Annotated in this window: 50 protein-coding genes, 1 tRNA gene, 2 rRNA genes and 1 riboswitch (1 of these 54 running past the window's edge); of the genes, 28 read left to right on the forward strand and 25 right to left on the reverse strand. The window is 57.6% G+C overall.

Features of this window, described 5'->3' with window-relative positions; translation table 11 throughout:
• The first annotated feature begins 194 nt into the window (after positions 1-194).
• The 3 genes from ISM_RS07510 (at position 195) to ISM_RS07520 (ending at position 3,362) form a co-directional block, all read left to right on the forward strand.
• Positions 195-3,026, forward strand: a 23S ribosomal RNA gene (locus ISM_RS07510).
• Between the two features lie 87 nt (positions 3,027-3,113).
• Positions 3,114-3,228 (forward strand): 5S ribosomal RNA (gene rrf, locus ISM_RS07515).
• A gap of 57 nt (positions 3,229-3,285) precedes the next feature.
• A tRNA-Met gene (locus ISM_RS07520) sits at positions 3,286-3,362 on the forward strand.
• Here ISM_RS07520 and ISM_RS17935 read toward each other — a convergent pair.
• The 4 genes from ISM_RS17935 to ISM_RS07545 form a co-directional block, all read right to left on the reverse strand.
• A complete protein-coding gene (locus ISM_RS17935) occupies positions 3,319-4,998 on the reverse strand; it encodes a recombinase family protein (RefSeq protein ID WP_009813533.1) in 1,680 nt (559 codons plus the stop codon). The genes ISM_RS07520 and ISM_RS17935 overlap by 44 nt on opposite strands.
• 339 nt (positions 4,999-5,337) lie before the next feature.
• Positions 5,338-7,281 carry a type IV secretory system conjugative DNA transfer family protein gene (locus tag ISM_RS07535; RefSeq protein WP_009813534.1) on the reverse strand — a complete coding sequence of 648 codons (1,944 nt, stop codon included), beginning with the start codon at positions 7,279-7,281 and terminating at the stop codon, positions 5,338-5,340.
• Positions 7,281-7,850 (reverse strand): hypothetical protein, encoded by a 570-nt coding sequence (locus ISM_RS07540; protein WP_156783337.1) that lies wholly within the window; start codon positions 7,848-7,850, stop codon positions 7,281-7,283. Before ISM_RS07540 ends, ISM_RS07535 begins: the two co-directional genes overlap by 1 nt.
• 14 nt (positions 7,851-7,864) lie before the next feature.
• On the reverse strand, positions 7,865-9,019 hold the full coding sequence (locus ISM_RS07545) for a hypothetical protein (protein WP_156783338.1): 1,155 nt from the start codon (positions 9,017-9,019) through the stop codon (positions 7,865-7,867).
• 290 nt (positions 9,020-9,309) lie between these two features.
• On the opposite strand from ISM_RS07545, the gene ISM_RS18220 reads away from it, so the two are divergent.
• From ISM_RS18220 to ISM_RS07565, 5 genes are all read left to right on the forward strand, one after another.
• A complete protein-coding gene (locus ISM_RS18220; RefSeq protein WP_009813537.1) occupies positions 9,310-10,128 on the forward strand; it encodes a hypothetical protein in 819 nt (272 codons plus the stop codon).
• Complete coding sequence (locus tag ISM_RS07550; RefSeq protein ID WP_009813538.1) at positions 10,125-10,487, forward strand: hypothetical protein; 363 nt, start codon at positions 10,125-10,127, stop codon at positions 10,485-10,487. The genes ISM_RS18220 and ISM_RS07550 overlap by 4 nt, the downstream gene beginning before the upstream one ends.
• A 953-nt stretch (positions 10,488-11,440) precedes the next feature.
• On the forward strand, positions 11,441-14,314 hold the full coding sequence (locus ISM_RS07555) for an SNF2-related protein (protein ID WP_198011652.1): 2,874 nt from the start codon (positions 11,441-11,443) through the stop codon (positions 14,312-14,314).
• A 48-nt stretch (positions 14,315-14,362) separates the two neighbouring features.
• Positions 14,363-16,114 (forward strand): site-specific DNA-methyltransferase, encoded by a 1,752-nt coding sequence (locus tag ISM_RS17940; protein ID WP_040617943.1) that lies wholly within the window; start codon positions 14,363-14,365, stop codon positions 16,112-16,114.
• On the forward strand, positions 16,111-18,927 hold the full coding sequence (locus ISM_RS07565) for a DEAD/DEAH box helicase (protein WP_009813542.1): 2,817 nt from the start codon (positions 16,111-16,113) through the stop codon (positions 18,925-18,927). Before ISM_RS17940 ends, ISM_RS07565 begins: the two co-directional genes overlap by 4 nt.
• Before the next feature lie 87 nt (positions 18,928-19,014).
• On the opposite strand, the gene ISM_RS07570 is transcribed toward ISM_RS07565, so the two are convergent.
• The gene (locus ISM_RS07570; RefSeq protein WP_254655663.1) at positions 19,015-19,503 is read right to left on the reverse strand and encodes a GIY-YIG nuclease family protein; all 489 of its coding nucleotides are present in this window, start codon (positions 19,501-19,503) and stop codon (positions 19,015-19,017) included.
• Here ISM_RS07570 and ISM_RS07575 point away from each other — a divergent pair.
• Together ISM_RS07575 and ISM_RS07580 are read left to right on the forward strand one after the other, a co-directional pair.
• A complete protein-coding gene (locus ISM_RS07575; protein ID WP_009813544.1) occupies positions 19,487-19,708 on the forward strand; it encodes a hypothetical protein in 222 nt (73 codons plus the stop codon). The genes ISM_RS07570 and ISM_RS07575 overlap by 17 nt on opposite strands.
• Positions 19,701-22,097, forward strand: coding sequence for an AAA family ATPase (locus ISM_RS07580; RefSeq protein WP_009813545.1), 2,397 nt, complete (start codon positions 19,701-19,703; stop codon positions 22,095-22,097). The genes ISM_RS07575 and ISM_RS07580 overlap by 8 nt, the downstream gene beginning before the upstream one ends.
• A 233-nt stretch (positions 22,098-22,330) precedes the next feature.
• Here the strand turns inward: ISM_RS07580 and ISM_RS17945 are convergent, their stop codons facing one another.
• Complete coding sequence (locus ISM_RS17945) at positions 22,331-23,140, reverse strand: DUF429 domain-containing protein (protein ID WP_083780913.1); 810 nt, start codon at positions 23,138-23,140, stop codon at positions 22,331-22,333.
• Positions 23,141-23,144: 4 nt separating this feature from the next.
• Positions 23,145-23,693 (reverse strand): gamma-glutamylcyclotransferase family protein, encoded by a 549-nt coding sequence (locus tag ISM_RS07590; protein WP_040617945.1) that lies wholly within the window; start codon positions 23,691-23,693, stop codon positions 23,145-23,147.
• Between the two features lie 492 nt (positions 23,694-24,185).
• Between ISM_RS07590 and ISM_RS07595 the strand changes: the two genes are divergently transcribed.
• Together ISM_RS07595 and ISM_RS07600 are read left to right on the forward strand one after the other, a co-directional pair.
• On the forward strand, positions 24,186-25,103 hold the full coding sequence (locus ISM_RS07595) for an ArdC family protein (RefSeq protein ID WP_009813548.1): 918 nt from the start codon (positions 24,186-24,188) through the stop codon (positions 25,101-25,103).
• Positions 25,104-25,136: 33 nt separating this feature from the next.
• Positions 25,137-25,397: a hypothetical protein gene (locus ISM_RS07600; RefSeq protein WP_198011653.1), complete on the forward strand. Its 261-nt coding sequence runs from the start codon at positions 25,137-25,139 to the stop codon at positions 25,395-25,397.
• A gap of 55 nt (positions 25,398-25,452) precedes the next feature.
• Here the strand turns inward: ISM_RS07600 and ISM_RS18225 are convergent, their stop codons facing one another.
• Positions 25,453-25,662 (reverse strand): hypothetical protein, encoded by a 210-nt coding sequence (locus ISM_RS18225; protein ID WP_156783339.1) that lies wholly within the window; start codon positions 25,660-25,662, stop codon positions 25,453-25,455.
• Between the two features lie 448 nt (positions 25,663-26,110).
• On the opposite strand from ISM_RS18225, the gene ISM_RS07610 reads away from it, so the two are divergent.
• The 5 genes from ISM_RS07610 (at position 26,111) to ISM_RS07625 (ending at position 29,808) form a co-directional block, all read left to right on the forward strand.
• Positions 26,111-26,356, forward strand: coding sequence for a hypothetical protein (locus ISM_RS07610; RefSeq protein ID WP_009813552.1), 246 nt, complete (start codon positions 26,111-26,113; stop codon positions 26,354-26,356).
• Between the two features lie 158 nt (positions 26,357-26,514).
• Positions 26,515-27,114 (forward strand): helix-turn-helix domain-containing protein, encoded by a 600-nt coding sequence (locus tag ISM_RS07615; RefSeq protein ID WP_009813553.1) that lies wholly within the window; start codon positions 26,515-26,517, stop codon positions 27,112-27,114.
• A complete protein-coding gene (locus tag ISM_RS07620; RefSeq protein WP_009813554.1) occupies positions 27,107-28,339 on the forward strand; it encodes a type II toxin-antitoxin system HipA family toxin in 1,233 nt (410 codons plus the stop codon). Before ISM_RS07615 ends, ISM_RS07620 begins: the two co-directional genes overlap by 8 nt.
• Before the next feature lie 42 nt (positions 28,340-28,381).
• Positions 28,382-28,867 (forward strand): hypothetical protein, encoded by a 486-nt coding sequence (locus tag ISM_RS18230; protein ID WP_217622868.1) that lies wholly within the window; start codon positions 28,382-28,384, stop codon positions 28,865-28,867.
• Positions 28,867-29,808, forward strand: coding sequence for a toll/interleukin-1 receptor domain-containing protein (locus ISM_RS07625; RefSeq protein ID WP_040617947.1), 942 nt, complete (start codon positions 28,867-28,869; stop codon positions 29,806-29,808). Before ISM_RS18230 ends, ISM_RS07625 begins: the two co-directional genes overlap by 1 nt.
• A gap of 49 nt (positions 29,809-29,857) precedes the next feature.
• On the opposite strand, the gene ISM_RS07630 is transcribed toward ISM_RS07625, so the two are convergent.
• The 6 genes from ISM_RS07630 to ISM_RS07650 all read right to left on the reverse strand — a co-directional run bounded on the left by ISM_RS07630 (position 29,858) and on the right by ISM_RS07650 (position 33,751).
• Complete coding sequence (locus tag ISM_RS07630; protein ID WP_009813556.1) at positions 29,858-31,168, reverse strand: type II toxin-antitoxin system HipA family toxin; 1,311 nt, start codon at positions 31,166-31,168, stop codon at positions 29,858-29,860.
• The gene (locus tag ISM_RS07635) at positions 31,168-31,419 is read right to left on the reverse strand and encodes a helix-turn-helix domain-containing protein (protein ID WP_009813557.1); all 252 of its coding nucleotides are present in this window, start codon (positions 31,417-31,419) and stop codon (positions 31,168-31,170) included. The genes ISM_RS07630 and ISM_RS07635 overlap by 1 nt, the downstream gene beginning before the upstream one ends.
• A 132-nt stretch (positions 31,420-31,551) precedes the next feature.
• Positions 31,552-31,839, reverse strand: coding sequence for a glycine cleavage system protein H (locus ISM_RS07640; RefSeq protein WP_198011654.1), 288 nt, complete (start codon positions 31,837-31,839; stop codon positions 31,552-31,554).
• Positions 31,836-32,033: a hypothetical protein gene (locus tag ISM_RS18400; RefSeq protein WP_198011655.1), complete on the reverse strand. Its 198-nt coding sequence runs from the start codon at positions 32,031-32,033 to the stop codon at positions 31,836-31,838. The genes ISM_RS07640 and ISM_RS18400 overlap by 4 nt, the downstream gene beginning before the upstream one ends.
• A 15-nt stretch (positions 32,034-32,048) precedes the next feature.
• The gene (locus ISM_RS07645; protein WP_009813559.1) at positions 32,049-33,356 is read right to left on the reverse strand and encodes a relaxase/mobilization nuclease domain-containing protein; all 1,308 of its coding nucleotides are present in this window, start codon (positions 33,354-33,356) and stop codon (positions 32,049-32,051) included.
• Positions 33,353-33,751 (reverse strand): hypothetical protein, encoded by a 399-nt coding sequence (locus ISM_RS07650; RefSeq protein ID WP_009813560.1) that lies wholly within the window; start codon positions 33,749-33,751, stop codon positions 33,353-33,355. Before ISM_RS07650 ends, ISM_RS07645 begins: the two co-directional genes overlap by 4 nt.
• A 565-nt stretch (positions 33,752-34,316) precedes the next feature.
• Here ISM_RS07650 and ISM_RS07660 point away from each other — a divergent pair.
• A complete protein-coding gene (locus ISM_RS07660) occupies positions 34,317-34,853 on the forward strand; it encodes an acyloxyacyl hydrolase (protein ID WP_009813562.1) in 537 nt (178 codons plus the stop codon).
• Between the two features lie 3 nt (positions 34,854-34,856).
• Here the strand turns inward: ISM_RS07660 and ISM_RS07665 are convergent, their stop codons facing one another.
• The 3 genes from ISM_RS07665 to ISM_RS07675 are packed head-to-tail and all read right to left on the reverse strand — an operon-like array spanning position 34,857 to position 37,202.
• Positions 34,857-35,900 carry a saccharopine dehydrogenase gene (locus ISM_RS07665; RefSeq protein ID WP_009813563.1) on the reverse strand — a complete coding sequence of 348 codons (1,044 nt, stop codon included), beginning with the start codon at positions 35,898-35,900 and terminating at the stop codon, positions 34,857-34,859.
• Between the two features lie 21 nt (positions 35,901-35,921).
• A complete protein-coding gene (locus ISM_RS07670; RefSeq protein ID WP_009813564.1) occupies positions 35,922-36,539 on the reverse strand; it encodes a glutathione S-transferase family protein in 618 nt (205 codons plus the stop codon).
• Between the two features lie 12 nt (positions 36,540-36,551).
• Positions 36,552-37,202 carry a histidine phosphatase family protein gene (locus ISM_RS07675; RefSeq protein ID WP_009813565.1) on the reverse strand — a complete coding sequence of 217 codons (651 nt, stop codon included), beginning with the start codon at positions 37,200-37,202 and terminating at the stop codon, positions 36,552-36,554.
• A 207-nt stretch (positions 37,203-37,409) separates the two neighbouring features.
• Here ISM_RS07675 and fdhF point away from each other — a divergent pair, with 207 nt between their 5' ends.
• The 3 genes from fdhF to fzlA all read left to right on the forward strand — a co-directional run bounded on the left by fdhF (position 37,410) and on the right by fzlA (position 41,753).
• The gene (fdhF, locus tag ISM_RS07680) at positions 37,410-40,172 is read left to right on the forward strand and encodes a formate dehydrogenase subunit alpha (protein WP_009813566.1); all 2,763 of its coding nucleotides are present in this window, start codon (positions 37,410-37,412) and stop codon (positions 40,170-40,172) included.
• A gap of 105 nt (positions 40,173-40,277) precedes the next feature.
• Positions 40,278-41,027, forward strand: a complete 750-nt coding sequence (gene mtgA / locus ISM_RS07685; protein ID WP_420806183.1) for a monofunctional biosynthetic peptidoglycan transglycosylase — start codon at positions 40,278-40,280, stop codon at positions 41,025-41,027.
• Between the two features lie 60 nt (positions 41,028-41,087).
• Positions 41,088-41,753 carry an FtsZ-binding protein FzlA gene (gene fzlA, locus ISM_RS07690; RefSeq protein ID WP_009813568.1) on the forward strand — a complete coding sequence of 222 codons (666 nt, stop codon included), beginning with the start codon at positions 41,088-41,090 and terminating at the stop codon, positions 41,751-41,753.
• 8 nt (positions 41,754-41,761) lie between these two features.
• Here the strand turns inward: fzlA and ISM_RS07695 are convergent, their stop codons facing one another.
• From ISM_RS07695 to ISM_RS07710, 4 genes are read right to left on the reverse strand one after another with little or no spacing between them, the layout of a single operon-like run.
• Positions 41,762-42,184 (reverse strand): pseudoazurin, encoded by a 423-nt coding sequence (locus ISM_RS07695; protein WP_009813569.1) that lies wholly within the window; start codon positions 42,182-42,184, stop codon positions 41,762-41,764.
• Positions 42,185-42,196: 12 nt separating this feature from the next.
• A complete protein-coding gene (locus ISM_RS07700; protein WP_009813570.1) occupies positions 42,197-42,964 on the reverse strand; it encodes an ABC transporter ATP-binding protein in 768 nt (255 codons plus the stop codon).
• On the reverse strand, positions 42,961-44,013 hold the full coding sequence (locus tag ISM_RS07705) for a FecCD family ABC transporter permease (protein ID WP_009813571.1): 1,053 nt from the start codon (positions 44,011-44,013) through the stop codon (positions 42,961-42,963). The genes ISM_RS07700 and ISM_RS07705 overlap by 4 nt, the downstream gene beginning before the upstream one ends.
• Positions 44,010-45,026, reverse strand: a complete 1,017-nt coding sequence (locus ISM_RS07710; RefSeq protein ID WP_009813572.1) for an ABC transporter substrate-binding protein — start codon at positions 45,024-45,026, stop codon at positions 44,010-44,012. The genes ISM_RS07705 and ISM_RS07710 overlap by 4 nt, the downstream gene beginning before the upstream one ends.
• A gap of 127 nt (positions 45,027-45,153) precedes the next feature.
• A riboswitch (cobalamin riboswitch) is annotated at positions 45,154-45,347 on the reverse strand.
• A gap of 165 nt (positions 45,348-45,512) precedes the next feature.
• Between ISM_RS07710 and ISM_RS07715 the strand changes: the two genes are divergently transcribed.
• Positions 45,513-46,703 (forward strand): hypothetical protein, encoded by a 1,191-nt coding sequence (locus ISM_RS07715; protein WP_009813573.1) that lies wholly within the window; start codon positions 45,513-45,515, stop codon positions 46,701-46,703.
• Between the two features lie 16 nt (positions 46,704-46,719).
• On the opposite strand, the gene ISM_RS07720 is transcribed toward ISM_RS07715, so the two are convergent.
• Together ISM_RS07720 and ISM_RS07725 are read right to left on the reverse strand one after the other, a co-directional pair.
• Positions 46,720-47,694: a LacI family DNA-binding transcriptional regulator gene (locus ISM_RS07720; RefSeq protein ID WP_254655664.1), complete on the reverse strand. Its 975-nt coding sequence runs from the start codon at positions 47,692-47,694 to the stop codon at positions 46,720-46,722.
• Positions 47,695-47,837: 143 nt separating this feature from the next.
• Positions 47,838-48,461 carry an RNA ligase family protein gene (locus ISM_RS07725; protein WP_009813575.1) on the reverse strand — a complete coding sequence of 208 codons (624 nt, stop codon included), beginning with the start codon at positions 48,459-48,461 and terminating at the stop codon, positions 47,838-47,840.
• 348 nt (positions 48,462-48,809) lie between these two features.
• Here ISM_RS07725 and ISM_RS07730 point away from each other — a divergent pair, with 348 nt between their 5' ends.
• The 5 genes from ISM_RS07730 to ISM_RS07750 all read left to right on the forward strand — a co-directional run bounded on the left by ISM_RS07730 (position 48,810) and on the right by ISM_RS07750 (position 53,986).
• Complete coding sequence (locus ISM_RS07730; RefSeq protein ID WP_009813576.1) at positions 48,810-50,117, forward strand: extracellular solute-binding protein; 1,308 nt, start codon at positions 48,810-48,812, stop codon at positions 50,115-50,117.
• 67 nt (positions 50,118-50,184) lie between these two features.
• Positions 50,185-51,066, forward strand: coding sequence for an ABC transporter permease subunit (locus ISM_RS07735; protein WP_009813577.1), 882 nt, complete (start codon positions 50,185-50,187; stop codon positions 51,064-51,066).
• Between the two features lie 10 nt (positions 51,067-51,076).
• Entirely contained in the window at positions 51,077-51,955 is an 879-nt protein-coding gene (locus ISM_RS07740; protein WP_009813578.1) for an ABC transporter permease subunit, read from the forward strand.
• A gap of 10 nt (positions 51,956-51,965) precedes the next feature.
• Positions 51,966-53,006, forward strand: coding sequence for an ABC transporter ATP-binding protein (locus ISM_RS07745; RefSeq protein WP_009813579.1), 1,041 nt, complete (start codon positions 51,966-51,968; stop codon positions 53,004-53,006).
• Positions 53,003-53,986, forward strand: a complete 984-nt coding sequence (locus ISM_RS07750) for an endonuclease/exonuclease/phosphatase family protein (RefSeq protein ID WP_009813580.1) — start codon at positions 53,003-53,005, stop codon at positions 53,984-53,986. Before ISM_RS07745 ends, ISM_RS07750 begins: the two co-directional genes overlap by 4 nt.
• Here the strand turns inward: ISM_RS07750 and ISM_RS07755 are convergent.
• Complete coding sequence (locus tag ISM_RS07755; protein ID WP_009813581.1) at positions 53,983-54,561, reverse strand: TetR-like C-terminal domain-containing protein; 579 nt, start codon at positions 54,559-54,561, stop codon at positions 53,983-53,985. The two genes, ISM_RS07750 and ISM_RS07755, sit on opposite strands and share 4 nt — an antisense overlap.
• 111 nt (positions 54,562-54,672) lie before the next feature.
• Between ISM_RS07755 and ISM_RS07760 the strand changes: the two genes are divergently transcribed.
• On the forward strand, positions 54,673-55,887 hold the full coding sequence (locus ISM_RS07760) for a multidrug effflux MFS transporter (protein WP_009813582.1): 1,215 nt from the start codon (positions 54,673-54,675) through the stop codon (positions 55,885-55,887).
• 4 nt (positions 55,888-55,891) lie between these two features.
• On the opposite strand, the gene ISM_RS07765 is transcribed toward ISM_RS07760, so the two are convergent.
• Positions 55,892-57,386: the 3' portion of a Tex family protein gene (locus tag ISM_RS07765; RefSeq protein WP_009813583.1), read on the reverse strand. 890 nt of this gene lie beyond the right edge of the window; only the last 1,495 of its 2,385 coding nucleotides appear in the window; the start codon falls outside the window, past its right edge; it ends in the stop codon at positions 55,892-55,894.

Below are 57,386 nucleotides of genomic sequence, written 5' to 3' on the forward strand. Positions count from 1 at the left end.
CCAAGTCAAGTACACTAACCTAGTTCGAACCACAGGTTCGGACATAGTCCACTTCATAGGAAGTGGGCGGGAAAGTATGCTTTTGATCTGGAATAAGGGCTGCGGTTTCTTACCAGCTTCCGCAGTCGCGCGAGACGCGCACTCAAGTAGCCGAAAGGCGGTAGTGCACTTAAAGTCTTGCTTTTTCTGGATCAAATCAAGCGCGAGAAGGGCGTTTGGTGAATGCCTTGGCAGTAAGAGGCGATGAAAGACGTGATACTCTGCGATAAGCCATGGGGAGCTGAGAATAAGCTTTGATCCATGGATTTCTGAATGGGGCAACCCACCTGATACTGTGTTATTGTTGCTGCTTCGGTGGCATTCAATAATGCGGTAAAACAGGTACTTTTAGACTGAATACATAGGTTTAAAAGAGCAAACCCGGAGAACTGAAACATCTAAGTACCCGGAGGAAAGGACAGCAATAGCTACTCCCCTAGTAGCGGCGAGCGAACGGGGACCAGCCGAGCCAGATAAGTGACTAGAACATGTTGGGAAGCATGGCCATAGCGGGTGACAGCCCCGTATAGGAAGCTTTGATGGACGTATTAAGTAGGGCGGAACACGTGAAATTCTGTCTGAAGATCGGAGGACCACCTTCGAAGGCTAAGTACTCCTTACTGACCGATAGCGAACCAGTACCGTGAGGGAAAGGTGAAAAGCACCCCGACGAGGGGAGTGAAACAGTACCTGAAACCGAACGCCTACAATCAGTCGGAGGGGCCTTGTGCCCTGACGGCGTACCTTTTGTATAATGGGTCATCGACTTGGTCTATCTAGCAAGCTTAAGCCGTTAGGTGTAGGCGCAGCGAAAGCGAGTCTTAATAGGGCGCATGAGTTAGATGGATCAGACCCGAAACCGAGTGATCTAGGCATGACCAGGATGAAGGTAAGGTAACACTTACTGGAGGTCCGAACCCACACCTGTTGAAAAAGGTCGGGATGAGTTGTGCCTAGGGGTGAAAGGCCAATCAAACTCGGAGATAGCTGGTTCTCTGCGAAATCTATTTAGGTAGAGCGTCATCCGAATACCCTCGGGGGTAGAGCACTGGATGGGTAATGGGGCCCCACAGGCTTACTGATCCTAACCAAACTCCGAATACCGAGAAGTACTAGATGGCAGACACACTGCGGATGCTAACGTCCGTAGTGGAGAGGGAAACAACCCTGACCTCCGGCTAAGGCCCCCAATTCATGGCTAAGTGGGAAAGCAGGTGAGACGTCCAAAACAACCAGGAGGTTGGCTTAGAAGCAGCCATCCTTTAAAGATAGCGTAACAGCTCACTGGTCTAAATAAGATGTCTTGCGGCGAAGATGTAACGGGGCTCAAGCCATGAGCCGAAGCCGAGGAGTGCATAGCACTGGTAGCAGAGCGTAGTGTGACATAGTTCCATTCCTCCTTAGCATCCTTCGGGGTGCATTGGAGGAGAGGAGCTTTCGATGAAGCGGGCGCGTGAGCGATCCCGTGGAGAGATCACTAGTGAGAATGATGACATGAGTAGCGACAAAGAGTGTGAGAGACACTCTCGCCGAAAGTCCAAGGGTTCCTGCTTAAAGCTAATCTGAGCAGGGTAAGCCGACCCCTAAGGCGAGGCCGAAAGGCGTAGTCGATGGGAACCAGGTTAATATTCCTGGGCCAGATGGAAGTGACGGATTGTGAAGGTTGTTCACCCTTATTGGATTGGGTGGGCCGCTAATCAGTCCCTGGAAATAGCTCCATCATGAGATCGTACCCTAAACCGACACAGGTGGACTGGTAGAGCATACCAAGGCGCTTGAGAGAACGATGTTGAAGGAACTCGGCAAAATACCTCCGTAAGTTCGCGAGAAGGAGGCCCAGTTTCTACGCAAGTATTGGCTGGGGGCACAAACCAGGGGGTGGCGACTGTTTACTAAAAACACAGGGCTCTGCGAAGTCGCAAGACGACGTATAGGGTCTGACGCCTGCCCGGTGCCTGAAGGTTAAAAGGAGGGGTGAGAGCTCCGAATTGAAGCCCAGGTAAACGGCGGCCGTAACTATAACGGTCCTAAGGTAGCGAAATTCCTTGTCGGGTAAGTTCCGACCTGCACGAATGGCGTAACGACTTCCCCGCTGTCTCCAACATCGACTCAGCGAAATTGAATTGCCTGTCAAGATGCAGGCTTCCCGCGGTTAGACGGAAAGACCCCGTGCACCTTTACTACAGCTTCGCACTGGCTTCAGGCACAACATGTGCAGGATAGGTGGTAGGCTTTGAACCAGAGACGCCAGTTTCTGGGGAGCCATCCTTGAGATACCACTCTTGTTCTGCTTGAAGTCTAACCGCGGTCCGTTATCCGGATCCGGGACCCTGCGTGGTGGGTAGTTTGACTGGGGCGGTCGCCTCCTAAAGCGTAACGGAGGCGCGCGAAGGTTGGCTCAGAGCGGTCGGAAATCGCTCGTGAGTGCAATGGCAGAAGCCAGCTGACTGCGAGACTGACAAGTCGAGCAGAGTCGAAAGACGGCCATAGTGATCCGGTGGTCCCAAGTGGGAGGGCCATCGCTCAACGGATAAAAGGTACGCCGGGGATAACAGGCTGATACTGCCCAAGAGTCCATATCGACGGCAGTGTTTGGCACCTCGATGTCGGCTCATCTCATCCTGGGGCTGGAGCAGGTCCCAAGGGTACGGCTGTTCGCCGTTTAAAGAGGTACGTGAGCTGGGTTTAGAACGTCGTGAGACAGTTCGGTCCCTATCTGCCGTGGGTGTAGGATACTTGAGAGGAGTTGCCCCTAGTACGAGAGGACCGGGGTGAACGATCCACTGGTGGACCTGTTGTTGCGCCAGCAGCAGTGCAGGGTAGCTATGATCGGACAGGATAACCGCTGAAGGCATCTAAGCGGGAAGCCCCCCTCAAAACAAGGTATCCCTGAGGACCGTGGTAGACCACCACGTCGATAGGCCGGAGATGTAAGTGCAGCAATGCATTCAGTTGACCGGTACTAATTGTCCGATAGGCTTGATTTGATCCAGTAATAGCAAGACTATTACAGAACAAAATCAAAAGCATACACACAATGCGTACTTGACTTGGTACTCAGGAACTTTCCTCGGTTTGGTGGTCATAGCACAAGCGAAACACCCGGTCCCATCCCGAACCCGGCCGTTAAGCGCTGTCGCGCCGATGGTACTGCGACTTAAGTCGTGGGAGAGTAGGTCACCGCCAAACCTAGAAAAGTTCCTCAAGTATCTCTCAATACAAACAAAATCGAACAAACACCCCTGTCGCGGGATGGAGCAGCCCGGTAGCTCGTCAGGCTCATAACCTGAAGGTCGTAGGTTCAAATCCTACTCCCGCAACCAACTTATCCTGCGAAGCGCCCTCTGGGGCGCTTTCGCTTTTTGGATCAACGCCAAGCGCCGCCCAACTGGCAGCAATCGTCGTATCGTTGATTTGCGATGTAGGCTTGGGACCGGCAGCCAATGTCAGGATGCCAGCCAAGTTGCCGTGAAGATCAGCCACCAAACGGTTTTCGCTTTCGTGCGGTGACAAAACGATCTTCTCGATCAATGACCGAACGATGTCACCCGCTTCGGAGCGATGCTCCGGCGTGTTCATCGTCTCGATCAATTTCCCCAACTGCTCACGATATCGAAGAGCCATGCTGGGGTGTAGCAGAGGAGGAGCCTCCTCCACATTGTCGAGGAGGGCTACCAAGTGCACTCTTCGATTCTCAAGTTCATGCATCTTATCCTTGATCGGTGCGACAGGCGCACCGTCAGCGATGGCATCAACCATCTGGGAAAGACGCTTCTTAACTCTTTGCAGCTCTTCGCGATGAAAATCAAAAGCCGCATCATGTTCACGGCGCAGCTTATTCATATGCTTGGTGTACTCTTCGCAGAATACGCCACAAAGCTCATCATCCATCAGGTAGTGCTTAAGCGCGCCAAGGACGTCTTGCTCAAGGTTCTCACGTTTCATAGTCCGCTTGTTGGAGCACGTGCCCTTGTTGCGGGCATTTGAGCACCCTGTGTGCGTCTGCGAGACCATCGAGAATCCGCCACCGCATTCCCCGCATTTAATCAGACCGGAAAAAAGGTTGCGCGGGCGTTGCTTGGTCCAGAAAGTCTTGCCTTTCTTGTCTAGTTTGCGCTGCCGATCTTTTGCTTGCTGCCATAGCTCTTCATCGACAATCAGCAGATCAGCCACGTCCTGAATGATCCAATCCGCTTCAGGATTGAGTTTCGATACACGCTTTCCAGTCTCTGGATTCTTCATGTAGGTGAGCCGGTTCCAAACCAGACGCCCGATGTACAATTCATTGTTCAGGATGCCGGTGCCGCGCTGACGGTTACCGTTGATGGTGCTTTGGCCCCAGCTATTGCCTGTTGGCCCCGGAACGCCTTCCTTGTTCAAGCTCATTGCGATTGCTTTGGGCGACTTACCGGCAGCGTATTCTTCAAAGATGCGGCGCACGATAGTCGCCTGCGCATCGTTTATCGTCCTATGGCCACGTTCATCACCGGAGACGATATCGTAGCCATAACACTTGCCACCGCCGGATAGGCCCTTCTCGACTTTGCCAACAAGCCCGCGATGCGTCTTCTTTCTCAGGTCAGAGAGAAAGAGGGCGTTCATGGTGCCTTTCATGCCGATGTGGAGTTCATTGATCTCACCTTCGGCGTAGGTCACGAGCTTCACGCCTGCGAAGACCAGCCGCTTGTAGACCGCTGCGATATCTTCCTGATCACGGCTTATCCGGTCGAGCGCTTCGGCGTAGACCTGATCAAAGCGTCCTGCCGCTGCATCCTGCATCAGCATCTGGATTCCAGGTCTCATGAGCGAAGCACCTGAGACCGCGTGATCAGTATAGCTCTGGTAGACCTGACCACCTGCGTCGCGCACCTTCTTCTCACACAGCCTGATCTGGTCCTCGATGGACGCGTCACGCTGTAGGTCAGTAGAGTAGCGGGCATAGATAGCGGTTCTGGTCATGGTCTTCCTTCAGTGTTTCGTTGGGTCCTTGTTTTCCTTTAGCTTCTTCTTTCGCTGACGCTGGAGCAAGCTTTCATAATCCTCCTCGGCGGCGCGCCTGGCCAAAAACTTGGCCAACTCGCGAAGCGGCTGATCGGATTGGACTTTTCGTGTATCACGAAGTGCCTTCCGCCAGCTGTTATCAGACCGCCGACTAGACATGCTACGCTACTTTCTTGTGTTTTTGGAGGAGAAAAGGCTGTGGATAACTCTTCTCAACCTCTAGTTTTATTTTACCATTTGCATGCACGAGATCGCAAAAAGGCATTCCAAAAACATGGTTTTTCAGTGGTTTAGCCATCAGATTGGCCCTCCAGATTTACGCCAAAAAACGAGCGGGCACTGGCCGCGACCGGTAAGCGTGAAAGGCTGGCTGACGACCGGAAGACCGGCATATCTGCACCAGTTGTAGCTGTGCGTGTACTCGATACGGAGATGTGGCCAGCCAAAGCTAGCGATTATGAGAGTGCCACCGGCCAGAAGCAGAACCGGCACTCCGGGAACTAGATGCGCAAGACTGGCCAAAAGTGGCCGGACCAGAGGCCGCTTCGGGCGATCTATTATCCTTTTGCCTGCGCGCGTTGCGCGGGCAACGCCGTTCTTGATCCGCATCTTCACACGTCCCAAAAACGGCTTGTTGCCATGAAGAGGGTTCGGCTTGAGTTGGTGACGATAGGGCTCGATCTCGTGCGCGCCTACTTTCAATAGTTTGGCGGGACGCATGTTCTTGATAAAGATGATTTGCTCATCTTCCGGCAAACGACGGATTTGATCCGCCGTCAGAAGTGGCTTCGAGCGACGACCAAGGTTTAGCGACGGAATGCCGAGAACATCATGGCCAAGACCGAAGCTTTCTGAGCTAAGCTCCTCTTCGCCGAGCATGCGTGAGACGAGCTGTGCCGTTTGATCGGAGGCAACACCGAAAAACTGTTTTACGTCCGTCTGGCTTAGTATCGTTGAGAGGGCTTCGCGCCCATAAGCGCGCGAAATCTCATCGAGCTCCTGGACCAGCATCCAGCAGCGAATTCCATAGGAGCCAAGAGCAGTGAGCGCGTTCGGAAGACCGCTCAGACGATAGTTTGTGAACTCATCAAGCAAGAAATAAACAGGCGTGTCATTGTTCTCGCGAACAAGTTCGCGTAGCGCGGCCCAAATAACGAGCCCTAGCCAGGGCGCGAAGACATCCATGCGGCTATAGTCGCAAATCAAATAGAGGGTGGTCTTTCGCTTCTTCAGATCGCTAAAGCGGAAATCGCAGGTCTCCATCGACGGAGCCAGACGACCGCTTGGCCCGAACGGGGCAAGTGACTGAAGCGCGCCCTCGCGGAAGGACTCGAAGTGCTTGGGGTTCTCTTCCCAGACGCTCTTGATGTTGCGCGCCATCGCCGCCAACTCGCCGCCAAGCACATCACTTGCGATTGCGTCGTCCAGAAGTTCGCCGAAAAGTACATCATCGCTCAGCACTTCGTACACGCGGGGAATATTCGCGTCGTGTGCATCGCGCAGCACGCATTGCGCAACTACCGTGAAAACAAGCTTCTTACGCGTTCCGTTCGGCCAGAAGGGGTCACGGTCTCCACCTGGCGGCGGAGCATGCAGTTGCAATGCCATGGAACGCGCTTCCGAAATTGTGTCCTGCGGCGCATATGCATAGGCATCCAATACAATCTGCATTGGGTTGTATGCCCAGTTGGACCGTCCGAACTGGTTCGCTGGATTGACTTCAATGACATCCTGTCCGAGGTAGCTTTTGCGATGGTCAGCGGACTGGGCGGCGAGGTCGCCCTTCATGTCTGCGACGATGCAGCTTGCGCCAAAGTCATGACACAACGCAGGAAGTATGAATGAGGTTGTCTTGCCCTTCCTGGCGGGCGCGCAGGTCAGGCCATGGACGGCATTGCTGATGAAAAGCGGCTGACCCTCCAGAATCCCGAGAAACAAACCTGCGGACTTGCCCAGCCCAGCTTTGCGGGCTTCCTTCGCGCTCAACCATTTAGCCGATGCTGGCGAAACTTTGGGGCGATGCGCGCGAAATGTGCGTGAGACCTTGGTCGCAAGCGCGGTGATTTCTGCCGTTACGCCATAGACCCCGGCAATGGTAGCCACCGCACCCAGCCCCCAGACGATGAGACCCCAGTCAGCACCATGGGGAGCCTTGGCGACCAACGGCCATGTCTTATAGAGCGCAGTGCCAAGTGCGGTTGTGACGAGCAGTTTCGGCACAAATTTCGATTGCTGTTGCATCAGGTGGTTCCTCCTGGCCAAGGACAGGAGGCGAGAGCGGCAGACACCTCACCGGCATCGAGTTCAAGCAAAGCAAGGTCGGTATCGCTCAGATCGAGAACCGTGATCGCGCCAGTAGCGTCCCTGGTGGCAACGCCAACGCGGGGATCGAGGCCGCCGCTATCTACGATGGCCCAACAGAACGATCTGACGAGGCCGCTCTGAGTAACGGCGTCTTGGTAGATCGTTCCGACAACAAGGCTTACGCCATATTTCAGCTCTGGTCCCTGCGCGAATTCGAGATCGCCGCTTACTAAGGCGTCTTCTGCAGCTTGCCGTGCAGCTTCGGCTGCCGCCCTCTGCCGGTTGGCAGCGGCAGTTGCGGCGTCAGCCTGCCGGATTTGATCCTGGGCGCACGTGCTGCCCGTTAAGGGATAACCCGAAAGGCAGCGCAGCTCTCCAATCGCGTCTCTCAGTATTGCCTTGTTTGGTAAGGCCAGCGAGAGCACGAGGGCGGCAATCGCCCCGGTGAAGACAAGTACCATTACAAAACCGATGGCAGTGCCGAGCATTCTCTTAATTGCAGTCATTGTTTCAGTTCCTTCTATGAGCCATAGCGGCGTGGGTTACGGGCGCGGATGGCAGCCGCCCAGAAGAGCAATGTCGAAAGCGGTGCGAAAAGGTCGATGCAGGCTGAAATGGCAAGCTGCGGCAGGTGCAGTTTCCAGTGCTCCAGCACCAGTGTTTGGCTCGGCTTGATAACCGCCCGGCCAGGCTCAGGCCGTGCCAGTGCCTCCATCCGCTCGATCAGACCAGCGATTGCTTCACCGGATTCCCGCTCTTCTTGGATGATGGACGCAATCGCCTGTGATTGGGCCGATGCGAGCGTGCTGCCAGTGTCTTCCAGCGCAGCAATAGAGTTTGCCATTGCCTGCGAGCTGGCACGAATACCGTTTGTGCGATCTGCGTTTTCGAGTTCCAGCAGATAAGAATCCATCCGGCGTGCCAGATCGATAAACTGGAGCTCGCGCTGACCAATGCTGCGGTTGCGGTCATAGATGACGCGGTCTAGCTGGGCGCTGAGCGACTGTATTTCGCCCATACGGACGGTGTTCGCAGTGATCGTCTCTTCGAGCGCCTCCGCGATGGCCGTCTTGGCTTCGCAAAGCTTGAGAAACTGGCTTGTGACGGCACCCGCGCCCCGCGCTCCTGTGATCACCCCGGAGGCCAACTCTTGCTCGTAGCGCGTGCACGCTGCGCGGGCTTCAGGCTCCACGACGAAGAGGGCATCTTCCATGGCGCTTGCGCGTGGTGCGAGGATGCGTGCCTTTTCTGCGTAAAGGTCGGACTGACGCTGAAGCTCAAGGCCCCGAGCACTGTCCTGTGTGAGCCCGATGAACGATGTGTAGGTGCTGGACAGGGCCAGCATCACCATCAAGACAACGAGGACAACAATCCCGATGCCCCGAGCGGCATGGGTCACATAACGCGGTATGAGGCGCATCGCGTAGTGCCACAACACGAATTGGGCACCCATAGCACTGGCCGTGACAAGCAGCGCAATGCGGCTAAGATGATCACTGACCCCGCTCATGAATTCTGCCATGGCGAGGACGCCTGTGTAGCTGGTCCACCAACTGCACAACAAAAAACCGATCATCAGCAAAGGCTGATAGTAGAATTGATAGATATTGGAGAAGCGGCTTGCTTCGTCTGATGGTTCAAAGGAGACTGGCCCCTGTTCATGGATGTTTGTCACGTCAAGTTCCCTTCCTATTCAGATGCCGCTCGACACAGATCGGGCGGTCGCCGGAATCGAATTTTCCGACGTCATTTGAGACAATTCTCTTTTTTGGCGTTGCTAGACGTTTCCAAACCTTTCTGGGTTGGCTGCGTCCATTTTGGCCTGAGACATACATGGGCCAGATTCGGTGATTTGGGACGCAAAAGGCGTTTGCGTCCGTGAACGAGTGGGTTCATCGACGTTCGCGCTTCTCACCAACTTGGCGCGCGTGCTGCCGACATATAGTCGAAGACTACGTCCGGCTCGTGAAGGAAGAAGAAGGACAGGCTTTAGGTTCTACCAAACTCGCCAAGGCCATGAGAAAGCCGCACGAAATCGCGGGAGATCAAATCGCCAACATGCAGTTGGAAACCCTGTTAACGCGCCAAGATGTCGAAGCTTGGCTACGCCGTGGCGTCGAGTTTTCTGATATGAAATTCCATTTCGTCAATTATTTTGCGCAGTCACTTCTAAAGTCTGAATATGGACCATCTCTCAGAAAGAGCCTGGAGAAATTCCGTTTGGGGGGCACCGCTGAAGCGCTTGGAAATCTCTATATGCTTCAAAAAGTTTCGGATTTCCGAAAAGAGATGTGTCGGGAGTTGCTCGATAGAACATTTCAGATTTCAAATAATGGGGATGAAGCTGCGACAATAAGTATGAAATTCTGTCATGACTTTCATGGTGTGTTCTTCGCACGCATTGCAATTTCTTCGTCAGAAACGAATTCTGCGTTTGATCTGATAATGAACGCCAGAATTCTAAGCGGGTATTTTGTCCCAACCCATCTGGGCGCTTACGGTCCAGACGGAATAACTGATCTGCAAGGTGTGTTCGCGGTTCAGGACCCACTGCTTTTTAATGCACTGTCCCACAGAACAGCATACGATAGCATTGGACTGTCGGGCCTACATTATGGCGAGGAATCAATGACTCTCCTGTTGTCCCCGTTTCCGGTATTAGCGGAGCTTGCTCCAAGGTCAGAAGCTCTGAGGGATGCCAACGTCAGACTGAAACTCGATATCGTGGATGATCCACGACTAACGAAGCTATTTGGAAGTCTGGAAGGCGCGGTGCTGTCATGAGCAACTTGGCCGAAGAGGTAACCGAATTTGGTGCTCGTCCTGACATCTTCCGTGCTGCTCGCGAAGACAATGCACAAATGCTACGCGCTGCCCTTGATGCGGGAGAGTCACTAACTCAAGTCGAGGAGCAAACCTTCAGGAACCCTCTGCATATCGCTGCCCTTTTTTCTTCTCGAAACTTCATCAGGGAGGCGCTTGCTCATCGCACTGCTGAGCCTTGGTCGAAAGATGGAAGCGGCCTTCTACCTGCCGATCTTTGCTGGCTCAAGAATGACTTCGAGACCCACGACATTCTGTTTGAAGCTATGTATTATAAAGGCTGGTTCCTTGATCTTTTCAACGACCAGGCAAACCCATAGACATTTGGTTTTTTGGTCAACATCGGCAATAAGAGCGAAGGCAAGGTGTCCCTGGTAGTACCATGACTTTCCTTCGGAAACTCTTGGCACTCCTATTCAGGGCTACCTTGGCAAGGGGGCCCGCTGCGCGCCCCCGTTGCATCCCCCCGGCCTTGGCTCTTCATGGGCATTGAACCCATTCCAGAGCCAGCAGACCGTATCGCCGGTCAAACACTCGCGGGAGACTTCGCTCTCCCTGCACCCATCGATGCTTTCAGCAGGATCGGGGGCTATCGCGCCCCCTGAACCCTCTCGCAGGACTTGGAGACGTGCCTCTCCACCTGCACCGAACCATGCACGAACGGCTGGCCGTCCGATCACCAATCAGGGGAGCATTCTGCGCTACCCCCGATACCCCCACGACCATTTCATGGAGACCAACCTTACGCAGTTTGGATGCGCGCCATGTCATGGAGACGATTTCATCGAGACCAGGAAGGGACCATATCATAGCTGCCCTTCCTTGGGACCATCCCATCGAGCAGGAGCCTTCGTGCCCCTTGCATCGCTGACCAACCGTCCGCAGGTTAGATGCCGACTTCTTGTACAGGCTAGCTCTCGCTTTCGATACCCACTACTCTTCCTTAAACCGAGCACCAGTGTGTGCTTCGCTCAATTTTTGGAACTGGGGGTAACGCGTTAATATCTCTGGAAAAATGTAGATTCTTTGGCTACACTTCATATAGACTCAGGACTTGGGGCTTCGCATACTCATTGACATGGAACTGCGCGAGCGGTTCCTGAAAGTATGCGAAGACGAACACAAATTGGCAGTTCAAGTCCTGACAGAATACACGCGGCATTATGTTGCTAAGCGAAAAGGGAGCGGTCAAGTGATTCCTGTGCCAAAATAAATTGATGGCACAGATTAGCGATGAAATGCTGAGAGACTATGTTTGGAAAAAAGAGATTAGATGCTGCTGGCAATAAATGAAAGGAAATCTGCGTTGGGTGATGAGGGAAATCCCAGCATGAAAAATCGGATTTCGCCTCATCAAACCAAGTTGCTGGCCCACCTTGTGACGTTGGAAGGTAGTCCCACAAACGATATGTCTCGGACGCTGGCAAGCGCACGCGTGGACATGAACCCTCATCAGGTTGAGGCCGCACTATTCGCCCTCCGATCACCCTTATCTAAGGGTGTCATCTTAGCAGATGAAGTTGGTCTCGGAAAAACTATTGAGGCGAGTCTGGTCATTGCTCAGCGATGGGCGGAGCGAAGACAGCGCATAATTCTCGTGGTTCCAGCGACGCTGAGAAAGCAATGGGCGCAGGAGTTGCGGGAGAAATTTGGCCTAGAAAGCGTTGTTCTAGAAGCCAAAGCTTACAATGCGGAGCGCCGCGACGGTATTACAAACCCATTTGATCGAATCCGGCCAATTACCGACCCTGAAATCGTAATCTGCTCTTACCAGTTCGCGGCGTCAAAGAAATCAGATTTGGCGGGCGTTCCATGGGACCTAGTCGTTTTTGATGAAGCACATAAGCTTCGAAACGTTTGGCGAAAATCGGGTGCTACGATAGCTCAGGCCCTCAAGGTGGCCTTTGAAGGTTGTCAGAAGTTGCTCCTATCAGCGACTCCGCTTCAGAATTCGCTTATCGAGTTGTATGGGCTGACGACTATTATCGACGACCACTTCTTTGGACCAGAAGCATCATTTCGTGCCAACTATATGGTTGGGAAAACTGGGGCCCAAAACCTACCGGTTCTCCGTGAACGGCTAAACAGCATTTGTGCACGGACACTGCGCCGCCAAGTGCAGGCTGAGGGCGGTATATCATTCACGCGCCGTCTGTCGATCACCGAGGATTTTACGCCTTCAGCCGAAGAGCAGGCGCTCTACGAACGTGTGTCCGAATACCTTCAACGTGAGGACCTAAAAGCGTTCAATCCAAAGGGTCGGCACCTTGTTACATTGGTCCTACGTAAGCTGTTAGCTTCTTCTCCGACGGCAATCGAAGGTGCGCTTGGCAAAATTGTTGCTCGCCTAGAACTTGAGCAACAGGCAGCGGAAGAAGACCTCGATGATTTCGAAACAGGGGATGAATACGAAGACGGCTTCGATGATGGTGATGAAGGTGAGGTGGAAAGACTATCTCTTGCGGCTGAGCTGGAAGAGCTAAAGGCGACAAAGAGTCTAGCTGCAGGGGTGCAGCGCAGCGCAAAGGCCGATGCGCTTTTGAGGGTCCTTCAGCGCGCAATGGATGAAGTTCAGAAGCTTGGTGGACAGCGCAAAGCTGTTATTTTTACTGAATCTGTTCGTACTCAGATGTTCCTATGTGATCTGCTCAACCAGAACGGCTATGGCGGAAAAATCGTTCTGATGAACGGTTCAAACAATGATCCAGACAGCCGATTGCGCTACAAGGCCTGGGTTGAACGGCACAAGGGCACTTCGGTCATATCTGGGTCCAAGGCAGCAGACACCAAAGCTGCAATCGTTGAGGCGTTCCGTGACGATGCTGACATCCTGATTGCGACTGAGGCTGGCGGTGAAGGGGTCAATCTCCAGTTCTGCTCGCTTCTGGTAAACTTTGACCTGCCGTGGAACCCTCAGCGCGTAGAGCAGCGTATAGGACGGGTTCACCGTTATGGTCAAAAATGCGACGTAGTTGTCGTCAATTTCATAAACCGGTCCAACCGCGCAGATGAACGAGTGTTCGAGCTTCTCGAAGAAAAGTTCGCATTGTTCGATGGCGTATTTGGGGCCTCCGACGAAATCTTGGGCGCTATAGAATCTGGCGTGGACATCGAGCGACGTATTCTCGACATCTATCAGCAATGCCGATCAACAGACGAGGTGGAGCAGGCTTTTGACGATCTTCAGGCTGAAATGGACGCATTGCTGGCTGAGAAAGACACCGAAACTCGCGCTAAATTGATCGAACACTTCGACGAGACCGTTGCAGAGCGGCTTAAAGGGCGGCGAGAGGAAACCGGGCTCATGCTGGACTTATTCCAGCGGCGTCTTTTGGCGCTGGTGCGCGGCGTCTGGCCAGATGCTCGGGTAGACGGGCATCAGTTCCACCATCAAGATGAAACGTATACCTTGGACTGGCGTGAAGCGGAGACTGGAGCGGCGACATTCTTCCGGCTAGGAACACCTTTGGCGGATCACATGTTAGAAGCAGCTAAGGCGGCTGATTTGCCACCCGCGCGCCTAACCTTTGAACCTGACGCCTATGGAGGACACCTCGCAGATGTGGCCGCACTCCGGGGAAAATCAGGCACTCTCACCGCAGGGATCATGACGATGACCAGTCTCAAGGCGCGCGAAGAGCTAGTTATTGTCATGCAGGCTGATGACGGCACTCCTTTGTCAGAAGACACGGCTGCGCGCCTTTTGTTGGTTCCAGCCAAGGCTGATGCTCCGTCCCGCTCGTTTGACCCTCAGGCACTGGAAGATGCAGTGCAGGCCGCACTGGTAGAGCGACGAGCGCGAGCTGCCAAGGAAGATGAGGCGTTTTACGCCGAAGAGCAAAGCAAGCTTGACGCTTGGGCCGACGAGGCGAAAGCAGCTGGCAAGCTTGAAATCGACGCCATGGGCCGCGAGATTAAACAGTTGAAGGCTGCGGCGCGTAGAGCGAATGCACTTGATGAAAAGCTGGCGTTGCAGCGCGAAGCAAAAGCGCTCGAAAAACTGCGCCGCGACCGTCAAATGTCGCTTTATGATGAAGAAATTCGGATTGAGGAGGAGCAGGACGCGCTTCTTCATCGCGTAGAACAGATGTTAGAGATGGGCACGACATGGAAACCTCTGGTTTCTATCCAGTGGACCATTCAGTGAGAAATAATAGAAGGGCTGCAAATAAAGTGGCTGGATTAGGAGAATGACGTGGCAGGCAAAAATAAATTAGAGCTGACTTGGATCGGTAAGAGCAAGCGCGAGAAACTTGAGCCGCGTGTGCTAATCGAGGATAAAGGCATGGGCTATTCTGGAAAGTTTTTGGTCCAGGGCGCCGATGCTCATGACAATATTTTAATAAAAGGTGATAATTTACTTGCCTTAAAGTCCCTAGAGGCAACACATTCCGGAATTGTTAAGTGCATTTACATCGACCCTCCTTATAATATTAGGGCCGCAACGCCCTACTATGAAGATGGCTTGGAAACCTCTGAATGGCTTAGCTTGATGAAGGACCGCCTTAGTCTATTGAAGCGACTCTTGTCACCTGAAGGTGTAATTTTTGTTCAAATTGATGACCGTGAGTTAGCCTATTTAACAATTTTGATGGACGAGCTTTTTGGAAGGCAAAATAGAGTAAATATCATATCAGTAAAAATGTCTGAGGCCACCGGAGTCAAGATGACGCATGCGCGTCGGAGGTTGCCCAAAACAAAAGAATTTATCCTGTTCTATACCAATGGAAATTCTGTTGATATTAATCCTGTTCAGGTTCCGCTCTCAGAGTGGAACAATGAATATAAGGAAATACTTTTAAATATCGATAATGAGACTCTTAGTGAGGTAAAAGAGATTATTTATCAAGAAAAGGGCTGCGATGCGGATATTGCAACGCTTAACCAACTTATAAAAGACTGCAAGATAACCAGCCTTTCCAAATACTTTTCTGAGAAAAATATAACCAAAGACCAGGAGAAAGATGATTTTAAATGGGCTAACGCATGGCGCATTGTTCAAGCCGTGGGGGCAGGCAGTATAAAAGATCGGGCACTCGCTGTTCGACAAGAGGGGTGTGATTTGTCAGCGGTAATTTCTTCAAGAGGGAAGCTTAGTGTATTTAAGACGAACTTCGATTCTTCCTCGCGGGACCCAAGAATTAGACTCCTTTTTGCTGACAAATATTTAACATACAACCCAGGTGATTTTTGGACCGACATTAAGACGGCTGGGGGAGTTGCTGACGAAGGTGGAGTAAAGTTCCCCAAAGGAAAGAAGCCAGAAGCTTTGTTGCAAAGATTGATTTCAATGGTAACCAAGCCTGGAGATATTGTTTTGGATTCATTTGCGGGGTCCGGCACCACGGGTGCTGTAGCTCACAAGATGGGCCGGCGTTGGATCATGGTTGAACTGGGTGAGCACGCAGAGAGCCATATCGTCCCTCGTCTCAAAAAGGTGATCGACGGTCAGGACCCCAGCGGCATCACAGAGAACGTTGGTTGGCAGGGCGGTGGTGGTTATCGCTATTTTCGGCTCGCCCCTTCACTTTTGCAGAAGGACCAATGGGGCCAACATGTTATCTCGAAAGACTATAAGCCCGAGATGCTAGCCGAAGCAGTCTGCAAGCTCATGGGCTTCACCTATGCCCCTAGCCAGAACCACTTCTGGCAGCACGGTCATTCAACCGAAAACGACTTTATCTATGTGACCACCCAACGCCTTACCTATGACGCTCTTCGCAAGTTGAGCCATGAGGTCGGCGAACGACGCACGCTATTGGTCTGTTGCCGTGCCCATGACGAAAATACCTTTGACAATCTCACGGTACGCAAAATCCCTCACGCGGTTATGGCCAAATGTGAATGGGGCCGTGACGATTATTCCTTAAACATTCAGGAGGCATCAGCGGAGCCAATTACCGAGGGCGACCTGGACGAAGACGACACCGTGGAGGCCGCAGAATGACCAATATACCTGAACTTGATAAAATCGGACGCGCCGTCGCACAGCGCCTGTCACTGCGCCCACCCCAATCCGAAAGCCTTGCCATTCTTGGTGATGTTGCAACCCGTGTTGCGGACGAGCTCGGTGGTTTGAAAGATGCTGACACCGCAGACGTGTTGCGCATCGTGCAGGATGCCTATCCTCATGTCACCGACTTTGAGCGCGACTTCCCCTCACTTTCCTTCGCACTTGCCACTGGCGTCGGAAAAACGCGACTGATGGGTGCGTTTATCGCATGGTTGCGCGAAGCCGGTATCAGCCGTCATTTTCTTGTCCTGGCACCCAACCTGACGATATACGACAAGCTGAAGCTCGACTTTACTCCCGGTACGCCGAAGTATGTGTTTAAGGGGCTTCCGGTTTTTGCAACGTCACCACCTGTGCTGGTCACCGGCGATGACTACGAAGATGGACGCGGTGTGCGGGCCGAAGATGGACTTGGCACCGGTCAAGGCCAGCTAGGCTTTGAGGGTGACACCATTATCAACGTCTTCAACATTTCGAAAATCAATGCTGACAAGGACGCCCGAGGCGTGCCGCGCGTAAGACGTTTGCAGGAATACATCGGGGAATCCTATTTCGACTATCTCGCTGGACTAGATGATCTTGTCTTGCTGATGGACGAAGCGCACCGCTATAGGGCCAGCGCCGGTGCTAAGGCCATCAACGCGCTGAAGCCGATCTTGGGACTTGAACTCACGGCAACGCCCAAAGCGGCAGGTGCGGGCGGTCAAGACTTCAAGAATGTGGTCTACGGCTATTCATTGGGCCAAGCGATGCGGGACGGGTTCGTAAAAGAGCCTGCCGTCGCAACACGCGAGAACTTCGATCCCTCCGGCTACAACGACGAAGAGTTGGACCGTATCAAGTTGCAGGACGGCGTTACCTACCACGAGAAGGTGAAGGCAGACCTGGAGGTTTTTGCCCGATCTGAAGGCGTGGCGAGGGTAAAACCATTTGTGCTCGTTGTAGCAAAGGACACGACACATGCCGGTGAACTTGAAACTTACATCAAGTCTGAGGATTTCTTTGATGGTCGCTACGCGGACCGAGTGATTCAAGTCCACTCAAATCTCAAAGGCGAGATGAAAGACGAGTCGATTGCCCGATTGTTGCAGATCGAAAGTCCCGATGAGCGCACAGAGATCGTGATCCATGTCAACAAGCTGGGCGAAGGTTGGGACGTGACCAACCTATTCACAATCGTTCCACTACGCGCTTCGGCCTCCGATATCCTTACGGAACAAACAATCGGTCGCGGCCTCCGTTTGCCATACGGGAAACGAACCGGTAACGAAACTGCGGACACACTAACCATCATCGCCCATGAGAGATTCCAGGCTATCGTGGATGCAGCGCAAAATCCTGAGTCTCTGATAAAGAAGAGTTTCACGATTGGCGAAGGAGGGACTGTTTCTCGTACCCCCGAAGTGCCAGTCCATGTGCCATCACGGTTCGAAAGTATGATGACTGGAGAGCGTCCAGGCTTCGGAAAGCCGGAAATGGGCGGCGAAGTTGCACGTGTCATAGACAGCGAAAAAACTCAGGGTGCTACTGGCGAAGAAACATCGCCGCCGCCGGTCTTGGCAACGCCAGAGGCGCGCAAGACCGCAGCCGCAATCTTTAAACTCACCTCAACGCCGGGGTCTCATATGGATGTGACAGACCCAACTTCGCACACGAAGATTGTGGCGGCAGTGAAGGAAAGCGCGGCTCAAAGCCCCGATCTCTTTGGAGAGGGCGGTTCACCGGAAGAAGCCGACATTAGGAAAGTTCTGACAACCATCGCAGAACATGCAGAGAGAGAGTCGATCTCAATTCCACGAGTAGTTGTTGTGCCAAAAGACGATGTGAGTTTCGGATACAACGACTTCGAACCCAAAGACCTCTCGCAAATCAGCTATACGCCCTTAGAAGAAAACATCATTGTTCAAGAGATACGAACTGGTAAGCGCCGACCGAAGATTGAAGCGAGTGCTGCGCTAAAAGAAACGCGTCCTGAAGACTATATTTTGCGGGCAATGCTGGATCATGGCGACATCGACTACGATGAACATGCGGAATTACTCCAAAAACTGACCAGTGCCGTCGTTGACCACCTCCGCAGTTATCTGCCGGATGATGACGCAGTAGAAAAGGTTGCGTATCAATTCGAGCGTCCTCTTGCAGGTAGATTGGTGGAGCAGATGCGTCAGCATCGTTGGAACTCCCCCACCGAATATGAAGCGCGTGTAACAAAAGGCACCGCCACCTTAAAACCGCTGGATTTCACTGCGCCGAGCGATGCTCCATTGCGCCCTTTCAGCTACAAGCCCGGTTCAAAGGAAGAACTCCTTCGGACGTTGTTCACCGGATTTAAACGTGCTCTGTATCCTATACAGAAGTTTCACTCAGACCCTGAACGGCAATTCGCTGAGGCTCTTGAGCATAGTGGTCAGATCATGAAGTGGATGAAGCCTGCGCGAAAACAAATGCAAATAGAATGGGGCGCTGGCCAATACTACGAGCCTGATTTTGTGGTTGAGACAGCCAATGAGAAGTGGTTGGTCGAGATCAAGATGCGAAAAGAAATGAGCGCTGAGGATGTCGTATCAAAAGCAGAGGCAGCAATGAAGTGGTGTGAGCATGCATCAACTCATGAATCTGCATTTGGCGGTAAGCCTTGGGTATATATGCTCGTTCCAGATGATGAGGTAGCAGGAGCCACGCCCGAAAAATTGCGCCAGACTCACGCGAGGAAGGTCGCCAAGAGCGAGATGACTGCTGCTCAATAGGTGGCGGCAGTCAAGGATGCTTTTTGCGCAATGCGGGCAACTCTGTATTCCGTATGAATGTCCAAGTTTCGCACAAACGGAAATTAATCAATCAAAGAAAGACCAGTCAACTGAAGCTGTTATTGGGATCGATGCTTCAGACGGCTTATGGCCCGACTGACCGTTACAGATTGGAAAGCACCCGTAATTCTTGAGGAAATCGCTTAAGAAAAAATTTTCAATATCAAAAAGGTTATCGTTGCCGTAGTTGCTCAATACTTGGGCGGAATAGTACGTGAACTTTACGTTCTGCGACGTCGCATAGTTGCTAATGCCAGCATTCCCAGATTGACCTGACAAATGGCCTCCAAGCCTCTTAAATAAGCTGTTTTGCTTCGACTCGCTCATACCAATGTAAATGAGCTTTGAAGCAGAGAATGGGTACGCGATCTGACTGTCAGTCAGGTAAATGAAGTAAATACCAGAAACTCCACGAACAAACTTGATTTCTTGCTCGCTCAAGTTGTAGGTTTGTGTAAATAAAATGCGCATTTTTTGATAATAAACAAGGGGATAGGGCTTGACCACCAAAAACATAAAAACTGCCACTGACGTCATTGCCGAGTTCCTCGACAGCCAGTGTAAGGACGAATCCCTCGACGCAGGCACCGTGGCCGCTGTCAGCACTCTTCGGAAGGACGATGATCTTAGCAAGGTTAAGCTGCTGCGAAAGCTTGAAGAGGCGCGCAAGGCAGCGCTCAAGCCTGATGCGGTCAACGCAGTGGAGGCCGGTAATGACTAAAATTCGGAAGATCACGGTTTCTCGCTTTCGCGGCGCGCGCTTCGTGCTCCCTCTCGATTTTTCGAAGAGTACGAAGAGTGTTGCCATCTTCGGTGAGAACGCATCGGGCAAGAGCACGATAACAGATGCCCTTGAGTGGTTCATTCATGACCGTGTGGACCACTTATGGCGGGAGGACTGCAAACAGGACTCGCTGCGCAATGTGTTAGCCGACGACAAGCCCAGCAGCGTCGAACTGGTTTTTGATGGCACTGACCGCAACGGGAACAAGGCGCTCTCGGAGGCGCTGAAGACGTCAGCCACCTTTGCCAATGAACATGTGGCGCAGCTTGTTTCCGACTTGAAAAGTGACAATATCATTCTCAGACACGCCGATATTATTAACTTTCTGGATAAAACAAAGGGCGGGAAACGTGAGGCCATTGCTGACATTATTGGCTATAGCGAAATTACGAAATTTAGAAACGTCATTCTGCAGACGAAGAACCAGCTTGAAAAAGAAACAGAATATACGACGGCAAAACAGCAGATTCAGCGCCTGCAATCAGGAATGATTTCGGAAGTAGGGCAAGTTGTTCCCAACAAACAAGAATTCTACAGCGTGGCCGCAAAGGTCATGAAGCCATTTGCCCTCAAGACACTTGTCACTGACGAAGATTCCTACACTGAAGCACTGGAAGAGCTGCGGGGACAAGGCAGTAGCGAAGAAAAGATACGCCTGGCAGAAAGGCTTGCGCATCTTGAGAAAGTTTGCGGCGATCTTATCGCCGACATTGATCAGCTTTCAGATGATGCCACGGCATTTACAGATATTTACAACGCCCTCGCTAAGGAGAGCGAGAACGTTAATAAGCTGCGGCTCAGCGACTTTCTAACGCGCGGCAAGGCAGTCCTGGATGACAAGGTCTTTACTGATCCGCAATGCCCGTTTTGTCTGGAGCCATATGAGCTTGCCCAACTCCAGAATGAGGTTGGCAAGCGCTTAGAAGCGTTAGAGGCCTTGCAAAAGCAGCTCGACGAAGCAGGCACGCTCAAGGATGCACTTGCCGAGGCCGTCACCAACGCAGGCGTCAAGACGAAAACCATCATAGAGACCTATTCCGATCTGGAGGATTTCTCATCGCTAATCGAGACTGCGAAGTCTGCGCGCCTCAACCTGCGCGACTATCTGAAAGCGCTGAAATCCGCCTTTGAGGACAAGAAAGTTTTTGAGGTCTCCGCTGATTTCGATGCCGATCTCAAGGCGTTGCGTTCGGAATCTGAAAAGGCCGCGAAGCAAGCCAACGAGGCTGCCAAGAAGCTGCAGCTCACGGAGCTGGAGAAGAAGGTCGCGGACGCATCGACCAAGCTCAAAATGGTCAGCGAGCTAGTGAATGATTTCGAGACTTATCAAAACATAAAGGATGCTTACGAAGTTCAAATCATCACGCTCTCGTCGATGCTGGAAGCCTTTGTCAAGGTTCAGAACAGCACGCTTCAAGCCGTTCTGGACACCATCAGCTCTGATGTTGGTGATTTCTACAAGGCGCTTCATCCCAAGGAGAGCGTGGATAAGGTTCGTCTGACAATGGTTGGCGATGAAGGTGTCGAATTTCAATATGCTTTCCACGGTAAGCCAACACAGCCGCCACGGAAGTACCTGAGCGAAAGCCATCTCAACAGCCTTGGTGTGGTACTGTTTCTTGCCAATGCCCGCATCTTCAACAAGCACGCCAAATTCCTTGTTCTTGATGACATCGTCACAAGTTTCGATACATCACATCGCCGCAGGCTCCTGCGACTGTTAAGGGATGAGTTTTCAGATTGGCAAATCATCATCCTGACACACGAGAATGTTTGGTTCGACATCATTAAAAGTGAAATGGGACAGCATGGCTGGATTTTTCATGAGGTCCAGTCTGATGGTGCCAATGGCATTGTTCTCGAAAATAGCCCCGCAACTCTAAAAGAGATCATCGAACAAAAGAAGGGCAAAGAAGACGTCACCAACGACCTACGCAAACTTCTAGAGTTAGTACTCAAGAACATCTGCCAGTCACTTGAGGTCAAAGTTGCCTTCCGCTTTAATGAGTTCAACGAAAAGCGCATGTCCGGCGAATTGATCAGTGCACTGCGTTCTACATTGACCACCAAGTCTCCTGATCTTTTGAATACAAAAATCTTCTCTGATCTGGCGGGCTCGGCCCTCATTGCTAATCTGGTCTCTCACGATAATGCTGACAAGATCGTTGGCGGAGACATTGATGTTTTGCTTGAAGATATCGAGAAGCTTGTCGCGCTTTTTGTGTGTGAGCATTGCAGCCGTCATATCCGTGCAGATGTAGATGTACCCGGTGAGAAGGTCATTTCCTGCAAGTGCGGCAAGTCAAAGATTCCTTGGAAATCTTAATCACACGCACCCTCCGTGCCGGGCTGTCGTGAACCGAGCCTGCCTTCGCCAGTCTCGGCCAAGCGGCTTCCATCCCTTGCGCAATCTATTTCTAGCCATGAACGGCCCCCCTGCGCGTCAGAAGCTAACCCGATATCGCTGCACCCGGACTGTTTGTGAGGGCGGAGCACTTCGGATTCAAAATAGCTCATTCTAACCATCTTAGCGCACACGCCCACCGGTGCGTGTCAGCCTCAAAGCAGGTGTGGGTCCGCGATGTGGCCTTCCAGGGCGTCAAAATTATCGGGTTTCCCATAGCCGCTTTCCCGCTTGCTCCAGGCCCATGCTGCTTGAACTGCGCACAAAAGAGCATCTAGATGGTCGGCTCCAGGATCATCACAAATGCCCTCTGGCGCATCGACTGCAAATCCATAGCGCGTGATCGCGTCATTTTTCAGGCGATGGAAAAGCTCACGGCGGGCTTCGAATTTTTCATCTGTCTGTTTGCGCTTAGTGTCGCTCTTGTAGCTTCTGCGGTTGATAAGGGACCGCGCCAGAATGCCAGGATAAGCTTCGACAACGATCCGCAATGGATCGCCCTTCTGCATGTGGGGAATTGTGACACCAGAGCCAAGCAAACGCGGCGCTCCTTCGAAGAACATCAATGCGACAGGAACACCGTAAAGCTTTTGGGGGCTAATTGAGCTTGCCAATTTGTCAGTTGCCCGTCTGTGCTCTTTGTTGCCAATGGCCCGTAGCTTCTTGTAGTTCAAAAGAACATCCCGGAATTCGCTGCGTTCCAGTGAGCCGACGTGGGCGACATAGTCTGCCCAAGATAGCGGCCAGCCTATGTTTTTCACAAATTCACGCGACTGGCCGAATGGAAAATCAATCCCCGCTATCCAAGGTCCGTTGCGCTGAAGACCAGCTTCGAACATCTCAAAATCGGTCCATTCTTCTAAAGTATCGGCGGATAGTATTTTGCCGTCGAAAGAACAATGCAAAGCGGTGATCGGCTTTCGAGAAGAGGGGACGCTCGTAAAATCAATTCCTATAACGTGCATCGTACTATTCTTGCTTTATTAACAGGGCATTATGATCACGATGCTCATGCAACGAAAGCGCCTTCAGTGCGTCTTGGCGGCTTTTTCTGGTGTGGTCATCGTCGACGACGTGCTGATGAAGGCGCAGCTTCCTTAAATGGTCTTCACCGAGAGTGTGGTGTTGAGCCCCCGCAATTACTAATGCCAGGTACCAGTCAAAAGGTTTGAGTTGCATATTGGTGAGGCTGGCAATGTAAGTCGTCGCAGTGACCTGTTCAGAACCTTGACTTAATTGAACTGAGAGGTTTTCCATACGATCGTAGCCTGAACCGGCACCCTCAGCACGGTCCAACGCGTTCAGCTCACTTTTTTTGATTTCGAAGAGCGCCCCAGGAGTTGCAAAGTCGTTGCCTGGAACCAAAGTCGCCTTGCCTGACCCATCCTTGCTGAGCTTGGAAAATTCAAGGTCAAACTCGTGCGTCGTAGCGACACCGATCAGCTGAGCGCTTGGGCAGCGAGCGACCAGACGGGCTGGCAACATATTTGATCCATAGGCAAAATATAGAAAACTCATGTAACCCCAGTTCTTGGTTTGAATATAGAAGTTTTATAGGGCATTTCCTCTCGTTTAGTCATTAAAAAATAACGATTTTATCTTACGGCCTGCACATTTCGCTGCTCTGAAGAATGTACGCATATCAGTGCTCTGACACCCGTTCGGGCATTTTGCACACCCTTGCGGGCCGGGCTTTCGCGCGCCGAGCCTGTAGTCTCGGCCCTTGGGGCATCAATCCCTTGCGCAGGCGGACAGCAGCGCTGCCCTTGAGGCAGGGCGCGGGCGCTTTGGCCGCCCGCGCGATTACCTTTTCTTTGATTGGGGGCTGACACCCCATCAACCATCAAGACCAAGCCCTGCGCTATGGCTGCGGGCGAAGGACATGGGCCGTGGCTCGCTGATCGCTGCGCCCGCACCACTCCCATGTCCTTCGGTCTGGACGGTCTCCCCCCTCTCTTCGCCAGAGGGGCAGATCGGTTGCATGCGCAACCGATAGCAGGAGAAAAGGAAATGAAGACAGATGTTTATCAGAAAGTAACAGACAAGATCATCGCTGATCTGGAGCAAGGCGAACTGAGCTGGCTCAAGCCGTGGAGCGCTGGCAATCTGGAAGGCAAGATCACCAAGCCGCTACGGCATAACGGCCTTCCCTATAACGGGATCAATATCCTGATGCTGTGGGGCGCGAGCGTCGAGGCTGGTTATCTCTCCCCGTACTGGATGACATTCCGCCAAGCCAAGGAGCTGGGCGCGCATGTGAAGAAGGGCGAGCGCGGCAATCTGGTCGTGTACGCAAACACCATCACCAAGACGGAAGAGCAGGACGACGGCAGCGAGGAAGAGCGCAAAATTCCTTTCATGAAAGGCTATAGCGTTTTCAACGTCGAGCAGATCGAGGGTTTGCCGGAGCAATACTATGCGAAGCCCGAGCCGGTCATTGATCCGGCCTTGCGGATCGAGCATGCGGATGGGTTCTTTGCCGCCACGCGCGCCGACATTCGCCACGGCGGGAACAGCGCCCATTACAGCGGCGGCAGTGATCATGTGCAGATGCCAGCATTCGAGACATTCCGTAGCCCCGAGGCATACTATGCGACCCTTGCCCATGAGCTCACACACTGGACAAAGCACAAGAGTCGTCTTGATCGTGATCTAGGGCGCAAGCGCTGGGGCGATGAAGGCTATGCCCGCGAGGAACTTGTTGCAGAACTTGGCGCAGCATTTCTTTGCGCCGATCTTGAGCTGACACCAGAGCCGCGCAGCGATCATGCCGCCTACATCCAAAGCTGGCTCAAGGTCTTGAAGGAAGACAAGCGCGCGATTTTTGCCGCCGCCGCGCATGCGCAACGCGCCGCAGATTTCCTGCATGGTCTTCAGCCCTTGATCGAGGACGAGCAACCCCGAGCAGAGGAAGGAGTCGCCGCGTAAGCGGCGGCTCCCCGCATGAGGGAGGCAAAAGACATGGAGCAGCACAACATCACATGGCGCGGCATCGCGTTGGAGATCACCTTCACGCCGGAGAAATTCGGCTTGGTGGATCACATCGAGATCATGAGCGAAGGCCGCGCGCCGCTGCCCGTCACCGAGACAGGTTACCGCTCGCACTTCATACCAGCCGGAACTGTGGCCGCGCATGACGGCGCGACTGCGTTCGTGACAGCATGGCTGGAGCATGAAGCGGTGCGCACCGGCTGGAGTGGCGCGCAGTTATCGCTTTTCTAGAGAGGCCAAAATTTCCGCGCCCGCTCGGGCGGGCGCGGGGAGAAAAGGAGCCCCGTCATGGTGACGGGGCGCACGGTTGTGGTGCTGGCGGCGCTTGGCGCTTGCGCAGCACACTCTCAACGCTGGCCAGAGCGGCGTGCAGGTTGCCGCGCTCGCGTTCTTGCAGATCGGCGTTGCCGAGAGATTGGCGCAGCGTCTCGCGAAGATGTTCGAGTGCATGGGTGGGCAGCCCGTGCAACGCATGATGATTGAAGATCGGTGACATTATGGCCTCCATTTCCGTTGAGACCCGGACAATCCAGGTCTTTCTGGGGACAGAAGGAGGCGCAGTTGGGGGATCGGAAGCACCATTTTCGGGCGCAACGAAGTGAAGCAGGGCACGGCGGAGACTGCCCTTGTTCCGGCGGCATCCCTGACTGTGCCAAACGGATTTGCCCAATAGAGCTGATTGAACGTGCTGAGTGGAAATCTGGAGGTCGATCTGGTGCCGGTGATGATCATCATGCTTGCGCGGCGCTAACCATGCGCTCTCGCTTTGCTCCGGGATTGGTGCGTTTGAAGAGGCCTTATTCCTGAGCGAAGGCGGCCAGCCATCAATATCCTGCCCGCGCCAGTTCGCTTTGCTCACCCGTGTTGGAAATGACGCCTGCCCTTGAGCCTTCGATCCATCGGAACGGCGCAACGCGCCAACCCCAAACCAAGGAGATCAAGACATGGCACGCAACACACAAAAGCAGACCACCACCTTCCAGCCGAGCGCCCCCGAGTTTCTGGCATGGCACGTCACGCAGCGCGGCGAGAAATCCTTCTGGAACAAGGTCGGTGCCGCCTGGCGGCACAAGGACGGCTACGGCTTCACCCTTCAGCTTGAAGTCATGCCGATCAATGGCCGCATTGTTCTGCGCCACCCGATAGAAGACCCAGCATCACCGGCTCAGGTGAAGGAGGAGGGCGCGTAAGCGTCCTTCTTCTTCTTTACGCAGAAATGATCTACTTTAATATATCGATACAGCGGTGCGATCTATCAAAGTAGATCGCACCTTGCGCTTTCACGGTAGCTATGATATGCTTTAATATATAATAGTGAACCAGTGATGCATTAAGGTATATCAGGAAAATGACCTACGCTAGCGAACACATAGCCGTAGCTTTGCGAGAGGCTAGAGAGAACAAGGGGTTAAGCCAAAGAGAGCTGAGCAAGCGATCAGGTGTCCCCCAGTCGCACATCTCTAAGATCGAGAGCAACAACGTTGATCTTCGTCTCTCCAGTCTCGCATCGCTTGCTCATGCGCTTGATCTGGAACTTGCGCTGATCCCGCGCAAAGCAGCCCCAGCGGTGCGGTCAATCACACGCAGCACCACCCTCCAGTCTGATCGCGGCAATGCCGATGCACTGCGCGAGTTGGTCCGCGCCCAAAGAGCCCTTGCCGCACTTCCGGCCGCTATGCACGACAGCGGCGCAGCGCAGACCTTGCAAAAAAACTTGTCCGAAATGAACAACTTCCGAAATGTAATCCAGGAGTCAGACGCTCTCCGGCAAATGCGGATTGCGATTGAGACCGTAAGCAACTCAGATGGCATGAAACGGCTTCAGGAAATCGCCAAGGACGCTCAACGCATAAGAAACATGCTGGCGCACAGCATTGGGCAAATCAGCAACGAGACTGCGCGCAGCAAACCAGCGTACCGATTGGACGAGGAGGACAGCGATGGCTGATGTGTCGGTTTTAAACGTCGAACTTTACGGCAAGCCCATCGGAACGCTTACTAGGGTCTCCGGTGATCGCAGTCTTTTTGCGTTCAACGAAGATTATATCAATGACCCTGATCGCCCCACACTCGGCCTATCTTTCAAGGACGAGTTCGGCGAACTGCGAACGGACTTCCGTCCTGTTCAAAAAAAGATCATGCCCTTCTTCTCGAACCTGCTGCCCGAAGGCCACCTTAGAAAGTATCTTGCCGAGCAAGCGGGAGTGAACATCGAGCGAGAGTTTTTTCTACTGTGGGCACTCGGTCAGGACTTGCCGGGCGCGATCACTGTGCGCCCCGCCGATGGTGAAGCATGGCCACCCGAGGCTGCAGATGCTACCAGCGAAGATCAGGCCGAGACGAAGAAGAATATGCTGCGCTTTTCACTTGCAGGCGTTCAGCTGAAATTCTCCGCAATCGAAAGTGCCAGCGGTGGCCTGACTATTCCTGCGTCGGGCGTTGGTGGCGACTGGATCGTAAAGCTACCATCTCGCGAATATGCTGGCGTTCCAGAAAACGAGTTCTCCATGATGAGCTTGGCCCGTATGCTTGGCATGGACGTGCCAAAAATTGACCTGGTTCATATCGACTCTATCGCAGGCCTACCGGACGGAACCGACCGCTTCGGGACAAAGGTCTTTGTGATCGAGCGCTTTGACCGTTTGCCGGACGGCAATCGTGTACACATCGAAGACTTTGCCCAAGTCTTCGGCGTTTATAGCGAAGATAAGTACAAAAGAGCAAGCATGCGCAACATTGCCACTGTCATAGCTGCGGAAGGCTCAGAAGAAGATGTGCGGGAATTTTTTCGCCGCCTGACTTTCAACACGTTGATCAGCAACGGCGATATGCACTTAAAGAACTGGTCCCTCATCTATCCAGACAAGAAAAATGCTGCACTTGCTCCAGCATATGATTTTGTATCCACAGTGCCTTACATTCCCGGTGATAGCTTTGCTCTGAACTACAGCCGAGCTCGCGACTTTTCTGCGTATGATGAGGACGAAATTTCTCATCTTGCTGCGAAAGCAACGCTACCTGAAAAAATGGTTATCGATGTAGCACGAGAAACCGCCAGCGACTTTGCGGCGCTGTGGAAGCGTGAAAAAGATGCGTTGCCGATGCTTGATGACGTTAGAGCTGCGATTGACGCTCTGCTACCAACCCTACCATTGATGAAAGAGCGCAAATAGAAAGGTTGTTTTGTGAAGATATCTCCAAATTGCGAAGTGAAAATGTTATCTGAGTGTTCGCCAAATCAATTGGTGAGAATTTTGCGTACAGGCTTCGACGCAAAATTCGCCTTAGTTTGCGATGTGCCAATCCAAAATAAGCGCGGACTTGTTTCATTCGGTGAAGACGACGCCGTGTTCGAAATGTTTGAGGATGCAGATACAATCTCAGTTCTGGCATATGGCGGCGAGCTGGTTTGGGAGCTTGACCAGGAAGGTCCCTTTGAGCCGCCAATACGCGAGATTTTTAGCAAGACAGGATGTTTCTTTGTTACCAATGGCGGTGCATATCTCAGTTTGCAGCGCGCCCACGCCCAACGTAAGAACCCGGCGCTACTTAACATAGAAAAGGGTTGTGTAGAGCCATATCGTGAACTCACGCAAGGAGTTGCGATATTTGGTTCTTGGAAGCTGTTTCTCGAAGAGCCAGAGCGTCCAATAGAAAGCAGAACGAAGATAACCGAGTTCTGTGTGAAAGCAGGTGGCTGATGTCGAAAGTATTCTTTTCCTACTCTCATGCAGATGAAGAATTGGCTGACATGCTACAAAAGCATCTAGCTGCAATGAAAAACAATGGCTTGATTACGACGTGGCATGACCGATGTATTCGGGCAGGTGATGAGTTCGGTCACGAGATAGACAAAAACCTCAACGATGCAGACGTTATCTTGTTGCTGATTAGTTCTGACTTTATTGCGTCTCGGTATTGCTATGAAATTGAGATGGCGAGAGCTATTGAGCGCCATGAAGCAAAGGAGGCTCGGGTTATTCCTGTGATTCTGAGGCCTTGCGATTGGCATGATACACCATTTGGCAAGCTCCTCGCTGCGCCGCGAGATGGAAAGCCGATACGTAAATGGCCAGACCTTGATGAGGCTTTTCTGGATGTCGTCAATGCGATCAAGGCAAGTATTAAGAAGCCAGATGTGGAAACTATTACGCGCCCGGTAACTGAGAAAATGACAAGTGTTAATATGGTAGTGGATAGGCCCAGGTCTGCCAACCTTCGGGTGAAGAAGTCATTTACTCAGGCGGACAAGGATCATTTTTTGGATGATGCTTTTGACTTGATGAAGCGTTATTTCGAAAACTCGCTAAATGAGCTTACAGATCGCTATTCTGAGCTTTCTTCTCGCTTCCGCCTTATCGACTCTAACCGGTTCACCGCTGTAATTTATCGCAATGGAGAAGATATTGCCCGCTGCAAAATTGTGCTTGGGGGAATGTTCGGAAAAACTATTACGTACTCTGCGAACGATCAGGCAAGTGACAACAGTTGCAATGAAAGTCTGAGCATAGATGCTGATGATCAACACATTTACTTGTCTGCAATGGGAATACCGTTTGGCGGCAATGTTACTGACAAGAAACTGACCGCGGAAGGTGCGGCTGAATATTACTGGTCAATCTTGATGCAGCCACTGCAATAAAAAACCTTATGAGCCGGGTCATTTGTGCGGCGATGCCGCATATCTTCATTTATTCGCTGACCGCGAGCCGCGTTACACGCTGGTCAAAGCCGCGCCTGACGGATTCGAACAAGCCCATCGGGAAACCGGTGGGCATTTCAGCCAAGGCCTTCGCAAAGGCCTTTTCGGATTCTGCTTCGATGTCTTTGAAAATCTGACCAATTTGCTCGCGCGAAAAACCTGCTGCTAGGCCTGTTTCCATGAAGTGGCGACCGAGAATGTCAGAAACCTTATAGTGGCGACTTTTGCCAATCCGCATAGCGAGCTTCATTTCCTTGCTCTGAAGCTGACCAGCATCAAGCGTCGGCTGCACAGTAAGGACATCATACAGCGGGGTCATGGTAAAACGCCCACCAGGTGTCAGAGCGATACTGAAATTCTTTGCATGACCATCCGTCGCGCCAATCAACCAGAACAGGACGTTGGCTTTGAAGAAATTGGCGCGGTCGCGAAGCGGCTCATCGCTTCCTTGGAGCAGATCGCAGATTTCAACGATGCCAGGACCGCCCTCATTCTGATATTTGCGCGTCGGCGGAATGGACAATGCCTGACAGCAATCCTCCTGGGGCAGGCGGATCAGTCTTCCGTCGCGGGCGCGCAGGCGATCAAAGCGCTCGATGACCAGCACCTTCGTATCTGCAAACGTCGCAATCTCGGTTTGAGCGACTGGAAGGCCGAACGCTGCCATCAGGCGCAGACAGAAATGCTCGTTTTCAATGCTATCGGTCAGGTCCATGCCGTTGGGCAGTTTTCCAATCGCAGGCTTGAAGATATGTGTCGTCGCCGTGGTGCCTGTAGGCTCAATCCATTTGCCCTCGTGATAGAGCAGCGCAGTCTTTTCCTGCGCACCGGCAACCGAAATCCGGAAGTCGGACTCACGGCGGATACCAAGCGGGGTGCGCTTGAGGTCTTTGAGCATGGCCGCGATCTGCTCGTCACTCAAAGGCTCGCCGGTCAGTTCGTCGGACGCTTCTGGCTCTTCACCTTCTGGCAAGAATTGCAAAGCGCCTACGCAGTCCCGGCCAATCTTTGCAAGTAGACTATAAGCATCCAGACCATCTGCGCCTATGCGCTCAGCCACGCGTCTGCGGATATCATCATTGTCGGGTAGCAGATTGTCGAAGACGGCGATGACCGGCGGTCCCACATAGCGCTCTGACCTTAATGGTAGCGAGCGTGAGACGGGCAGGGTGTTTTCCCAAGCCAACCATTCCGGGGCATAGGTGAAGGCAAACGCCCCGTCTGGTTCACGGAAGAACTGTCCGACCTTTCGGCGGTTCATGAAAACATCAAGCGGCGCGTATGTTCGCTTGCGCCCCATCAGAAAATATCCTCAAGGTCGCCGGGCTTCATCTTGCTGCGCGGGACGATCTGAATTTCTAGGTCAAGTGCCGCGAGCAGGTCGAATATCGTATCCAGCTTAGCACCGCTTGCGCTGGTCTCGATGGTCGAGATGGTTCGCTGCCAGATGCCTGAGCGGCTGGCAAGTTCGGCCTGCGTAAGTTTCTTGGCTTTACGAGCGTTGCGCAGTGCGTTGCCAACGTCCTTTGGGCTTCGGGCGATTTGATCCATGGTGACGATCCTTTCATTGTCATTATGATCTATGGATCATTAAATGTCAATATGTCGTAGGGATCATATTTTCCAATTATGATGTAAAGAACATAAATCTCGATTATGATCTATGCATCATATACTGTTGGATCACATCTCTCGCGGCTTCAGCGTCACGAGCCAATCCGAAATCTTCGGATCGCCCGTGACACTGTCAATGTATCCATCTACCGGCGAATAGAACTCCGCAGCGGTCAGGTTGCCTTCCACTACGAACAAGCGATCTCCTTCCTTAACCCGGTCTCCGACCTTCAGTGACTGGAAATGCAGAAGGTCGCCTAGCGCAACCTGCGCCTCAGGGCTTAGGCCGACCTCCACAAGCCCCCCGCGCTCGCGCACCCGCTCGCCCGTTCCGGTGATGTAAACATGCTCTTTCATAGCGGTGAAGCCTCCGGCTTTCTGACTGCGCTTGGTTTGCATTCCGGCGCTGAGCTACCTTTGCGATGCATCGCATGGGCGGTGCGGATGGCAATCCTAACCGTATCCTCGGCGCTTAGCTTGAAATGCTGCCGCAGTTCATCGAGCTGTAAGGCATGTGCCTCGTCGAGATTGATCATTAATGTATGTCGCATGGCGACCTCCTTTCGTTAATTGGGTTCATAATCAGGGCCGCGATCCCGAGTTCTTCGACGATTAATGCTGCGCTCTTGCGTCTGATCTTTCTTGATCGCGGATTCTGGCACGCGTCCCATAGCCATTGCCTTAGCGACATCCGCAGCCAGCAAGGTGAGTGTATTTCCCTGCTGACGACGCACGTGCATGACCATTTGCTGCACCCGTCGCCGCTCGTTGATCTGCTTGCGGATGATCTGTTGTCGCTCGGCCAAATCACGCGTTTTGGCCTTCTCGATCTCGGCTTCGTTCATAGCCCTGATTTTCTTGTTCTTGCCGCTGATCCATCCCCACAGACCGCGAATACCGCGAGGGGTGCGCGCTGCCCTGGCCCGTTCTTCGGATTGCCAGCGCAACGCTTGCGACTGACGCAAGCTTTCGCGCTCGCTCCTCTGCCGCTGGATCATCTGTTCGGTCTTGAAGGTGAGCGACAGACGCGTCTTCTTGGCCTGTGCCTCCGCGTCCTTCGCCCACTCTTGAATTTTTGGTGTGAGCTGAGCGCCGATATGGGCCTTGGTCTCATCGACGGATCGCAGGAACTTTGTGTTCCCTAGCCGCACGGCCAGTTCTTTCTTTTTCACGCCGATAGCGCGCGAGAGTGAATAAATCTCTCCTCGCCAATCTAGAGCGACATAGCTGCGCCTATCGCCGTGGGCGAGCCAGAATCCCTTCTCCCGCAGTGCAGCCTCAAAGCTCTCGCATGTGTCGGAAACATTCCAACATTCGCGCAGCAAAGTCTTAGTCACTTTGGGATCGAGTCCGGTGCGCTTGGCTTGTTGCCATTCACTAAGTGAAAAACTGAGAGGATCGCGTCTGCGTTGGTCTTGGAGGCCGTCTGGCAACGGCCAGCCGTTCTCCAAGAAAAGTTGCTTGGAGAAATCAGTAAGGCGGCGTTTGTAGAAGTCGATCTTGATCGCCTTCATCTCTTGGCCGTCGATACGTGACCAAACAGCATGAGCATGCCGCCGCCCTTCCTTCTCATGAAAGACAATCGCTCTGGGTTGGCCGTTTAGCCCCAACTCGGCCTCGATCCGATCAATCGCCTTCTCGAACGTCTCTACAGCAACGTCAGCGTATTCAGGCGGGCTGAGGCTCAGGGAGAAAAGATGGTTGATGCACTTTGTGCCCATTGCGATAGCTTCGGCCTCGCGGAACGCGCCATTCAAATCTTCGGCGATGAAACCGCGCAGATCATGTAGCTCGACATGATCGTTGTCCCGCGTGTTCAAGAGATGTCGCGCAAGCTCTTTGGCATTGCCTCGTGTGTTTGCGTTCAGGATCATGATGGACCTCCATCTTTCCCGAACGCTTCGAGCAGTGTCGATCTCATGAGATGCACATCTGCGCAGGCTTGGCGCAGATCAGATTCAGTTTCAGGATGAACGGGTAGGGTGCCTGTGTTCACGGCGCGTGCCATCTGGTTGAGGTTAGACGAGAGCCGGGACTGCCCCAGGGCAGCCATCACTCTTCCCAACGCCTCATGGTCTTTGACCGGCTCTGTTCCACGCCGCCTAATCTTTGGCAGTTCGGTGCCGAACAGCACGGCCTTGATATAGGTGCCCAATGGCACGCCATTCGCTGCGGCTTCCAACTGCGCACGCTCTTCGAAGGTCAGTCTGAGCGAGAAGGGCGCTTCGCGCCTTGTCTGCTTTGCTCGCGTATTGAATTCGGTCTTCATGTCGGGTTCCTCTCGGACCCAGCATGACGGCGAAAACAACTCTTCTAAGAGATTGAAGTCTAACAACAATCTCTTATGAGGCGTAACGCCATGCCGAGAAATCTGGCGCGAAGATCAGCAAGTTAAGCTGGTTGCGCTTCCCCGCAACCAACTTATCCTGCGACCCCCGCAGGTTAAGTTCAGATCGCCCTCCCGCAACCAAAACACCGAAAAAGCCCCGCAAGCCGCGGGGCTTTCGGCGTTTGAGGGGGATAGGAAACGCTATCCAAAACCGCTCCGACATGCGCAAGAATTGCCGCAAGGCAATAATATCTTGCAAAAACGCACATCTCTCCCGAAGATAATTTCGCGCAGACCCTCATCCAAGAGGACGCGCGGGGGAATTGGGGAGGCAACACCATGAAAATCATCACCTTGGCCGCGGTCGCCTCCGTCTGTTCCTCGCGCTAACGCGAGAGAGCCGCCCAATCCGGCAACAGTCCCAAATGGCTCGCCCCCATCGCTGGACATGCGGGCCCGCATGCGACATCAATTGTGCCAAGGGTTTGGATAGAGGAGCTACGCCGTGTCGGACATCGTGGGAATTTCAGACGGTACCTTTGCCGTCATCGGCCTGATCTTTGGTCTGATCGACATGGGCGCGAACCATTGCCCGAACGAAGGCTGTCTCGCCCGCAACGAAGTGCCCGGCTATACCAGCGTCTCCATCGGTGAAACCTATTTCCAAGAGGCCCATCAAGGCGAAGAGCTCTATTTCCGTCGCGACACGAAGCTGGCCTTTGGCCCGTTTCAAAACATCTACGGCGCCTCAATCAGCAATGACGGTGAATTCTGGGTCGGTGCGGGCCACGCCTGGACCCAACCCTATTTCGACCGCCGCGCCTATATCCAGCTGCATGCCATGACCGGGCTCTATGCCAAGGGCGACGGCGTCGATCTTGGCGGGCCCATCGAATTCCGCTCCGGCATCGAGGTCGGCTATCAGGCCCGCAACGGGCTGCGCATGGGCCTGGGCTTTGACCACCGGTCGAACGCCGGGCTCTATAGCGACAACCCCGGTCTCGAAACCATCCATTTCCGGGTCTCGATTCCGACCCGCTAAGCCTCAGAGATATTTGCGGAATGTGGCCTCGGCCCGGGCCCAGACGCCCTGGTCGATCGCCCCCAGATCGCGCAGCACCGGCAAGAGCTGGCCGGCATAATCCTCCGAGCTTTCGCGCGGCAAGAGCGACGGCAGGTTGTCAATTGCCATGATGTCGAGGCTCGGCGCCTCGGCCACCCGCACCACCGGCGCGGACCAGCTTGTCGCCTCTGAGTAAAGAGGCACCGGGTTGTAATCGCTGTCCGGATCGCAAGCCACATCGCCGATCACCCGCAGCGCCCGCGCCGCAGCCGCCTCTTCGGGGCCGACGAAGACCGGCGTGCCGGGCCGGGCAAAGATCGCGTTGATGAAAATCCCATGCGCGAGGATCTCGGGAAAGGGCCCGCCATGCGCCGTCTCGGCCATGTCCCAGCGTGTCACCCCGATGCCCAACGCCTCGCACAAATCGGCCGCCCCGCTGCCGACCCGGCCGAGCGCCCCGATGACCAGCGCAGTGGGCAGATCGCCTGCCGCTTCCAGCGCCGCGCCCACATCCGACAAAAGTGCCGATTTATCCGTCCAGCCGGTAACCTCGGGGCAAATCCCACCACGCGCCTGCGCCGCATAGGCCAGTGCCGACACCGCCGCCCCGGCATAGCCCGCCCAATAGCCGAACGCCGCAACCCGGCGTCCCGTCTCATCCACCAGATACTCGAGATCATAGAGCGTCCCGCCCCCGGCCTTGAACCGGTCGAGAAGCGCCCGCCCCGAATGCTGGCCCTTATAGGCATGGCCAAACATGATATGGCGATGGGGCAGGGGCGTGCCATCCTCCGGCAACTCCTTGAGCCCAAAGATGATCGCCTCCTGCGGCGCCTCGGGCCAGCTGCCCTCCGCCGCAATCTCGCAGCCCGCCGCGCGATAGCCGTCGATTCCAATGGCCCGCGTCGCACTTTCCTCGACGGTGACGCGCATCCCCGCCGCGCGCAGCGCTGCCGCCCCCTCGGGCGTCAGGCCAACGCGGCATTCATTGGGGCGTTGCTCGGCCCGAACCCAGAGATGTGTCATCGCGCCAACCCTTTTGGAAGCTTAGAGAATATTGTCGTCATGGGTGGCCGCGACGCTCGCCAGTTCGCGCATCGCCTGCCGGAACGAGCCGATCTTGGGGAACTGGGTCACATCGACCCGATCCCCTTCGAGCCAATTGCAAATGGCGTAGAAATAGAAATCCGCCACGCAGAGTTCATCGCCAAAGAGATAGGGCCCGGTGATCACATTCTCTTCCATATAGCGCGCGCTCTCGGTCATCGTCTGCGGCACCTTGGCCGACATATCAGCGCGGCTTTCTTCCTTGTCGGCCCAGCGATGACCGCGCCGCTTATGGGCGTGGTTCACATGCATGGTCGAGGCGAGATAGAACATCACCTCCCGCATCCGCGCGGCCTTGAGCGGGTCTTCGGGGACAAGCCCCTTTTCGGGGGCCAGGGCCGCCAGATATTCGAGGATCGCGCCGGTCTCGGTGAGGATTTCCCCGCCCAGATCGAGCGCCGGCACCCGGCCCTTGGGATTGATCCTCTGATACTCGGGCGTCATCTGCGCCGATTGGGTGAAATCGAGCGCCACAAGCTCATGCTCGAGGCCGGTTTCGCGCAGACACATGACCGAGGCGGTGGCGATGGTGCCGGGGGCGTAATAGAGTTTCAGCATAGCAGACTATCCTTAGATAAAAGTGCGCGCCTCGCGGCGCTCGGGCTGATCGAGATGCGGCGTCGCGTTGAACCCGGCCAGCATCAGCCGACCGTGAATGAAACGCAAGTGATGGACCGAGCTGTTCATCGTGTGAAGCATCACATCCGCCATCGCGGCGGTGCCGAGCCCGAGCACATGGCGCAGCGCCATGCCGATCACCCCGCCCGAGGTCACCACGAGGCTGGTGCCGCCGCGCGACGCAAGCTCTTCGAGAAGATGGGTCACCCGCGCCTCGAAACTGCCAAAGCTCTCGGGAATCCCGGAGAGCTGATCTTCGGCCCAATAGGCCACCACCTGCGGCATATAGCGGGCGAACTCGGCGGCAGAATTCGGCGCGGGCAGGCCGAACTGCATCTCCACCGCCTGCGCCAGATCGAAATAGGTGAGCTCGTTGAGACGCGGATCGGTCCGCTCCGGCGCATAGCCCATCTCGCGCGCCGTCTCGACCTGCCGCGACAGCGTGCCGGTGACCACATGATCGAACCGCGCGCCCGTGTCCCGCAGATGCAGGCCAAGCCATTGCGCCTGCTGACGCCCCAGCTCCGAGAGCTGATCATAGCTCGCCTCGTCCTGCGCATGGGTATTGGCCTGCCCGTGGCGCACCAGAATGATATCGGCCATGCTGCCTGTCCTGCTCTTGCCCGTGTTTTTCGGCCCGACACTAGGCGCGAGAGGCCGGAATGACAATCCGACGGCACCGGGAAACGCCGTTGCCAATGGGAAACACGGGCGCGCCATATGGCGTAAAAATCTGCATAGATGTCGTGATTGGCCGACTCCGGAAAACAGCGCCGTGGTCTACACTCCCGTGAGCAAGGAGACCCAAGCATGTCCGACACCATCACCTTTACCCTCGACGGCGAACAAGTCACGGCCGAAAAAGGCATGACCATCTGGGAAGTGGCCAACGGGCGGGGTCTCGTCATTCCCCATCTGTGTCACAAGCCCGCGCCGGGCTATCGCCCCGATGGCAATTGCCGGGCCTGCATGGTCGAGATCGAAGGCGAACGGACCCTTGCCGCCTCCTGCATCCGCGAACCCGCCGATGGCATGGTGGTCAAGACCGACACCGCCCGCGCCGAAACCGCGCGCAAGATGGTGGTCGAAATGCTCGTCGCGGATCAGCCGCCGCGCGACGCCGCCCATGACAAATCGAGCCACCTCTGGGACATGGCCGAGATGCAGGGCGTGAGCCAAAGCCGCTTCCCCAAGCTCGAAGAGGGCCGCATCCCGCTGCTCGACGACAGCCATGTGGCGATGAGCGTCAATCTCGACGCCTGCATCCAATGCGGTCTCTGCGTCCGCGCCTGCCGCGAAGTGCAGGTCAATGACGTGATCGGCATGGCCGGTCGCGGCCATGACGCCTATCCGACCTTCGACATGGCCGACCCGATGGGCGCCTCGACCTGCGTCGCCTGCGGCGAATGCGTCCAGGCCTGCCCCACCGGCGCGCTGATGCCGTCCTCGGTGGTCAACGAGGCCCAGGTCGGCGACAGCGCCGATTACGACAGCGAAGTCGAAAGCGTCTGCGCCTTCTGCGGCGTCGGTTGCCAGATCTCGATCAAGGTCAAGGACAACCGCGTCAAATATGTCGAGGGCATCAACGGCCCCGCGAACGAAGGCCGGCTCTGCGTCAAGGGCCGCTTTGGCTATGACTATATCCACCACCAGCACCGCGTGACCAAGCCGCTGATCCGCCGCGACGACGCCCCGGAAAAGGGCCTCAACGTGAACCCGGACAATTGGCAGGAATTCTTCCGCGAAGCGAGCTGGGACGAGGCGCTCGATCTCGCCGCCGATGGGCTCAAGGGCCGCGGCCGCGAAGTTGCCGGCTTTGGCTCGGCCAAATGCACCAATGAAGAGGCCTATCTCTTCCAGAAATTCATCCGTCAGGGCTTTGGTCACAACAACGTCGACCATTGCACCCGGCTCTGCCACGCCTCGTCGGTCTTTGCGCTGATCGAAAACGTCGGCTCGGGCGGCGTGACCGCCACGTTCAACGAGATCGAAAACGCCGATGTCGCCATCGTCATCGGGGCCAACCCGATCGAAAACCACCCCGTTGCCGCCACCTATTTCAAGCAATTCACCAAGCGCGGCGGCAAGCTCATCGTGATGGATCCGCGCGGCGTCGGCCTGCGCCGCTTCGCGACCCATATGCTGCAATTCCGCCCCGGCGCGGATGTCGCCATGCTCAACGCGATCATGCACACGATCGTCGAGGAAGGCCTCTACGATCAGCAATATATCGACGCCTATACCGAGAACTGGGAGGCCGAAAAGGCCCATCTCAAGGATTTCGCGCCCGAGAAAATGGAAGACCTCTGCGGCATCCCCGCTGAGACCCTGCGCGCCGTGGCCCGCGATTTCGCCACCGCCAAATCCGGCATGATCTTCTGGGGCATGGGGGTGAGCCAGCACATCCACGGCACCGACAATTCGCGCTGCCTGATCAGCCTCGCGCTGATGTGCGGCCATGTCGGCCGCCCCGGCACAGGCCTGCACCCGCTGCGCGGTCAGAACAACGTCCAAGGCGCCTCGGACGCAGGCCTCATCCCGATGTTCCTCCCCGACTATCAAAGCGTGACCGACGACGGCGTCCGCTCGGCCTTCACCGAGGTCTGGAAATCCGAGGATTTCTCGAATGAAAAGGGCCTCACCGTCACCGAGATCATGGATGCGGTCCATGATGGCGACATCAAGGCCATGTATATCCTCGGCGAAAACCCGGCCATGTCCGACCCCGATGTCGAACACGCCCGCGACGCGCTGGCCAAGCTCGATCACCTCGTGGTGCAGGACATCTTCATCACCGAAACGGCCAACTATGCCGATGTGATCCTGCCCGCCTCGGCGCTTTACGAGAAAACCGGCACCGTCTCCAACACCAACCGTCAGGTGCAGATGGTCCGCCCCGCCGTGACGCCCCCGGGCGAGGCGCGCGAAGACTGGTGGATCGAGGTCGAACTGGCCAAGCGCTGCGGTCTCGACTGGCGCTACACCCATCCGCGCGAAGTCTTTGCCGAAATGGCGATCAACATGGCCTCGCTCAACAACATCACCTGGGAGCGTCTGGAAAAAACCGCCGTGACCTACCCGTCGCTGAGCCCCGAAGATCCGGGTCAGGCAGTGGTCTTCGGCGATGGCTTCCCGCGTCCCGAGGGCCGGGCCAAGTTCACCCCGGCGAGCGTCATCGCCCCCGATGACACGCCCGACGCCGAATTCCCGATGATCCTGACCACTGGCCGCCAGCTCGAACATTGGCACACCGGATCGATGACCCGCCGCGCCCGCGTGCTCGACGCGGTCGAGCCCGAGGCCAACTGCTCGCTGCACCCCTCGACCCTGCGCAAGCTCGGGATCGAACCGGGCGGCATGATCCGCCTGACCACCAAACGCGGCAGCATCGTCACCATGGCCCGCGCCGACCGCGCGGTGTCGCCCGATATGGTCTTCCTGCCCTTCGCCTATGTCGAGGCGGCGGCGAACATCCTGACCAACGCGGCCATCGACCCCTATGGCAAGATCCCCGAGTTCAAATTCTCGGCCGTGCGCGTCGAGCCGGTGAGCGAACAGGTCGCGGCGGAATAACCGCCGCATGATACCGGGGCGTGCCGGAGCTCATTTTCCGGCACGCTTCTCGACCCGCGCGCATTTTCGCGCTACCCTCTGGCAAAGTCCGCATCAGACGGACCCATGACCCGAGGCAACATGGCGAAACCGACCCGAGCCAAATCCCGATCGCGTGGCGCATCCCGCTCGCCCCGACTGACGCGCTTGCGCCGCTGGCTGCGGCGTTGGGTGCTGTGGTTCCTCCTCGTCTCGGTGCTGGTCACGAGCGGCGTGCTGATCGCCCATCGCTTCCTCGATCCGGGCGCCACGCTCTACATGAAACAGGAACGCCACCGCCTCGGCCACATCCGGCAGGACTGGGTGCCGATGTCCCGCATCGCGCCGGTCATGGCCCGCTCTGTCGTTGCCGCCGAGGATGCCAATTTCTGCACCCATTGGGGCTTTGACATGAAGGCCATCCGCCAGGTGGTCGAAAGCGGTCAGGCCCGCGGCGCCTCGACGCTAAGCCAGCAGACCGTCAAGAACGTCTATCTCTGGCATGGCCGCTCCTACCTGCGCAAAGCGCTCGAAGCGGTCATCACCCCGATGCTCGAAGCCGCCTGGCCGAAACGCCGCATCGTCGAGGTCTATCTCAACATCGCCGAATTCGATGAAGGCGTCTTTGGCGTCGAGGCCGCGGCTCAGCATTACTTTGGCGTGAGCGCCGCCAAGCTCAGCGCAACTCAGGCCGCCCGCCTCGCCGCCGTCCTTCCCGCCCCCAAGGACCGCTCGGCCCGCAACCCCACACCGCGCCTGCGCAAACGCGCCGCAAGCATCATGGACGGGGCGGCCACCATCCGCCGGGACGGCCGTGCCGCCTGTTTCGAGGATTGAATTGACCCGCATAAACAGGCATTGAGAACAAACACCTGACATCAAGAACAAGCGTCCCAAATGGCCAAGCTCTATCACGTTCCCCTGTCCCCCTTCTGTCGCAAGGTCCGTCTCAGCCTCGCGGAGAAAAAGATCGACTGCGAACTGGCCGAGGAACGCTATTGGGAGCCGAGCCCAGATTTCCTGCGCCGCAATCCGGCGGGCAAGGTGCCGATCCTGCGCATCGACGGCCGCACCCTGACCGAGAGTGCCGCGATCTGCGAATATCTCGAAGAGAAATACCCCGAACCCGCGCTCATGCCCAAGAGCGCCGAGGCCCGCCACGAGGTGCGCCGCATCGTCACCTGGTTCGATGACAAGTTTCACCACGAGGTGACCTCGAAACTGCTCTACGAGCGGGTCAACAAGAAGGTGATGGGCAAGGGCTTTCCCGACAGCTCAAACGTCAAGGCAGGCGCCAAGGCGATCAAGTTTCACCTCGACTATATGGCCTGGCTGCTCGATCACCGCCGCTGGCTGGCGGGCGATGTGATGACGCTGGCCGATTTCGCCGCCGCCGCGCATCTCTCCTCGCTCGATTATATCTCGGACGTGGATTGGAACCGCAGCGACACGGTCAAGGATTGGTACGCCAAGATCAAATCGCGCCCGGCCTTCCGCCGCATCCTCGCCGATCAGGTGCCGGGCTTTCCGCCCCCCGCCCATTACGCCAATCTCGATTTCTGAACGCAGGCCTACTGCGCGGTCTCGATATAGTCGCGAAGCCGCGCCTCCGCCCGCCGGGGCAGCCCCTCGGGCAGCGCCTCTGCCACAAGCGCGACGTCCCCCACCACGATGAGCATCACCATCCCCATGGCGAAATGCGGCGTGCATTTCACCCCATAGACCCCCGGCGCGCTCAGGGTCAGCGTGATCTCTTCATTGATCCCACCTTTGAACGGCATGGCCCCCTCGGGCAGCATGCCGTCGATGCTCGCCGCATTATGCCCCGACGAGGCCGCGACAAACCGCACGCTGTCGCCCGGCGCCATGCGCAGCACGGATGGCTCATAGACCATCGCACCGCTCTCATTGCGGTTGAGCATCCGAACCTCATGCACCTCGGCCCAGCCCAGCGCGGGCCAGAGCATCAGCACAAGACTTGTGATAAACCGCATGACCCCGGCCTCCTACCTATGCGCCATATGAAACCGGATCACCGGGCTGCCATCCGTCGGATCGGTGAGGAAATGCCCGCAGACCCCGAAATTCTGCCGCAACAGCCGGTCGGTGAGCACCTCCGACGGCGGGCCAATTTCGACCATCCGCCCGCCCTGCATCACGCAGAGCCGGTCACAAAACAGCGCCTGATTGAGATCATGCAGCGCGATCACCGAGGTCACCGGCAAGTCGCGCACCAGATGCAGAATATCGAGCTGATGCTGAATATCGAGATGGTTCGTCGGCTCATCGAGCAGCAGAACATCGGGCTCCTGCGCCAGCGCCCGGGCGATCTGCACCCTCTGCCGCTCGCCGCCCGACAGCGTATGCCAATGCCGCGCGTCAAACCCGACGAGATCGACGGCGCGCAGCGCCTCTGACACGATCCGGTCATCCTCGTCACCCCAGCGCCGCAGCGCCGACAGAAACGGCGTCCGGCCAAGCTCGACCGCATTGCGCACCCGAATGCGCTCGCCTGCTTCGGCATATTGCTCGACAAGGGCAAGGCTCTGCGCAATCTCGCGCCGCCGCATCCCGGCCATCGGCCGCCCCTTGAGCGTGACCTGACCCGCGCTCGGCTGGGTCAGCCCCGCCAGCATCCGCAACAGCGTCGATTTGCCCGACCCGTTCGGCCCGATCAGCCCGAGCATCTCGCCCGGCGCGGCGGCAAGGCTCACCCCTTCGACGATCTGCGTGCCCTTGACCGACCAACCGAGATTGTCACATGCCAGCGTCATGCCGCCCCCCTCCGCCCGATCAGGATGAGCGCAAAGACCGGCGCGCCGACCAGCGCGGTCACCACCCCGATGGGCAAAACCTGCCCGGGGATGATCACCCGCGAAATCACATCCGCCGCGATGAGAAACACCGCCCCCGCCAGCGCCGAGGCCGGGACAAGCTGCCCGTGCCGCGTACCAACGAGCATCCGCATCGCATGCGGGATCACCAGCCCGACAAAGCCGATCGAGCCAACGATCGACACGATCACCGCCGTCACCAGCGCCGCCACCCCGATAAGAACCACCTGCGCCCGCCGCACCGAAATGCCGAGCGACGCGGCGCTGTCCGCGCCAAAGGTAAACGCATCGAGCGTGCGCACATGCGCGAGACAAACCGCCACGCCAATGACCGTGGCCGGCACCACGCTCGTCACATCGATCCAGCGCACCCCGCTGAGGTTTCCCAAGAGCCAGAACATGATGCCCCGCGCCTGTTCCGCATTGGCCGATTTCGCGATGAGAAAGGCGGTGATCGCATTGAAAAGCTGCGAGCCCGCAATGCCCGCCAGCACGATCACCCCGGCCGCGCGAAGCCCGGTACCGCCGCCCGCCAGATGCGCCAGCGCCGCGACAAATCCAAACGCCATGAGCGCCCCGGTAAAGGCCCCCGCCGACATCGAGATCGCCCCGCCGCCGAGACCCACCACCGTCACCGCCACAGCGCCGGTCGAGGCCCCCGCCGAAATGCCCAGGAGATACGGATCGGCCAGCGCATTGCGCAGCAGCGCCTGCAACACCACCCCCGCCAGCGCCAGCCCCGCGCCACAGCACGCCGCCACCAAGGCCCGCGCCAGCCGGTAATTCCACACGATCCCCGTGTCGATCCGGTCCACCGCATAGCCCGCCCCAAAGAGCTTGTTGGCCAGCACCTTGAGCACCACGTCAAAAGGAATGCGCGTCTCGCCCAGCGCCGTGCCGAGCATCAGCGCGATCAGCAGCACGGGCAGCGCAAGCACCGCCCAATGCAAGGCCGACCGATGCCGGGGCATGGCGACGGCCTGGCTCATTGCAGATCGTAGCCCGCCAGCGCCTCGGCAATCGTGCCCAGCACATGAATGGCCCGCACCGTCGGGCTCATGGCATGGGCGTCGATGGTGATGATCCGGCCTTCCTTCACCGCCGTCATCTCGCGCGCCACCGGGTCGGTGGTCAGAAATTCACGCTTCTTCTCCACGTCATCGGCGGGAAACCGGCGGCGGTCCATCTCGGCGATCACGATAAAGGTCGGATCGGCCTTGGCCAGCGTCTCCCAGCCGACGGTCGGCCATTCCTCATCCGAGGTCACCACATTCTCGACCCCGAGCTTGTCCATCATATAGGCCGGCACGCCCTTCTGCCCCGCCACATAGGGATCGATGTCGAGATCCGCCGACGAGAACCAAAAGAGCCCCGACACCCCCTCGGGCAGGTCGAGCGCCTCCGCCTTGGCCACCGCCTCGGCCTCCGCCGCCTGCAGCTCGGCCACCAACTCGGCCCCGCGCGCCCCGACGTCATAGATCTCCGCCAGCTGCGCGATCCCCTTATAGAGCTGCTCTGTCGCGAACAGCTCGGACCGGGTGCCATCGCCGCCGACAAGGTTGTCCTTGCTCTCGCAATCGGTGGGCATCACATAGGTCGGCACGCCAACCTCATGGAACATCTCGCGCGTGCCCACGATGCCTTCCTGACCGATATGCCATTCATACATGACCGTCACCAGCTCGGGCCGCTTGTTGACGATGCTCTCGAAACTCGGATCATTGTCGGCCAGCCGCTCGATCCCGGCGTTCAGGCTCTCGAACTCCGGCAGCACCGGGTTGAACCAGACCGAAGTGCCCTGCACCGTCTCGCCCAGCCCGAGCAGATAGAGGATCTCGGTGGTCGATTGCCCCACCGTCACCGTGCGCGCCGGCGCCGCGTCAAAGCGCAGCTCGTGACCGCAATTCTCGATGGTAAGCGGATAGCGCGTCTCGGCCTCGGCCATCACCGCGCTGCCCATCCCAAGCGCCAGCACCCCGGGCGCAATCAAGTAGTTCTTCATAGCTAGACTCCTCGGTCTTGCCGGACACAGGAGGAGCAGGAAAGGGCATCTGCCGGTGGTCCCTGCCTGGTGCCGTGCACCGGGCCTCGAGACCACGCCAAACCCCCGCCCCGGGCCACCCCGCCCGGTTTCAGGTTATGCGTCGGCAGGTCTCCTGACTCACGGCTCATGGCGTCATCTTCCCTTCCCAGACCTCGGCCCAGTGGTTCTGAAGATGCAGCTCGCCGCCTACAGTTGCGGGGGCAGTTCCGGTTGACGCCCTGCTGGACGCCGCGGATTCCCTATTAGTTTCCATCGAAAACCGACGCCGCAGTGACACCCGATTTTTGCCCCCCCGTCAACCGCGATGACCGCAGGGGCCCGATATTCGCGCCGTGCCGCCACCGGCCCAACTGTGCGCCTGCGCGCCAAGCCGCATGGAATTTTGGGGAAATACCGAATCATGATAGGCTGATCTTATTTCGCACCTTCCCGCAGGAGGGCCCCATGACGTTCATTTCCCGGTTTCCCTGGACTGTTTTCCTTCTCCTCATCCTCTGGCTTCCGGGCTGCTTTCCCGGCGGGTTCTCCTATGAGCGACTGTCGCTGCAAGAGGCCCGCCCCGACCTGCCGACAAGCTGGCGCTACCCGCAGGTGACGCGCAGCGCCGAGCCCGATTTCGATCTGGACGATTTCGAACCCTATTTCGAGCTATCAAGCCTGCGCCGCACCGGCCGAGGCTATGAAATCCGCACCGGCAAATCCGTCGAAATCTCACCGCTGCGCTTCGAGACCTCGCCCAAGGCCCCCGGCGTGCTCGCCGCCGTGATCGAGAGCCAAGGCAAAAAGGACAAGACCACCGGCAAGCGTCAGACTTTCTACATGATCAACTTCATCGCGCCCCTGCGCGGCGATGACTACCGTTTGATCATTCTCAACAAACGGAGCCTGACGCTCTGGACCCCCAAAGAGGCACAGGCCATGGCCGCCCGCACCCATCTGTTGCAGCTCGATTTCGATGACGGCCAAGCCCCGGTCTTCCGCAATGATGCCGACCTCGAACAGGCGCTGATCGCGGCCCATTACCTACCGGCCAAACACAGCATCGCCTTCACCCTGACCGCGACGGCCCCGACCGGATCTGACAAGAAAAAGACCACCCCGACCCCGCGCCCGAGCAACAAGAGCTGGATCTTCAATTCCGCCACCGATCCGATTACCAAGAAATCGAACAACAGCATCATCATCCGCGCGACATCCGTCGAACCGCGCGCCAATCTCGCGATCAATTTCTTCTGCGACAAGGGTCAGCTCCGCGCCGTGCTGCACAATCCCGACATTTCCTTCCGCAACGACACCAGCACCACCAAGGTGGCGCTGTCGCTGGTCGAAATGCGCATCGACGACAAGGATGTGCACCGCTTAGTCTGGGAACGGGCGGCAGGCTACCGCGATCATCTCGTCGATCTCGGCGGGGCAGGGGGGCTCTATAAATTCGCGACCCTGCTCAATCCGCGGATGCAGAACGCCAATCACGACTGGTCCTCGGTCTGGTTCCTCAACAAGGTCGCCACTGCCCGTGACATCGTCATGCGCGTCACCGATGTTGGCGGCACCGCCTATGTCGCCCGGTTCGCCCCCTATCAACCTGTCGGCCCGGTGATCGACTTCCTGCCCGCCTGCCTGCGCCGCAGCTGAGCCTTGGGCTCGCGCCTCAATGCGTGCCGCGCGGCTTGACCACCGGATCGACAAACACCGTCTCATCCGCCTTGCCCGGATCGCCGAGCCGCGCCTCCAAGAGCCGCAGGATCTCGCGCACCGCCGCGTCGATCGGGTTGCGCACCGTGGTGAGGTCGAAACAGGTCCAGCGCGCCATGTCGATATCGTCAAACCCGATCACCGCCAGATCGCCGGGCACCGCCCGGCCGATCTCCCGCGCCGCCGACAGCGCCCCGATGGCCATCGCGTCATTGCCACAGATGAGCGCGTCAATCTCGCCCGCCTCCTGCAACAGCGCCCGCGCCGCCGCATGGCCGCCATCTACCGTGTAATCCCCCACGGCCTCGGCCACCGGCCGAAGACCCGCCGCCTCCAGCGCCGCCATCACCCCGGCCCGCCGTTCGCAGGAGGAATAGAGCTCGGGCGGCCCGCCCAGAAACCCGATGCGCCGCCGCCCGCCCGAGATGAGAAGCTCGGCGCCCATCCGCGCGCCCTGATCATTGCGGCAACAGACCGTATCGACCCCGGGCGCGCTCAGCGGTCGGCCCGAGGAAATCATCGGAATCCCATAGCGCGCGCATTGCTCGACGATCTCGCCCGATAGGCTGCCGCCGCGCAGGATCAGCGCATCGAGCGGATAGCGCAGCACCTCTTCGAGCGCCTGCGCCGCCCGCGCGCCATTGCCATCAATCAGCAGCGGCCATTTCTGGATCGCGTTGAGCGACCCGACAAGCTGGCTCACAAAGGCCGTGTCATAGGGGTTGCGCAGATCGCCCGCGAAAATCGCCACCAGATGCGAATTGCCGCCCTTGAGCCCCGCCGCCAGCGCATTGGGCTGATAGCCGATTTCCGCCGCAACAGAGAGGATTCTGCGCCGCTTTTCCGCGTCGAGATAGGCCCCTTTGGTAAAGGCCCGCGACACCGCCGAACGCGACACACCGGCCTGCTCGGCCACCGTCTGGGCGGTCACCCGCCGTGGCCTCTGGCCCAAACTCTTCTTTTCACCCGTCATAGCCAATCAGTCCGCTGTCCCCGGGGATTTTGTCAAGAAAGCAAAACACAAACCTGTGCTGACCAAGACCTGACGTCGGCCTGTACCCTCGTGGCGTCAGGTCAGGCCAGACCGTTCCTGACGATCTCCGCCTTCATCCAATGTGTCTCGCTCTGGACGTGGTTCGCGCGCACATACTTGCCAACCGCCACCGGCATCTGTGCCTCGGAGAAGGCCTGCACCGTGCGAACGACAAACCCCTCCTGGGTCGAGACATCCACCTGCGATACGAGCTCTTCGATGACAAGGTCTGAGAACCGACCCCGAAAGAGCACCGGAACGCTGTTAAGCCCCAACTCGTCAAATCGAGACTGCGTCTCGTCCCAGCCCTGAATTTCGTCGCCCAGAATCCACGCAAAGCCGAGGAAATACGACGGAAGCGCCTGATAGCCGATGGAATGGCGGGCAAACAGGTATTCTCCGAGGATCCGCTCATCCTCTCCGAGCCGGGGCGAAACACCAGCGGCAAACGCCTTTAGCCAATCTCGCGACGGGTGGTATCTTGCATCCGGGCTGCGCGGATGACAGCCCCCGGCAAAAATCGTGGTATTCTCGCCAGCCATCTTCTCCGTTACCAGGACCTCTGGCGCGTCCCGAAGCACCGAAAGATCGCTCATGATCTTGTCGTCAGCGGTGGCTCCGGGGGAAATCGGAAGATGAAAGGTTCGCCCGTACTTCTTTGACATAAAAGCGCCAATCCACCCAGTTAAACCCTATCCACATCATGCGTAACGCAGATCCCTTATCAGAACCAGATGCACCGCATTGCCATTGGGCGCGACCGAGGGTGGAAAGCTAGCTTTGCTCCCCCCCTAAGGCCGCCGCAACGTCCAGACTTGTTTGGTCGGCACTTGGGTTTTTCTCTTTGGTGGGAAATTCCTAAATCCTTCATCTCCCTGTCATGAAACGCCCGTATGTGAACACGTGTGCACACTCGCTGTACATCCTGTGTCCGGGCTGCCCGGCGCATCGAAATTTTCGTGGGGCTTTGGCCCCTTGGCCCGTTGGGTCGCTCAACGAACCGGAGCATAGAGATGAAAAACCTGTATATCGGCGCGGCCTCCACGGCCTTTGCCCTGATCGCCAACACCGCCGCCGCCGAGGTGGAAATCAGCTGGTGGCACGCCATGGGCGGCGCGCTGGGGGAAACCGTCAACCAGATCGCCGAGGACTTCAACGCCTCGCAAGACGAGTACAAGATCACCCCGGTCTTCAAAGGCACCTATGAAGAGGCCCTGACCGCCGGCATCGCCGCCTTCCGCGCCGGCGAACAGCCCAACGTGCTGCAGGTCTTCGACGCCGGCGCCGCCACCGTGATCGGGGCCCAGGGCGCGACCGTGCCGGTGCAGGATCTGCTCACCGACAATGGCGTCGCCTTCAATATCGAAGACTACATCTCGGGCGTGCGCTACTTCTACGCTGACGCCGATGGCAAGATGATCGGCATGCCGTTCAACTCCTCCTCGCCGGTGATGTATTTCAACGTCGACGCGCTGGAAAAGGCCGGTGTCGAGGCCCCCAAGACCTGGGAAGAGTTCCAGACCGTGACCGCCCCGGCGCTCAAGGACGCGGGCTATGTCGCGCTGTCGCAATCGCACCTGCCCTGGATCTTCACCGAGAATTTCCACAGCCGTCACAACCTGCCCTTCGCCACCAATGACAATGGCTACGCCGGCTCGGACGGCACCGAGATCCTCGTCAACAACGACGCGATCAAGGCCCATTTCACCGCCGTCACCGACTGGCAGGACAAGGGCTATTTCGAATGGTTCGGCACCGGCTGGGGCGACAACCAGACCCCGTTCGAAGAGGGCAAGGTCGCGATCTGGCTCGGCTCCTCGGGCTCTTTCGGCGGCCTCGCCAAGAAAGACCTGCCGTTCGAATTCTCCGCCACCTACCTGCCCTATTGGGAAGCGGTGACCAAGGAACCGAAACAGACCTTCATCGGCGGCGCCTCGCTCTTTGCCATGGCCGGTCACGAGGCCGAAGAAAACAAGGCCACCGCCGCCTTCTTCGAATTCCTCACCAAAGCCGAGACCCAGTATTTCTGGCACCGCGAAACCGGCTATGTGCCGATCACCAAAGCCGCCTATGAGCTGGCCAAGGCCGATGGCCATTACGACCGCTTCCCGGCGGCCGAAACCGGCATCAAACAGCTGTCGCTGCCTGCGGGTGAACACACCAAAGGCTATCGCATGGGCTTCTACGTGCAGATCCGTGACGTGATGAACCGCGAATATGGCCGCATCCTGACCGGCGAAACCTCGGTCGAAGATGCCTTTGCCACGATCGAGAAAGAGGCCAACGCCCTGCTGGCCCGCTTCTCCAAGACGCAAAGCTGATCACCACTCACCCAACGCCTTGGACGGTCGCAGCCCCTGCGGCCGTCCTCCACGTCCCGGAGGCCCCATGAAACGCGCAGGTTTCACCACACGCTGGTTGCCGATCCTGCTGCTCCTGCCGCAGCTGTCGATCATCGCCATCTTCTTCTACTGGCCCGCCGCCCACGCGGTGCACTCCTCCTTCTACCTCGCGGACCCCTTCGGCTTTGGCGCGACCTATGTCGGCGTCGACAATTACGCCGATCTGGCCGGCAGCTCCGAATATCTCAAGGTGGCCCGGTTCACCCTGATCTTCACCCTGCTGGTCACCTTCTTTTCGCTGGCCCTCGCGCTGCTCTTGGCGGTCAAGGCCGACAACATCATTCGCGGCGCGAAATCCTACCGCACCCTTTTGATGTGGGTCTACGCGGTGGCACCGCCGGTGGCGGGCTTCATCGGGCTCATCATGTTCAACCAGAGCTGGGGACCGCTGACCGAAGCCGCCCGCGCCATCGGCTGGGATTTCAAGCTCGGGGTGAATTTCAACGACACCGCCACCGCCATGGTCCTCGTCGCGGTCTGGAAACAGGTGCCGGTGAATTTCATCTTCTTCCTCTCCGGCCTGCAATCCATCCCCAAACCGGTGCGCGAGGCGGCGCTGATCGACAACCGCTCGGCGCGCGGCCGGTTCTGGGATGTGACCTTCCCGCTCTTGGCGCCGACCGGGTTCTTCCTGCTGATCATCAACATCACCTACGCGCTGTTCGACACGTTCGGCGTCATCGACACGATGGTCAAAGGCGAGCCGGGCAACAACCCGATGACCCTGGTCTACAAGGTCTATGTCGACGGGTTCCGCGGCAATGACATGGGCGGCAGCTCGGCCCAGTCGGTGATCCTGATGCTGCTCGTGCTGGCGCTCACCATCTTTCAGTTCCGGCTGATCGAACGCCGCATCCATTACACCTGAGGACCGCGCGATGACCGATATCCCCTATACCCCCGCCGCGCGCCGCATCCGCTGGTCGGTACTGGCCGATCACGCGGTGCTCATCGCCGGGTCGCTCTTCCTGCTGATCCCGCTGCTGGTGATGCTGCAAACCACCACCACCACCGATCTCGAAACGATCAAATACGGCCCGCAACTGGCCATCGGCGATCAGCTCGACGACAATTTCCGCGCCGCCATGTTCAAGGCCTCGGGCTTTTCCGGTCAGAACACCGGGCTGTCGATGCTGATCAACTCGACCATCCTCGGCCTCGGCTTTGCGCTGGGCAAGATCGTCATCGGCATGATGGCCGCCTATGCGCTGGTCTATTTCCGGATGCGCTTTGCGACGCTGGCCTTCTGGCTCATCTTCACCACGCTTCTGCTGCCGCTCGAGGTGCGCATCCTGCCCTCCTACGAGATCGCGCAAAAGCTCAACCTCCTGAACAGCTACACCGGTCTCATCCTGCCGCTCATCGCCTCCGCGACGGCCACCTTCTTCTTCCGCCAGTTCTTTCGCGCGGTCCCGGAAGAGCTGGTCGAGGCGGCGCGCATCGACGGGGCCGGGCCGGTGCGCTTCTTCATCGACGTGCTCGTGCCGCTGAGCCGGACGATGATCGCCGCGATGTTCATCATCATGTTTGTCTTTGGCTGGAACCAATACCTCTGGCCCACGATGATCACCACCGAGGAAGGCATGTACACGCTGGTGCGCGGCATCAAGCAGCTGACCCAGGATCTCGAAGGCACCAACATCCCCGAATATGGCCGCGCCAACATGCTGGCGCTGATTGCGATCCTGCCGCCGGTGGCGGTGGTGATCTTTTTCCAAAGCTGGTTCGTCAAGGGCCTCACGGAATCGGACAAATAAGGACAGGCAGATGGCTCAGGTCTCACTCAACAACATCCGCAAGATCTACCCGAACGGCGTCGAGGCGGTGCAACAGACCAGTTTCGACATCGCCGATGGCGAATTTCTGGTGCTCGTCGGCCCCTCGGGCTGTGGCAAATCCACATTGCTCCGGATGATCGCCGGTCTCGAGGACATCACCGAGGGCGAGCTGCGCATCGGCGACCGCGTCGTGAACCATGTCGACCCCGCCGACCGCGACATCGCCATGGTGTTCCAGAACTACGCGCTCTACCCGCATATGACGGTGCGCCGCAACATCGGCTACGGGCTCAAGAACCGCAAAACCCCTGCCGATGTGATCGCCGCCAAGGTCCGCGAAGCCGCCGAGATGCTCAACCTCACCGACTATCTCGACCGCAAACCCTCGCAGCTCTCCGGCGGTCAGCGTCAGCGCGTCGCCATGGGCCGCGCCGTGGTCCGCGACCCGTCGCTCTTTCTCTTCGACGAACCGCTCTCCAATCTCGACGCCAAGCTGCGCCATCAGATGCGGATCGAGATCAAGGCGCTGCAACGCCGCCTTGGCGTGACCTCGGTCTATGTCACCCATGATCAGGTCGAGGCGATGACCATGGCCGACAAGATCATCGTGCTGAACGCGGGCCGCATCGAACAGATCGGCACCCCGTCCGAGATCTACCACAACCCGGCCTCCACCTTTGTCGCGAGCTTCATGGGCGCGCCGCCGATGAACCTGCTCGACGCGCGCTTCGAGGCCGGACAGGTGCGCATCAACGGCGGCACGCCGCTTTTGCCGGCGTCGGGCTCTGGCCCGGTCACCGTCGGCATCCGCCCCGAAGATGCCGAGCTCACCCCCGAAGGCCCGCTCGGCTTTGACATCCAGATCGTCGAAGAGCTCGGCGGTCATCGTCTGCTGCACGGTCAGCTCGCGGATCAGCCCTTTACGCTCCATGTCGGCAAAGAGGTCGAGGCCCGCCCCGGCGCGGCCCGTGTGAACCTGCGCCCCGAGGCGCTGCGCCTCTTCGACAAGACCACCGGGCAGGCGCTGTGATCCGCGCCACCATTCCCGAATTGCCGCCGGTCTCCGACGATCAGCGGGCGCGGATTCTGGCCGCGCCCCGCGATGCTGCGAGCCACAATGCGCTGCTCGCCGCGACCCCCGCGATGTCGAGAATCGAGACAGGCGGAATACCGACGCAAAACCGACTGGATACCGCACCGCTGATTGCGGCGTGGAATCTCGAACGCTGCCTCTTCCCGCAGGCCTCCGCCGAACATCTCGCGCGGCTCGGCCCCGATGTGATCCTGCTGTCGGAAATGGATTGCGGCATGGCCCGCACTGGCCAGAGGCACACCACCCGCGAGATTGCCCAAGCCCTTGGAATGTCTTACGCTTATGGCGTGGAATTCTTTGAAATGGGCCTCGGCGGCCCGACCGAACGGAGCTTTTGCACCGACGATCACAACCGTCTCGGCTTTCACGGCAACGCCATTCTCTCCTCCGCCCCGCTGACCCGCGTCGCCATGTTCCGCCTCGACGACCAGGGCCATTGGTTCAACCTCGACCCCGACCAACCCCGCCTCGGCACCCGCATGGCCCTCGCCGCCGAAATCGACACCGCCACCGGCCCGATCTGCGTCGTCTCCACCCATCTCGAAAGCAACGCCAACGCCGAATACCGCCACGTGCAATTCCTGCAACTGCTTGAACGGGTGGACTATTTTGCGCGGGGCTGCCCGATCGTCATCGGCGGCGATCTCAACACCGGCAATCACATGCCGCCCGATTTCGACTGGCGCCAAGAGACGCTTTTCGATCTCGCCTGCGCGCTCGGCTATAGCTGGCAGGGCTCCGCCCCCGGCCAAACCACGCGCCCCAGCCTGATCACGCCGCACCCCGATCGCACCATGCGCCTCGACTGGATCGCCACCCGCGACTGCAGTCCGGTGGAGCAGGGCATTCTCAGCGCGCTCAACCCCGACGGCCGCCCCCTCTCGGACCATGATTGCGTCTGGTGCAGGCTGGGTTAGGGTCGAAAAACCTCGTCCCGTATCGCCCGCGCGAGCCCTTTATCCAGCGCAAAACCATTAAGCATCCGATACCAGAACGCGCCATGGATCATCGCCGAGAGCATCTCGGGATCGCGCGCTGGCCCGATCTCACCCCGCGCCTGCGCCCGGCGCAACAGATCGGTCACCATCGCCTCGCGCGGCAATACAAACCGCTCGCGAAAAAGCCGTTGGAAATCAGCATCTTCCTGCGCCGCCGCGATGATCGCGCGCAGCGTCTCGCCATCCTCTTCCAGATGCGCGAACACCTGGACCAAAAACGCCTCTAGCTGCTCGGCCGCGCTTGTCCCGTCATCGCCAATCGGCGCGGCGGCATAGCGGCCAACCTCTTCGAACACCGCGTCGAGCACCAGCTCGGCCTTTGACGACCAGCGATTATAGAGCGTCTGCCGCGCCACCCCCGCCGCCGCGACGATCGCGGCAATCGACACCTTGCCATAGCCGCGCGCCCGCACCAGCCCAAGCGCCGCGGATTTGAGCGCCGCATCCGCCGATACATCCCGCGGCCGCCCGCTCGTTCGGTCTTCCTGCTGCATGATCCCTCCCGTTGCCGCGCCTGAAGGACGGCGGCCTCTTGAATAATGGACTGCATTCTATTAATTGCAAGTAGACCGCAGTCTAGTAATTCAGAATCGCAGGGAAACCCCATGCCGCACACCGTTCTTTCGCCCAAACATGCCGCCGCGCTCACCGCGGTGTTGGGGCTCTTGTCGCTCTTCCCGCCGCTCGCCACCGATATGTATCTCGCCGCCATGGGCGATCTGGCCGAGGCGATGAACGCCAGCCACGCCGCGACCGAACTGTCGCTCTCGCTCTTCTTTCTGGGGCTCTGCCTTGGCCAGCTCCTCATCGGGCCGCTGATCGACGGGGTGGGGCGCAGGTTGCCGCTGCTCGCGGGCACGGCGCTCTTTATCTTGACCACCATCGGCCTCTTGCTGGTCGAGGACATCGCCACATTCAACGCGCTCCGCGTGCTGCAGGCCATCGGTGCCTCTGCCGGCATGGTGGTAGGCCGCGCCATCGTCAACGACCTCTACGAAGGCCGCGACGCCGCCAAGGTCATGACCGTGCTGGTCATGCTGCTCACCATCGGGCCGATCATCTCGCCCACGCTGGGCAGCCTCCTGCTCGAGGGTTTCGGCTGGCGCGCCATCTTCGTCACCATGCTCGGCGTGAGCGTCATCGCCCTTGGCCTGTCGCTCGCCATCATCCCCGAAACCCTGCCGCCCTCGGCCCGCAGCCGTCGCCCCTTCCGCAGCGGCATCGCCACCGCCGCGACGCTGCTGCGTCAACGCCGGTTTCTGCTGCCCGCGCTCATCGCCGGGCTGGTGCAGGGCGGCATGTTCGCCTTTATCACCGGCTCTTCCGGCGTGTTCCAAGGCGCCTTTGGCCTCGGCGCGATCCAATACGGGCTGCTCTTCGCGGTGATCGCCACGGCGCTCATGCTCTTTGGTCAGGTCAATCGCCGTCTGCTCGACCGCGCGAGCCCGGCGCGCCTCCTGCGCCTCGGCCTGCCGGTCTATGCGGCCATATCGCTGCTGCTGACCCTGAGCTCGGGCACCGGAACGCTCTGGGTCTATGTCCTGCCGCTCTGGTTCGCCATCGGCATGGTGGGGCTGCTCTCGGCCAATGTCATGTCGCTCGCGATGGAGGCCGCCCGCCAAGGCGCCGGGATCGGCTCGGCGCTGCTCGGCGCGGTGCAGTTCGGCATCGCCTTCACCGTCTCGGCCTGTGTCGCGCTGGGCGGCACCGGAAGTGCCCTGCCGATGAGCCTTGGCCTCTTGCTGCCCGCGCTGCTGGCGCTGGGGCTGAGCCGCCTCGACCAGCCCGCCACCGAGCTACCCGAACCGGCCCGGGGCTAACGGATCACCCGTCGCGCTTGGCCCGTGCCATCGCCTCGGCGAGCGCCGAGCCAAGCGCGCCCTGATCCTGCGCCCCGCCAGCGGGGGCCGACGTGCCACGCGGCGGCTTGCCGCCCCCGTGCCGCCCCGGTTTCCCCTGCACGGCTTTCCCCTGTGCCGCTTTGCCTTGCGAGGCCTTGCCCTGATCCGCCTTGCCGCGCGGCCCCTTCTGGGCAGGCGCCGCGCCGCCCTCCTTGCGCATGCTGAGCCCGATCCGTTTGCGCGGCACGTCGATCTCGGTCACCCGCACCCGCACCACATCGCCCGCCTTGACCACCTCATGCGGGTCTTTGACGAAGCGATCGGCCAACTGGCTCACATGGACGAGCCCGTCCTGATGCACGCCAATATCCACGAACGCCCCAAAGGCCGCCACATTGGTCACCGTCCCCTCGAGCGACATGCCGGGCTTGAGATCGGTGATGCTGTCGATCCCCTCGGCAAAGCTCGCGGTCTTGAAGCTCGGACGCGGGTCGCGCCCCGGCTTTTCCAGCTCGGCGAGAATATCGCGCACCGTCGGCAGACCGAAACTGTCGTCGACGAACTGCTCGGCCCGCAACCCCTTGAGCGCGGCGCTGTCGCCCATGATCGCCCGAATGTCGCGACCACAGGCGGCGACGATCTTGCGCGCCACACCATAGGCCTCGGGGTGCACCGACGAGGCATCGAGCGGCTCGGCCCCGCCGTTGATCCGCAAGAACCCGGCGCATTGCTCAAAGGTCTTGGCACCCAGCCCGCTCACCTCGCGCAGCCCCGCGCGGCTGGCAAAGGCCCCCTGACTGTCGCGATGCGCCACGATGGCCCGCGCCAGCGTCGGGCTCAGCCCCGCCACATGCGACAAGAGCGGCGCCGACGCCATGTTGAGATCGACGCCCACCGCGTTCACCGCATCCTCGACCACCGCCGCCAGCGATTGCGCCAGCCGCCGCTGATCCACGTCATGCTGATACTGGCCGACGCCGATGGCCTGCGGCTCGATCTTGACCAGCTCGGCCAGCGGATCCTGCAACCGCCGCGCAATCGACACCGCGCCGCGCAGCGACACATCGATATCCGGGAACTCCTGCGAGGCCAACTCAGAGGCCGAATAGACCGACGCGCCCGCCTCGGACACCACCACCGGGGTGGGCCGCGCCACGCCCTTGGGCAGGCGCTTGAGCACATCAGAGACGAGCCGCTCGGACTCGCGGCTCGCCGTGCCATTGCCAATCGCGATGAGCGCCACGCCATGCCGCTGGATGAGAGTGAGCAGCGCCTCTTCTGATCCGCGCAGATCATTGCGCGGCTGGAACGGATAGATCGTCGTCGTCTCGACCAGCTTGCCGGTCTCATCCACCACCGCGATCTTGCAGCCGGTGCGAATGCCCGGATCAAGCCCGAGCGTCACCTTGGCCCCCGCCGGCGCCGCCAGCAACAGATCGCGGAGGTTGCGGGCAAAGACCTGGATCGCTGCCTCATGG

The organism is Roseovarius nubinhibens ISM (assembly GCF_000152625.1).
Classification (GTDB): domain Bacteria; phylum Pseudomonadota; class Alphaproteobacteria; order Rhodobacterales; family Rhodobacteraceae; genus Roseovarius; species Roseovarius nubinhibens.

Excerpts from the sequence above, each read along its gene's own strand:
- ISM_RS17935 (WP_009813533.1), bottom strand. The coding sequence starts at position 4,998 with ATGACCAGAACCGCTATCTATGCCCGCTACTCTACTGACCTACAGCGT.
- ISM_RS07535 (WP_009813534.1), bottom strand. The coding sequence starts at position 7,281 with ATGCAACAGCAATCGAAATTTGTGCCGAAACTGCTCGTCACAACCGCA.
- ISM_RS07540 (WP_156783337.1), bottom strand. The coding sequence starts at position 7,850 with ATGACTGCAATTAAGAGAATGCTCGGCACTGCCATCGGTTTTGTAATG.
- ISM_RS07550 (WP_009813538.1), top strand. The coding sequence starts at position 10,125 with ATGAGCAACTTGGCCGAAGAGGTAACCGAATTTGGTGCTCGTCCTGAC.
- ISM_RS07555 (WP_198011652.1), top strand. The coding sequence starts at position 11,441 with ATGCTGCTGGCAATAAATGAAAGGAAATCTGCGTTGGGTGATGAGGGA.
- ISM_RS07565 (WP_009813542.1), top strand. The coding sequence starts at position 16,111 with ATGACCAATATACCTGAACTTGATAAAATCGGACGCGCCGTCGCACAG.
- ISM_RS07570 (WP_254655663.1), bottom strand. The coding sequence starts at position 19,503 with ATGTTTTTGGTGGTCAAGCCCTATCCCCTTGTTTATTATCAAAAAATG.
- ISM_RS07580 (WP_009813545.1), top strand. The coding sequence starts at position 19,701 with ATGACTAAAATTCGGAAGATCACGGTTTCTCGCTTTCGCGGCGCGCGC.
- ISM_RS17945 (WP_083780913.1), bottom strand. The coding sequence starts at position 23,140 with ATGCACGTTATAGGAATTGATTTTACGAGCGTCCCCTCTTCTCGAAAG.
- ISM_RS07590 (WP_040617945.1), bottom strand. The coding sequence starts at position 23,693 with ATGAGTTTTCTATATTTTGCCTATGGATCAAATATGTTGCCAGCCCGT.
- ISM_RS07595 (WP_009813548.1), top strand. The coding sequence starts at position 24,186 with ATGAAGACAGATGTTTATCAGAAAGTAACAGACAAGATCATCGCTGAT.
- ISM_RS07600 (WP_198011653.1), top strand. The coding sequence starts at position 25,137 with ATGGAGCAGCACAACATCACATGGCGCGGCATCGCGTTGGAGATCACC.
- ISM_RS18225 (WP_156783339.1), bottom strand. The coding sequence starts at position 25,662 with ATGTCACCGATCTTCAATCATCATGCGTTGCACGGGCTGCCCACCCAT.
- ISM_RS07610 (WP_009813552.1), top strand. The coding sequence starts at position 26,111 with ATGGCACGCAACACACAAAAGCAGACCACCACCTTCCAGCCGAGCGCC.
- ISM_RS07615 (WP_009813553.1), top strand. The coding sequence starts at position 26,515 with ATGACCTACGCTAGCGAACACATAGCCGTAGCTTTGCGAGAGGCTAGA.
- ISM_RS07620 (WP_009813554.1), top strand. The coding sequence starts at position 27,107 with ATGGCTGATGTGTCGGTTTTAAACGTCGAACTTTACGGCAAGCCCATC.
- ISM_RS18230 (WP_217622868.1), top strand. The coding sequence starts at position 28,382 with ATGTTATCTGAGTGTTCGCCAAATCAATTGGTGAGAATTTTGCGTACA.
- ISM_RS07625 (WP_040617947.1), top strand. The coding sequence starts at position 28,867 with ATGTCGAAAGTATTCTTTTCCTACTCTCATGCAGATGAAGAATTGGCT.
- ISM_RS07630 (WP_009813556.1), bottom strand. The coding sequence starts at position 31,168 with ATGGGGCGCAAGCGAACATACGCGCCGCTTGATGTTTTCATGAACCGC.
- ISM_RS07635 (WP_009813557.1), bottom strand. The coding sequence starts at position 31,419 with ATGGATCAAATCGCCCGAAGCCCAAAGGACGTTGGCAACGCACTGCGC.
- ISM_RS07640 (WP_198011654.1), bottom strand. The coding sequence starts at position 31,839 with ATGAAAGAGCATGTTTACATCACCGGAACGGGCGAGCGGGTGCGCGAG.
- ISM_RS18400 (WP_198011655.1), bottom strand. The coding sequence starts at position 32,033 with ATGCGACATACATTAATGATCAATCTCGACGAGGCACATGCCTTACAG.
- ISM_RS07645 (WP_009813559.1), bottom strand. The coding sequence starts at position 33,356 with ATGATCCTGAACGCAAACACACGAGGCAATGCCAAAGAGCTTGCGCGA.
- ISM_RS07650 (WP_009813560.1), bottom strand. The coding sequence starts at position 33,751 with ATGAAGACCGAATTCAATACGCGAGCAAAGCAGACAAGGCGCGAAGCG.
- ISM_RS07665 (WP_009813563.1), bottom strand. The coding sequence starts at position 35,900 with ATGACACATCTCTGGGTTCGGGCCGAGCAACGCCCCAATGAATGCCGC.
- ISM_RS07670 (WP_009813564.1), bottom strand. The coding sequence starts at position 36,539 with ATGCTGAAACTCTATTACGCCCCCGGCACCATCGCCACCGCCTCGGTC.
- ISM_RS07675 (WP_009813565.1), bottom strand. The coding sequence starts at position 37,202 with ATGGCCGATATCATTCTGGTGCGCCACGGGCAGGCCAATACCCATGCG.
- fdhF (WP_009813566.1), top strand. The coding sequence starts at position 37,410 with ATGTCCGACACCATCACCTTTACCCTCGACGGCGAACAAGTCACGGCC.
- mtgA (WP_420806183.1), top strand. The coding sequence starts at position 40,278 with ATGACCCGAGGCAACATGGCGAAACCGACCCGAGCCAAATCCCGATCG.
- fzlA (WP_009813568.1), top strand. The coding sequence starts at position 41,088 with ATGGCCAAGCTCTATCACGTTCCCCTGTCCCCCTTCTGTCGCAAGGTC.
- ISM_RS07695 (WP_009813569.1), bottom strand. The coding sequence starts at position 42,184 with ATGCGGTTTATCACAAGTCTTGTGCTGATGCTCTGGCCCGCGCTGGGC.
- ISM_RS07700 (WP_009813570.1), bottom strand. The coding sequence starts at position 42,964 with ATGACGCTGGCATGTGACAATCTCGGTTGGTCGGTCAAGGGCACGCAG.
- ISM_RS07705 (WP_009813571.1), bottom strand. The coding sequence starts at position 44,013 with ATGAGCCAGGCCGTCGCCATGCCCCGGCATCGGTCGGCCTTGCATTGG.
- ISM_RS07710 (WP_009813572.1), bottom strand. The coding sequence starts at position 45,026 with ATGAAGAACTACTTGATTGCGCCCGGGGTGCTGGCGCTTGGGATGGGC.
- ISM_RS07715 (WP_009813573.1), top strand. The coding sequence starts at position 45,513 with ATGACGTTCATTTCCCGGTTTCCCTGGACTGTTTTCCTTCTCCTCATC.
- ISM_RS07725 (WP_009813575.1), bottom strand. The coding sequence starts at position 48,461 with ATGTCAAAGAAGTACGGGCGAACCTTTCATCTTCCGATTTCCCCCGGA.
- ISM_RS07730 (WP_009813576.1), top strand. The coding sequence starts at position 48,810 with ATGAAAAACCTGTATATCGGCGCGGCCTCCACGGCCTTTGCCCTGATC.
- ISM_RS07735 (WP_009813577.1), top strand. The coding sequence starts at position 50,185 with ATGAAACGCGCAGGTTTCACCACACGCTGGTTGCCGATCCTGCTGCTC.
- ISM_RS07740 (WP_009813578.1), top strand. The coding sequence starts at position 51,077 with ATGACCGATATCCCCTATACCCCCGCCGCGCGCCGCATCCGCTGGTCG.
- ISM_RS07745 (WP_009813579.1), top strand. The coding sequence starts at position 51,966 with ATGGCTCAGGTCTCACTCAACAACATCCGCAAGATCTACCCGAACGGC.
- ISM_RS07755 (WP_009813581.1), bottom strand. The coding sequence starts at position 54,561 with ATGCAGCAGGAAGACCGAACGAGCGGGCGGCCGCGGGATGTATCGGCG.
- ISM_RS07760 (WP_009813582.1), top strand. The coding sequence starts at position 54,673 with ATGCCGCACACCGTTCTTTCGCCCAAACATGCCGCCGCGCTCACCGCG.